49 protein-coding genes, 1 pseudogene and 2 riboswitches (2 of these 52 running past the window's edge) are annotated in these 56779 nt (G+C 70.3%); of the genes and pseudogenes, 22 read left to right on the plus strand and 28 right to left on the minus strand.

Features of this window, described 5'->3' with window-relative positions; genetic code table 11:
• The 6 genes from AB0C19_RS16875 to AB0C19_RS16900 form a co-directional block, all read right to left on the minus strand.
• Positions 1-143, minus strand: the start of a protein-coding gene (locus AB0C19_RS16875; protein ID WP_357185722.1) for a putative quinol monooxygenase. The gene continues 190 nt to the left of window position 1, outside the view; 143 of the gene's 333 nt are visible here — the first part of the coding sequence; its start codon is at positions 141-143; its stop codon lies beyond the left edge, outside the window.
• 9 nt (positions 144-152) lie between these two features.
• The gene (locus AB0C19_RS16880) at positions 153-3401 is read right to left on the minus strand and encodes an ATP-binding protein (protein WP_357185725.1); all 3249 of its coding nucleotides are present in this window, start codon (positions 3399-3401) and stop codon (positions 153-155) included.
• Positions 3398-4135 carry a hypothetical protein gene (locus tag AB0C19_RS16885; protein ID WP_357185728.1) on the minus strand — a complete coding sequence of 246 codons (738 nt, stop codon included), beginning with the start codon at positions 4133-4135 and terminating at the stop codon, positions 3398-3400. Before AB0C19_RS16885 ends, AB0C19_RS16880 begins: the two co-directional genes overlap by 4 nt.
• Entirely contained in the window at positions 4132-5235 is a 1104-nt protein-coding gene (locus AB0C19_RS16890; protein ID WP_357185731.1) for a DUF559 domain-containing protein, read from the minus strand. The genes AB0C19_RS16885 and AB0C19_RS16890 overlap by 4 nt, the downstream gene beginning before the upstream one ends.
• A gap of 68 nt (positions 5236-5303) precedes the next feature.
• The gene (locus tag AB0C19_RS16895) at positions 5304-6722 is read right to left on the minus strand and encodes a PQQ-binding-like beta-propeller repeat protein (protein WP_357185734.1); all 1419 of its coding nucleotides are present in this window, start codon (positions 6720-6722) and stop codon (positions 5304-5306) included.
• A 178-nt stretch (positions 6723-6900) separates the two neighbouring features.
• Positions 6901-8520: a hypothetical protein gene (locus tag AB0C19_RS16900; protein ID WP_357185736.1), complete on the minus strand. Its 1620-nt coding sequence runs from the start codon at positions 8518-8520 to the stop codon at positions 6901-6903.
• Between the two features lie 209 nt (positions 8521-8729).
• Between AB0C19_RS16900 and AB0C19_RS16905 the strand changes: the two genes are divergently transcribed.
• Positions 8730-9863 carry a tyrosine/phenylalanine carboxypeptidase domain-containing protein gene (locus AB0C19_RS16905; RefSeq protein WP_357185738.1) on the plus strand — a complete coding sequence of 378 codons (1134 nt, stop codon included), beginning with the start codon at positions 8730-8732 and terminating at the stop codon, positions 9861-9863.
• 15 nt (positions 9864-9878) lie between these two features.
• Here AB0C19_RS16905 and AB0C19_RS16910 read toward each other — a convergent pair whose 3' ends face one another.
• The 3 genes from AB0C19_RS16910 to AB0C19_RS16920 form a co-directional block, all read right to left on the minus strand.
• Positions 9879-10214 carry a hypothetical protein gene (locus AB0C19_RS16910; RefSeq protein WP_357185741.1) on the minus strand — a complete coding sequence of 112 codons (336 nt, stop codon included), beginning with the start codon at positions 10212-10214 and terminating at the stop codon, positions 9879-9881.
• A 141-nt stretch (positions 10215-10355) separates the two neighbouring features.
• Positions 10356-11294 (minus strand): acetamidase/formamidase family protein, encoded by a 939-nt coding sequence (locus AB0C19_RS16915; protein WP_357185744.1) that lies wholly within the window; start codon positions 11292-11294, stop codon positions 10356-10358.
• A 90-nt stretch (positions 11295-11384) separates the two neighbouring features.
• Positions 11385-12407 carry a polysaccharide deacetylase family protein gene (locus AB0C19_RS16920; protein WP_357185746.1) on the minus strand — a complete coding sequence of 341 codons (1023 nt, stop codon included), beginning with the start codon at positions 12405-12407 and terminating at the stop codon, positions 11385-11387.
• Positions 12408-12859: 452 nt separating this feature from the next.
• Here AB0C19_RS16920 and AB0C19_RS16925 point away from each other — a divergent pair, with 452 nt between their 5' ends.
• From AB0C19_RS16925 to AB0C19_RS16935, 3 genes are all read left to right on the plus strand, one after another.
• On the plus strand, positions 12860-13939 hold the full coding sequence (locus AB0C19_RS16925; RefSeq protein WP_357185749.1) for a glycoside hydrolase family 19 protein: 1080 nt from the start codon (positions 12860-12862) through the stop codon (positions 13937-13939).
• Positions 13940-14214: 275 nt separating this feature from the next.
• Positions 14215-19830 carry a GH92 family glycosyl hydrolase gene (locus AB0C19_RS16930; protein WP_357185752.1) on the plus strand — a complete coding sequence of 1872 codons (5616 nt, stop codon included), beginning with the start codon at positions 14215-14217 and terminating at the stop codon, positions 19828-19830.
• Positions 19831-19925: 95 nt separating this feature from the next.
• On the plus strand, positions 19926-20585 hold the full coding sequence (locus tag AB0C19_RS16935) for a phosphotransferase (protein ID WP_357185755.1): 660 nt from the start codon (positions 19926-19928) through the stop codon (positions 20583-20585).
• Between the two features lie 71 nt (positions 20586-20656).
• Here the strand turns inward: AB0C19_RS16935 and AB0C19_RS16940 are convergent.
• The 4 genes and pseudogenes from AB0C19_RS16940 to AB0C19_RS16955 all read right to left on the minus strand — a co-directional run.
• Positions 20657-20710: pseudogene (locus AB0C19_RS16940) on the minus strand (hypothetical protein); the annotation flags it as partial.
• Positions 20711-20851: 141 nt separating this feature from the next.
• Positions 20852-21448, minus strand: coding sequence for a histidine phosphatase family protein (locus tag AB0C19_RS16945; protein WP_357185758.1), 597 nt, complete (start codon positions 21446-21448; stop codon positions 20852-20854).
• Positions 21445-22215: a CbtA family protein gene (locus tag AB0C19_RS16950; RefSeq protein WP_357185761.1), complete on the minus strand. Its 771-nt coding sequence runs from the start codon at positions 22213-22215 to the stop codon at positions 21445-21447. The genes AB0C19_RS16945 and AB0C19_RS16950 overlap by 4 nt, the downstream gene beginning before the upstream one ends.
• Positions 22206-22409, minus strand: coding sequence for a CbtB domain-containing protein (locus AB0C19_RS16955; RefSeq protein ID WP_124822026.1), 204 nt, complete (start codon positions 22407-22409; stop codon positions 22206-22208). The genes AB0C19_RS16950 and AB0C19_RS16955 overlap by 10 nt, the downstream gene beginning before the upstream one ends.
• 58 nt (positions 22410-22467) lie before the next feature.
• Positions 22468-22546, minus strand: a riboswitch (cobalamin riboswitch).
• 316 nt (positions 22547-22862) lie between these two features.
• On the opposite strand from AB0C19_RS16955, the gene AB0C19_RS16960 reads away from it, so the two are divergent.
• The 5 genes from AB0C19_RS16960 (at position 22863) to AB0C19_RS16980 (ending at position 27997) form a co-directional block, all read left to right on the plus strand.
• The gene (locus AB0C19_RS16960; protein WP_357185765.1) at positions 22863-23741 is read left to right on the plus strand and encodes an amidohydrolase family protein; all 879 of its coding nucleotides are present in this window, start codon (positions 22863-22865) and stop codon (positions 23739-23741) included.
• 321 nt (positions 23742-24062) lie between these two features.
• Positions 24063-25070, plus strand: coding sequence for an ABC transporter permease (locus AB0C19_RS16965; RefSeq protein WP_357185768.1), 1008 nt, complete (start codon positions 24063-24065; stop codon positions 25068-25070).
• Positions 25071-25110: 40 nt separating this feature from the next.
• The gene (locus AB0C19_RS16970) at positions 25111-26163 is read left to right on the plus strand and encodes an ABC transporter substrate-binding protein (RefSeq protein WP_328654835.1); all 1053 of its coding nucleotides are present in this window, start codon (positions 25111-25113) and stop codon (positions 26161-26163) included.
• Positions 26163-26981, plus strand: coding sequence for an ATP-binding cassette domain-containing protein (locus tag AB0C19_RS16975; protein ID WP_357185772.1), 819 nt, complete (start codon positions 26163-26165; stop codon positions 26979-26981). The genes AB0C19_RS16970 and AB0C19_RS16975 overlap by 1 nt, the downstream gene beginning before the upstream one ends.
• Positions 26978-27997: an aldo/keto reductase gene (locus tag AB0C19_RS16980; RefSeq protein WP_357185775.1), complete on the plus strand. Its 1020-nt coding sequence runs from the start codon at positions 26978-26980 to the stop codon at positions 27995-27997. The genes AB0C19_RS16975 and AB0C19_RS16980 overlap by 4 nt, the downstream gene beginning before the upstream one ends.
• Positions 27998-28007: 10 nt before the next feature.
• Here AB0C19_RS16980 and AB0C19_RS16985 read toward each other — a convergent pair whose 3' ends face one another.
• Together AB0C19_RS16985 and AB0C19_RS16990 are read right to left on the minus strand one after the other, a co-directional pair.
• Entirely contained in the window at positions 28008-28730 is a 723-nt protein-coding gene (locus AB0C19_RS16985) for a FadR/GntR family transcriptional regulator (RefSeq protein WP_328654832.1), read from the minus strand.
• 7 nt (positions 28731-28737) lie between these two features.
• Positions 28738-30135, minus strand: a complete 1398-nt coding sequence (locus AB0C19_RS16990; RefSeq protein WP_357185779.1) for an enolase C-terminal domain-like protein — start codon at positions 30133-30135, stop codon at positions 28738-28740.
• Positions 30136-30567: 432 nt separating this feature from the next.
• A riboswitch (cobalamin riboswitch) is annotated at positions 30568-30785 on the plus strand.
• A gap of 191 nt (positions 30786-30976) precedes the next feature.
• Between AB0C19_RS16990 and AB0C19_RS16995 the strand changes: the two genes are divergently transcribed.
• Both AB0C19_RS16995 and AB0C19_RS17000 read left to right on the plus strand, forming a co-directional pair.
• Positions 30977-33295 carry a ribonucleoside-diphosphate reductase subunit alpha gene (locus AB0C19_RS16995; protein ID WP_357185958.1) on the plus strand — a complete coding sequence of 773 codons (2319 nt, stop codon included), beginning with the start codon at positions 30977-30979 and terminating at the stop codon, positions 33293-33295.
• Between the two features lie 56 nt (positions 33296-33351).
• Positions 33352-34347, plus strand: coding sequence for a ribonucleotide-diphosphate reductase subunit beta (locus AB0C19_RS17000; protein ID WP_357185960.1), 996 nt, complete (start codon positions 33352-33354; stop codon positions 34345-34347).
• Between the two features lie 461 nt (positions 34348-34808).
• Here AB0C19_RS17000 and AB0C19_RS17005 read toward each other — a convergent pair whose 3' ends face one another.
• On the minus strand, positions 34809-35723 hold the full coding sequence (locus tag AB0C19_RS17005) for a MerR family transcriptional regulator (RefSeq protein ID WP_357185783.1): 915 nt from the start codon (positions 35721-35723) through the stop codon (positions 34809-34811).
• A gap of 117 nt (positions 35724-35840) precedes the next feature.
• Here AB0C19_RS17005 and eno point away from each other — a divergent pair, with 117 nt between their 5' ends.
• Positions 35841-37106 (plus strand): phosphopyruvate hydratase, encoded by a 1266-nt coding sequence (eno, locus tag AB0C19_RS17010; protein WP_357185786.1) that lies wholly within the window; start codon positions 35841-35843, stop codon positions 37104-37106.
• On the opposite strand, the gene AB0C19_RS17015 is transcribed toward eno, so the two are convergent.
• Genes AB0C19_RS17015 through AB0C19_RS17025 form a run of 3 tightly spaced genes read right to left on the minus strand, consistent with a single transcriptional unit; the run spans position 37088 to position 38987 of the window.
• Entirely contained in the window at positions 37088-37528 is a 441-nt protein-coding gene (locus tag AB0C19_RS17015; RefSeq protein WP_357185789.1) for an arsenate reductase ArsC, read from the minus strand. The two genes, eno and AB0C19_RS17015, sit on opposite strands and share 19 nt — an antisense overlap.
• Before the next feature lie 17 nt (positions 37529-37545).
• Complete coding sequence (gene arsB, locus AB0C19_RS17020; RefSeq protein WP_357185792.1) at positions 37546-38637, minus strand: ACR3 family arsenite efflux transporter; 1092 nt, start codon at positions 38635-38637, stop codon at positions 37546-37548.
• Positions 38634-38987 (minus strand): metalloregulator ArsR/SmtB family transcription factor, encoded by a 354-nt coding sequence (locus AB0C19_RS17025; protein ID WP_357185795.1) that lies wholly within the window; start codon positions 38985-38987, stop codon positions 38634-38636. The genes arsB and AB0C19_RS17025 overlap by 4 nt, the downstream gene beginning before the upstream one ends.
• Positions 38988-39082: 95 nt before the next feature.
• Here AB0C19_RS17025 and AB0C19_RS17030 point away from each other — a divergent pair, with 95 nt between their 5' ends.
• On the plus strand, positions 39083-39580 hold the full coding sequence (locus tag AB0C19_RS17030; RefSeq protein ID WP_357185798.1) for an N-acetyltransferase family protein: 498 nt from the start codon (positions 39083-39085) through the stop codon (positions 39578-39580).
• Between the two features lie 45 nt (positions 39581-39625).
• Positions 39626-41017 (plus strand): FAD-dependent oxidoreductase, encoded by a 1392-nt coding sequence (locus AB0C19_RS17035; RefSeq protein WP_357185801.1) that lies wholly within the window; start codon positions 39626-39628, stop codon positions 41015-41017.
• Between the two features lie 100 nt (positions 41018-41117).
• Here the strand turns inward: AB0C19_RS17035 and AB0C19_RS17040 are convergent, their stop codons facing one another.
• Positions 41118-41471, minus strand: coding sequence for a TraR/DksA C4-type zinc finger protein (locus AB0C19_RS17040; protein ID WP_091406793.1), 354 nt, complete (start codon positions 41469-41471; stop codon positions 41118-41120).
• A gap of 118 nt (positions 41472-41589) precedes the next feature.
• Here AB0C19_RS17040 and AB0C19_RS17045 point away from each other — a divergent pair, with 118 nt between their 5' ends.
• Complete coding sequence (locus AB0C19_RS17045) at positions 41590-42180, plus strand: TetR/AcrR family transcriptional regulator (RefSeq protein ID WP_112676381.1); 591 nt, start codon at positions 41590-41592, stop codon at positions 42178-42180.
• Between the two features lie 122 nt (positions 42181-42302).
• Positions 42303-42653 carry a DUF1330 domain-containing protein gene (locus AB0C19_RS17050; RefSeq protein WP_357185805.1) on the plus strand — a complete coding sequence of 117 codons (351 nt, stop codon included), beginning with the start codon at positions 42303-42305 and terminating at the stop codon, positions 42651-42653.
• Positions 42654-42717: 64 nt separating this feature from the next.
• Here the strand turns inward: AB0C19_RS17050 and AB0C19_RS17055 are convergent, their stop codons facing one another.
• The 4 genes from AB0C19_RS17055 to AB0C19_RS17070 form a co-directional block, all read right to left on the minus strand.
• The gene (locus AB0C19_RS17055; protein ID WP_357185808.1) at positions 42718-43929 is read right to left on the minus strand and encodes a ferritin-like domain-containing protein; all 1212 of its coding nucleotides are present in this window, start codon (positions 43927-43929) and stop codon (positions 42718-42720) included.
• Entirely contained in the window at positions 43926-44771 is an 846-nt protein-coding gene (locus AB0C19_RS17060; protein WP_357185811.1) for a PhnD/SsuA/transferrin family substrate-binding protein, read from the minus strand. The genes AB0C19_RS17055 and AB0C19_RS17060 overlap by 4 nt, the downstream gene beginning before the upstream one ends.
• Complete coding sequence (locus AB0C19_RS17065; RefSeq protein WP_357185815.1) at positions 44771-45940, minus strand: acyl-CoA dehydrogenase family protein; 1170 nt, start codon at positions 45938-45940, stop codon at positions 44771-44773. The genes AB0C19_RS17060 and AB0C19_RS17065 overlap by 1 nt, the downstream gene beginning before the upstream one ends.
• A gap of 78 nt (positions 45941-46018) precedes the next feature.
• On the minus strand, positions 46019-46966 hold the full coding sequence (locus tag AB0C19_RS17070; RefSeq protein WP_357185818.1) for an ion transporter: 948 nt from the start codon (positions 46964-46966) through the stop codon (positions 46019-46021).
• Between the two features lie 220 nt (positions 46967-47186).
• Here AB0C19_RS17070 and AB0C19_RS17075 point away from each other — a divergent pair, with 220 nt between their 5' ends.
• Entirely contained in the window at positions 47187-47873 is a 687-nt protein-coding gene (locus AB0C19_RS17075; protein WP_357185821.1) for a helix-turn-helix domain-containing protein, read from the plus strand.
• 385 nt (positions 47874-48258) lie between these two features.
• On the opposite strand, the gene AB0C19_RS17080 is transcribed toward AB0C19_RS17075, so the two are convergent.
• Entirely contained in the window at positions 48259-49116 is an 858-nt protein-coding gene (locus tag AB0C19_RS17080) for an SDR family oxidoreductase (protein ID WP_357185824.1), read from the minus strand.
• Between the two features lie 96 nt (positions 49117-49212).
• On the opposite strand from AB0C19_RS17080, the gene AB0C19_RS17085 reads away from it, so the two are divergent.
• Positions 49213-49608, plus strand: a complete 396-nt coding sequence (locus tag AB0C19_RS17085) for a helix-turn-helix domain-containing protein (protein ID WP_357185963.1) — start codon at positions 49213-49215, stop codon at positions 49606-49608.
• On the opposite strand, the gene AB0C19_RS17090 is transcribed toward AB0C19_RS17085, so the two are convergent.
• Complete coding sequence (locus AB0C19_RS17090) at positions 49605-50561, minus strand: DMT family transporter (RefSeq protein WP_357185827.1); 957 nt, start codon at positions 50559-50561, stop codon at positions 49605-49607. The genes AB0C19_RS17085 and AB0C19_RS17090 overlap by 4 nt on opposite strands.
• On the opposite strand from AB0C19_RS17090, the gene AB0C19_RS17095 reads away from it, so the two are divergent.
• Positions 50560-51948 (plus strand): PLP-dependent aminotransferase family protein, encoded by a 1389-nt coding sequence (locus tag AB0C19_RS17095; protein ID WP_357185830.1) that lies wholly within the window; start codon positions 50560-50562, stop codon positions 51946-51948. The genes AB0C19_RS17090 and AB0C19_RS17095 overlap by 2 nt on opposite strands.
• Before the next feature lie 40 nt (positions 51949-51988).
• Here AB0C19_RS17095 and AB0C19_RS17100 read toward each other — a convergent pair whose 3' ends face one another.
• The gene (locus AB0C19_RS17100) at positions 51989-52951 is read right to left on the minus strand and encodes a helix-turn-helix transcriptional regulator (protein WP_357185832.1); all 963 of its coding nucleotides are present in this window, start codon (positions 52949-52951) and stop codon (positions 51989-51991) included.
• A 423-nt stretch (positions 52952-53374) separates the two neighbouring features.
• Here AB0C19_RS17100 and AB0C19_RS17105 point away from each other — a divergent pair, with 423 nt between their 5' ends.
• Together AB0C19_RS17105 and AB0C19_RS17110 are read left to right on the plus strand one after the other, a co-directional pair.
• Positions 53375-54037 (plus strand): hypothetical protein, encoded by a 663-nt coding sequence (locus tag AB0C19_RS17105; protein ID WP_357185834.1) that lies wholly within the window; start codon positions 53375-53377, stop codon positions 54035-54037.
• 128 nt (positions 54038-54165) lie between these two features.
• Positions 54166-55677 carry a phosphoesterase gene (locus AB0C19_RS17110; RefSeq protein WP_357185837.1) on the plus strand — a complete coding sequence of 504 codons (1512 nt, stop codon included), beginning with the start codon at positions 54166-54168 and terminating at the stop codon, positions 55675-55677.
• 92 nt (positions 55678-55769) lie between these two features.
• Here the strand turns inward: AB0C19_RS17110 and AB0C19_RS17115 are convergent, their stop codons facing one another.
• Positions 55770-56369: a MarR family winged helix-turn-helix transcriptional regulator gene (locus tag AB0C19_RS17115; protein ID WP_357185840.1), complete on the minus strand. Its 600-nt coding sequence runs from the start codon at positions 56367-56369 to the stop codon at positions 55770-55772.
• A 114-nt stretch (positions 56370-56483) separates the two neighbouring features.
• Here AB0C19_RS17115 and AB0C19_RS17120 point away from each other — a divergent pair, with 114 nt between their 5' ends.
• Positions 56484-56779: the 5' end (the start) of an LLM class flavin-dependent oxidoreductase gene (locus AB0C19_RS17120; protein ID WP_357185843.1), read on the plus strand. It continues 1276 nt past the right edge of the window; 296 of the gene's 1572 nt are visible here — the first part of the coding sequence; its start codon is at positions 56484-56486; its stop codon lies off the right edge, out of view.

Genomic DNA, 56779 nt, shown 5'->3' on the forward strand with positions numbered 1-56779 from the left:
GTGGGATCGTCGACGCTGCGGGACCAGTCGAACCACAGGCAGCCCGGCTCCGCCCGGGTTGCCTCGGTGAAGTCGGCGGTGATCTGCGGCCACCGGTCGGCGTGCTCGGCCAGGACCCGGAACTTGGCGGTAATGAAGATCATGGCCCCAGGCTACCCAGCCGGTCTGGCGCGGGCGACGACCTCCTCAGGGGTCAGCGGCGCCTTCGGGTGGTGCGTCAGGCACAGCGGGGTACGGACCTTCACGAACGAGAACCCCTCTCCGGCCGCGTAGAACTCACCGCTGTTGAGCAGGCCGATGTCGGGCAGCCGCCCGCCCTTGGCCTCGGCGAGCTGCCGGGCCGCGTCGATCTGCGCCGGCGCGTTGAGCAGCCCGAAGAACTGCGTCGTCGCGTTGCCGGAGATCTGGTTGTGCAGGCCCTTGGGCGCCTGGGTGGCGAAGACCAGCCCGAGGCCGTACTTGCGGGCCTGTGAGGCCAGCGCGATCGAGCTGGCGGTGCAGGCAGTGGTGCCGGTCGACGGCGCGAGCGTCTGCGCCTCGTCCATCACGAACAGCCCGCCCAGCGGTCGGTCACCGGCGGGGTGCCGCTTGATCCAGGCGAAGAGCGCCATCTGCAACTGGTTGACGAAGCTCTGCCGCTCCTGATCGGAGGTGAGGCCGACGAAGCTGATCACCGACACCCGGGCCCGTCGCCCCGCCGACGGCGTCAGCAGCAGCCCCGGGTCGGCCGGTGCGCCGACCCCGCCGAAGAGCGGATCGGTGACCATCGCCGCCTTGAGCGCCTCGGCCAACTCCTCGGCGAGCTTCCCGGCGCGGGCCAGCCGGCTGACGCCCTCGGGCAGATCGCTGAGGAACTCGGTGAAGCCGGGCAGGCCCACCATCCCGCTGCGCGCGTACGCCTGAAGGGCCTCGGTGAGGACGGCCTTGCCCTGCTGGGCGAGCCGGCTGGAGCGGTCCACCCCCGCCCGTGGCGCGAGCGCCTCCACGGCGGAGCGGACGGCCTGGTCGAACTCGTCGGGCCAGTCCCGCAGGGAGGTGAAGTCGGGCAGCGGCTGGAAGCTCAGCGGCCGACCGGCGGTGACCCGGGGCGTCCACACCACCACCTCGGTGTGTGCGAGGTAGTCGGCGGCGCGTTCGGCGTCGCCGGGGCCCCAGCCGTCCGGCGGGTCGGGCCACGGGTCGCCGAGCCGGGCCAGGTCGTTGTTGGGGTCGAGCACGATCGCGGAGACCCCCTCGCGGGCGCACTCCTCGACCAGCCGGCGGATCAGCACGGTCTTGCCCGAGCCGGACCCGGCGAACACGACCGCGTGGCGGCGCAGCGACTCCAGGGGAACGGTGAACGGGTGACCGCCGTCGACGGTCCGCCCCAGCCCGACGGCCCGACCGCCTCCGCCGACCACGGGGTCGGCCTGGTCAGCGGGCACGGGCCCGGCCGCCGCACCGGTCGACACGTCGGCGGGGACGTCGGCGGCCGGCGCGTCCGTCGGGTCGGATTCGGGGCCACCCGACGGTGGCTCGTCGTCGTCGGGCGTCGGCGGCTGGGCACCGCCGCGCGTCCCGTCGGGCCCGGGCAGGACCGTGCGGAACAGCTCGGTGCCGCTGGCCGGACGGCGGGCCACCAGCCACTCCTGTAGGGCCGTGGACGGTTCGGCCGCCATCACCCGCAGCGCCGCGAAGACCCGCAGGTCCGCCTCCGGCACGGCACACCGCAGGCCGCCGGCCGCGTCGAAGCCGGTCAACACCTCGGTCGTACGCTTCCCGGTCGGCCACGGACCGTTGCGCAGCAGGATCAGCCGCCGCTGTGGCAGGTCCCGGTCCAACCCGGCGAGGGTGCAGGCGGCCTTCACCCGGGCGGTGACGGCGATGGCATTGGGGTGCGCGACGGCCCGGAAGCACCAGTGCGCCTCGTTCTCGGTGGCCTCGTCGAGCACCTCGATGAGCCGCCCGTGCAGCGCGGGCTTGCGCCCGGGCGGCGGATCGTACTTGTAGGTGGCCCCGGTCGGCGCCTGCTCGGCGATCCAGGCGGCCAGGCCGGCGGCGAGCAGCGGCGGCATGTGCTCGTCCTCGCCCGTCGGGTGGACGGCGGCCGACACGTCCGCGGCCTCGACCAGTTCGGCGAACCGCACGTCCAACTCGTGCAGGCGGCGCTCGTCGGTCGTCGGATCGGCGGCAGCGGCACGGGCGGCGCTGACCGGCGGCGTCGAGTCGGCGCCGTCGATGAGCCGGTCCAGCTCCACCACGTCGTCGCGATCACGGCACCAGGCGATGTGGCGGTCCACCCGGCGGAGCAGGGCGCGTGGCGTCAGGGTGGGCGCGTCGGCGAAGGCGGCGGGGGCGATCGGCCAGGTGGGGTGCGGTGGCCCGAAGAACATCCCCGCGAACGCGGCGGAGAGGCGCTTCGCCACGATCGCCTGCCCGATCTCCGGAGTGGGGATCCGGTCCGGCAGGGCGGCTGTACGGAAGCGGTCAGCGACCGGGGTGGGCGCGGTGCGGGTCAGCAGCACCCAGGTGTCCGGCAGGCACGAGACGACGACCAGCGTGCGGCGGGTGATGTCGCGGAGCTTGAGCAGGCCGTCGGCGATCGGGCCGAGCACCTTGGCCTGGCCGTCCTCCAGACCCTGATGCTGGTTGAGCAATGAGGTGCTGGTCTGGGCGAACAGCGTGTCGAGCTGGTCCACGGCGATGACGGTGGGATCCAGGGTCAGGGCCATCAGCCGGGAGATGTCCTGCACGACCTGCTGGGGGGTGCGGATCGCGGTGCTCAAACCCCACGCCGCCCGCGCGGCCGGGTCGCCCGGTTCGGAGATCAGGTGGGCGTAACCGACGTCCTGTGCCTCGAAATCGATGGCGCCGTGCAGGACGAGCGCCCGAGCGGTGTCCTGGGCGTCCCGCCCGACCTCCCGATCGCGCTCGCGCAGCGCCCAGATGAAGGTGTCGAGCTGCGCACGGGTCACCGGTCGGGCGCCGGCGACCGCGTCGCGGACCTCCACCGGCAGGCCGAGCTGGGGGGTGAGTCGACGCAGGAAGGTCTTCAACTGAGTGCCCCAGCCGACGTGGGGGCGGCCCATCCCCTCCACCAGGGCCAGGGCCACGCTCTCCCAGAACGTCTTGCCACTGACCATGTCGACAAGGAAGAAGTAGCCGCCGTCGCCCTGGATCCGTTCGCGGACCGCCCCGAGCAGGTGCGTCTTGCCGGCGCCCGCGCGGCCCTGCATGGCCACGCCGAGCGGCATGCTCGTGTCGTCGGTACGGGCCCGTGCCACCCCGCGCAGGATCTCCGCGGCCACCTTCTCGTGCAGCTCCGGCACGTTGTGCGGGCTGGGTCGCCAGACGTCGTCCGGGGTGACCGCCGGGTTGAGGCTGACCGCTTCCAGCGCGGCCCGCTGGTCGTCCGAGATCATGCCGGGCCGATCGCCAGGGCGTGGTTGTCCTCGTTCCCGATGCGCACGGCAGCGGCCCGGTCCCGTGTGGTCAGTGACTTGGTGTTCGCCACCGGGATGATGCGGACGTCCTCCCGGCCGACCATCGCCCGCAACGCCGCGTCGAGGGCGGCCCGGTCGGTGTCGGCGAGCCGGTCGCGGACGTCGGCGAGGCCGACCCAGGCGCCCGGCGCGGTGGCCAGATCCCGGTACGCCGAGCGAACCAGTGCCTCCACGTCCGCCGCGGACACCGATGCCGCCGATGCCGCCGATGCCGGCGGCGCCGTCGTCGCTGTCACAGTGGGTGCCGGTGCTTCGTGTCGCGGCTCGCCGGTCGCCGGGGCGGCCGTTGCCTCGGTCTGCTTGAAGAAATCGCCGTGGCTGACCCGGAGCCGGTCCAGCGAACGGTGCAGGTTGGACAGGACGACGAACAGGGACCGGGTCGTCGAGCCACCCTGCTTCGGCGGCGCGGCGGTGTGCAGCTGACGCGCCACCCGCCAACCCTCCTCGGTCAGCTCGTGGGCGAAGGGCCGGTGCGTCCGATCGGTGTCCACCAGGCCCAGGTCGACGAGCTTCGTGTTGTCCTTGCCGGTCAGCGTGAAACCGGCGAGCTCTTTCAGCTCGACGTTGGTGAGTCGGCGTGCCTCGACCATCAGCACCACGAGGGCGTTGATCTGGTTCGGCGTCAGGCGCGGGACGTCCGCCGGGCTCGTCATGATGTCTCATCTCCGTGGGGGTGCGTGCCGCCCGCGCGTCGCCGGGCCAGCAGCCGACGGATCCCGTCGACCACCGCCGGCGCGTCGGTGAGCACCTGCTCGTTGGTGAAGCGGAGCACGTCCAGCCCGAGGAGTTGCAGCTGTACGTCTCTCCGCCGATCGTTGGCGAAAGCGATTCGCCCACGATGCTCCGGGCCGTCCACCTCGACCGCAAGACCCTCCGTGGGCCAAAACAAATCCAGACGGTACGCCGCGGCCAGGACGTGCCACTCGTAGGTCTGGTTCCACCGCCGGCCCCGCGCCCAGTCGTGCGGCGCGAGCGCGCGTTCCAACGCCTGTTCGGCGGCGCTGTCACAGCGGGGCACGCCCGCGATCGGCGGCCAGGCCAGCACCGTCGGCTCCGGCTCGGCGGCGAGGGCCGGAATCCGTTCGGTCATGCTGGCCAGCTCGGCGAATCGACCCGGCACCGGCAGTGACACCGAGCGCACCCGGTCGGCGTGGCGCAGCGGGCCGCCGGCCAACCACACGGTGAAGCCGCCGTACCGCACGAGCCACTCGGCGGCGGCCACCAGCGTCCGCTCGGCTTCGGCGTCCAGGTCGGGCAGGGCCACGACGAGTACGCAGTTCTCCCGGTCGTAGGCGTCGGCGATCACCCGGGCGAGCCCGGCGGCGCGTACTCCAGGAGCGAAGCGGGACCGGCCGCCGGGGCGGTGCGGGTCGCGCAGCCCTCGCTCGGCGAGGTCGGCCAGGAACGGACCGAAGTGCCGGGAGCGGGCGGCGGTACGGGCCGCGAGTGCCCGCACCGCCGCCACGCCGAGCGTGCCCTGGCTGTCGAACTGGTCGGCCCCCGTCAGCCAGCGGGGGAACATCGCGAGGGCAGCGGTGTCCAGTTGGTCGAGCACTGTGTCCACGAGGTCACCGAGAGGACGCGTCACGGTGGGCCGGTAGTGCACGATCGCTGGTGCTGCCGGTGGCAGCGGGTCGAGTGCCACCCGTAGCAGCTCCGGGTCGATGCCCGGCAGGTGACTGACTCGCAGTGCCGGCGGGGCAGCCCACCAGGCCCTGCTGGCGTCGCCGTTGGCCCGGACGGGGTGCGCCATGGCGGCACCCTACGACACGGACGGGCGCGACCGGGGACCCCTTGGTAGGGGGGCGGAGCGCTCGCCGCTCAGCGCAGCCGGCGGATGTCGCCGTACGCGCGGTAGTAACCGCCGCGGCTGGACTCGCGCACCTCGGTCACCAGGTAGCGGGCGCCCGGCTCGCGGATCCCCTTGGGGAACTGCACCGACCAGTCGCGCCGGTAACCGCCGGAGAGCACCTGAACCCGCAGCCGCCCCCGATCGTCCAGGCACTGCACGACCACGCCCGCGCCCGAGTCGCTGGTCACCTCGACGATCGTCGGCTGCACCGGCTGGGGTGCCTGGCGGGGGGCCTTGATGTCGCGTACCTGAGGGACGTTCCCGGCCTGCGCCGCGCGGATCGCCGGCTCGCTCGCGTCGATGCAGGCCAGGTGGCCGCCGGTGGTGACGACGTAGAGCCGGTCGTCGTGGTACTGCATCGAGTACGCCGAGCCGCAGCCGGTGCCGAGCTTCCACAGCCGGGTGCCCGCCGCGTCGAAGCAGTAGATCGAGGACTGGCTGTCACCGGCGAAGACGTACTCGCCGCCCTCGGCGGTGGCACAGGAGAAGACCGGGGCGTCGCACAGGTAGGTGCGTTCGTGGCGACCCTCCTTGGACAGCCGGACCACCTCGCGGTTGCTGGTGCCGGCGAACACACTGCCGTGCTCCTGCCAGCCGAAGAGCACTGAACCGGTAGTGGTGTGCCACAGTTCGCTGCCGGTCCGCCACTCGTAGCCGGTCACCCCCCGCGAGTGGCCGTGGTAGATGGCGTCGTCGTCGCACCGCACCATCCAGGCCGAACGCCCCCGCCCGGGGCGACGCCACAGGAACTCGTCCTCGTGGTCGACGGCGGTGATCCCGCCGTCGGCGTCGGAGACACCGAGGACGCCGTCGTGGATGTCCAGCCAGTAGATGTCGATCTCCGGGGCGATCGCGTACGCCACGCGGGGCACCTTGCCGGACAGGTCGTAGACGTTGCCGTCGTCGCAGCCGGCGTAGATCCAGGCGTCGTCGGCGACTATGCACTTCACCCCGTCGGGCAGGCGGACCTGGCTGCGCACCTGAGCGTCGTGGTCGAGCGTGGTGATGACCCCGTGCTCGTTGCCGACCATGCAGTGCTGCCCGTCGACGAAGATGCCGAAGGCGGGGGCGCCGGAGTCGTAGCGCCAGAGCACCGGGGCGGTGTGGGCGGTGGAGCGGGTGCTCACGATCTGCCGCCGCGACACGGTGCGCTTCTGGCGGACGCCGGGGACCGCCGGCGCGTAGCCCTTGCGGACCTTCTCCCCGATCTTCTTCGCCGCGGCGGCGCGGGCCCGGACGTTGTCCGGATAGGCGCTGGCCTTCACCTGCCCCTGGTCGCCGATCCGGCCGTAGCGCACCGTCAGCGTGGCGTTGTCGACGATGACCTCGTAGAACTTGTGCGCACCGTCCACTTCGGACAGTTCGAGGTAGGTCGTCTCCTGGGACATGGGGGGCCTCCGAGGGTCAGCGAGCGGCGCGATCCGGCCGGCGCGGCGACAGTGACCACACGCTATCGGTGCCCCCCGACAGAATCGGCTGCCGCTGACGGCTGGACCCGGTGTGACGCGTCGGTCCGGTCCGCGACCCCTGCCGTGCCCGTCAACGGCGGGCCCAGCCCGCCCCGGGTCAGCCCTGGCGTAGGACGCGCGCGATGGCGGTCGCGACGGCTGTGGTCAATACCCATCCCGACAGGATCAGGCCCCAGGCCACCCATCGGGCGCCGCTGTCGAAGCGCCAGGTCGAGTCCTGCCCGAGGCTCACCACCGGAATCAGGAGGTCCACCGAGTAGACGAGTGAGTGGAACTGCGGCGGCTTCTCCACGGCGGCGATGGCGCTGTCACCGATCGGCGTGAAGATGGACCACCCCAGAGCCGTCAGCCCGATCAGCCAGATCGAAGCGAGCCATGTGCGATAGCCGTAGCCCACGGTGGCCCACAGGATCCCCGACCATATCCTTGAGATCCCTCTGATCTCCTTCGCGCGGGCGTGTTGCTTCCGGTAACCGACGACGCGTGCCTCGTGCTCCTGGCCGGCTTGCCGGTACGCCGCGATCAGTTGTTCGTACGGCTGCGGGCGGTAACTGGTGTCGCCCCTGGTGAGCCACCTGATCCTCTCGTGGACGGTGACCGGTTGGGGCGAGCTCAACCGGTCGTACGCGAAGCCGTCGAGCACGATGACCGCGGGCCAGGTGCTCGGGTTGTCCGTCACCACCCGGGCAGACACGTTCGTCATGTCGAGCGTCGCCGGGGGTTGTGCGAAGTCGAGGTCGACCATCCCGGCAGACGTCCCGGACAGGTCGACAAGGCTCGGGTCTGCCGCTGAGTCAGCCGCACCGGGAGCGAACGTCGCCGTGTCGAACGAGACCGTCCCCTCGACGCTGGCGTAACACAGACCGATCGCCCCGTCCGAACGAAACGCCTGGTCACACCTGATGTCCCTGGTCACCTTGAGCCCGTACGCCTGCAGGCTGGTGGGGCGGCCCTTCAGCCGCTTGCGCGTCGACCCCCGATGCGGTCGGGTCAGTGCGACGCCACTCAACAGGATGGACCCACCGACCTTTGCGTTGTCGAGAATGATCCGTCCCTCGACGGTGGCGGCCTGTCGTGTGGCGTCCGCGTCAAACCAGAGCCCCTCATCAATTTCCGTACGCTCGGCCTGCAGACACACATTGTCTGGATTGTGCAGCTCCGCACCGCGAAAGATGGCGGCCCCGCCGATCTGGGCGCCGATCATGCGAATCTGACCGGTGACGACCGTCTTGGCGAAGGACACGTTACTTCCGACGGCCATCTGGCTCGCGCGGACCGCGTGTGAGGAGCTACGGAGATCGCACTCTCGGAAGTGGAGCACGCCGTCGATCTGGGCGTAGCGCAGATCGATGGTCTCGGTGCTGATGACCCGAAGCATGCTGACCGAGCCTCGGACCCTCATGCCGGTGGCGTCGAGCCCGGGGATCGTCGATTCAGTGAGGGACAGGCTCAGCAGGTTGGCATCGCAGAGCCGGGGAGCCTGGTCGAAATCGCACCCGTCGAAAGTCAGTGGATAGCCGATGTCGAGGCCGGTCAGGACCAACTCACCGACGATGGACGCTCCGATGAGGTGGATCGTACGGATCTCGCCGGCCAATCCCTTGACCTGACCGGTGACGAGCCGCTCCAGAAAATCCGCGCGGACCCTTTTATCGGCGATCGACCTCGCGTCGGCGGGCGTTCGGCTCGTGCAGACGGCCAGTATCAGCCGCTCCATTGGAAAAACGTCGGCGTCCGGTCCGTCACTTGTGGAACGTGGCTGTGGCACATCCATTCCCAGCATTCTTGTGACGGCGACATGAGACGGCAATGACCCATCAATGTCTCAACCGTGGCTGATCGTCCGGTTGCTGTCGCCGAACGTCCGTCCGGCTCGACTCTGTGAGAGCATCTCATGCAGCCGTCATGCCGCGAAGGGATCAGACAATGGGCGTCGACCTGGATGCTGTCAACCACGCCACCCGGGTGGTGCTCGACGCCGTTCACCCTGTTCGCTACGCCCACTACATCACGCCCACCAACCTGACGCGGGTGCGCATGGAGTTTCTGGACGCGCACAACGCCGGCCGTGCCATGGACCCACGATTCGAATACCCGCCGATTCCCGGCGAGCTCGCGGCCGCGCTCGACGCGGCGCGGGCCGCGTCGACGGGGGCGGGGCCGTGGCGAGAGGCCCTTGACCGAGAGCTGGCATACGCGCGGGCAGGGCTCGCGGCACTGCATTCTCGTGACCCGGAGGCGATGACGAGCTACTCGCGGAGCCAGTTCGGCGAGGTTGCCACCGCTGCGGTGGCGGGCGCGCACCGGCGCCTGGGAGAGCAGGCGCCGACCGCTGACACCGAGGCGACGTGGAGCTCCGATCGGGTGGCAGCCGCCATGGGTCGGGTCCTGGCCGAGCTGGGCCTGGACGAGTGGACCATCGATCACAGTGACCGCATGGCAGCGCGGATGAGTGTGGTCGGCCGGCGGCGTCAGGTGCGAGTCAAGCGTGGCGTCACTTTCACCGGCGCGACGGTACGGCGACTGATCGTGCACGAGGTCGGTACCCACGTGCTGCGCACGGCCAACGGGATGCGGCAGCCACTGCATCTGCTGGCGCACGGAATCCCCGGCTACCTGGGGACCGAGGAGGGTCTCGCGGTCTGGCACGAGCAGCAGGCGGGGATGATCGATCCCGATGTCATGCGACGGTACGCGCTACGGGTAATTGCCTGCGATACGGCGCTGCGGGCAGGCTTTCGAGCCGTTTTCGACGCTGTCCTTCCGCATACCACTGCCGACGAGGCCTTCGACCTCGCGCTCCGTGTGAAGCGGGGCCTGCTCGACACGTCCGCGCCTGGCGGCTACATCAAGGACCACATCTACCTTGGCGGCTTCATCGAGGTCACGAACCATCTGGACCGCCATCCAGGTGATCACGACCTGTTGATGGCCTGCAAGTGGCCACTGTCGGAGGTGCCACTGTTGCGGACACTTTTCGACGAGAGGTCCTCGATGCCGCCGCACCATCGAGTCGATGAGGTGGTCGACCTGACCCGGACGGTTGTCGCCGAGGGTTGAGGTGTTGGGCGGCCGTTACTCTGTTTTGAGGACCTCCCACTTGTGGTAGAAGGCGGAAATCATCTCGGACAGCTCCCGAGCGCTCTGCGTCTCGGGACTTTCCGGCCCCCGGAGGAATTTCAGCGACACAGAATAGATGTTCCACTGCATCAGTGGCTCGACGAGCGCCGTGTAGAGATTGCCAGTAGCTCCGATGAGGACGAAGAAGCTGACGACCGCGTTGAGGGTCTCGACGATTTCCGGCCCGGCCGTTGCGGGGTCGATCTGTCCGGCATCCACCTGCTGCTGAAGGAATCCCACCCGCTCCAGCGCGGCCCCGGCATCATCCTTTGACTCGATCGTGACCGGCACTGTGCCTCCTGTTGGTTGTGGAAAACCGGAGTCAGATTAGAGGCCACAACGTGAGAGCGGTCCACATTGACCGTTAGCCGACACGCTCGCCTTTGGCGGTGGAACTGGCCCGCCCCGGTGGCTTCGGCGTCGCGATTCTGGTCACTGACCTGGCCAGCGCAGCGCGTCGTCGCGGAGCACCGCGTGCGCGCCGACGCTCTGGTTGACGATCTGCGTCACCCGCACGTCGACAGCGATGCTGGCCAGCGCCACCGCGTCCGCGCGGCTGAGGCCGTGCAGCCGCTGCATGAGGGTCAGCATCGAGTCCAGGGCGGTGAACGTGGCGTCGTCGAGGGAGGCGCCGACACCCAGGGTCAGCCATGCGTCGGGGGTACGGGCCACCGGGCCGGTGACCGGAAAGTCGTCGCGTACGTCGAAGGTCAACGTCACCTCGTCCATCGGGCACTCGATCGCGGTGCCGCCGACCTCGCCGTCACCCTGTGCGGCGTGCCCGTCCCCGACGGAGAACAGCGCGCCGTCCACCGGGATCGGCAGCAGGAGGGTGCTGCCGGCGGTGAGGTCCCGGCAGTCCAGATTGCCGCCCCAGGGGCGCGGTGGGATCGTCGAGTGAAGCCCCGGCTCCGCGGGTGGCATGCCGAGCACTCCCATGAAGGGCCGCAGCGCGATCGTGTGGCCGTGCTGGTTGCGGCCGGTCATCGTCACCGGGTCCAGCGCCCAGGCGTGCACCACCTGTTGGTCCTGTACGCCGTAGCGCTGGTTGAACCCACTCGGCCAGCCGCCGGCCACAGTGGTTCCCCAACGGCCCGGGACGACCGCGTCGATGCGTACCGCGAGGGTCTGGTCAGCGCGCGCACCGCGGACCGCGACCGGACCGATCAACGCATGCCCGTGGTCGGGCCGGTGCTGCGCGACCCGGGGCCGGTCCCGGTTCGGCCCGCCGGGGTACGGGCCGGCCGACCACCAGCAGTCCAGGGTGCGATAGGTGACGGTGTCGCCGGGGTCGATGGTGAGTACCGGCGGGAAGTCGGGGGAGAAGTGGCCGTGCAGGCTGTCGTCCCCGGGGGTGAGGGTGTGTCGCATCAGTGCAGGCTAGTGGCCAGGTGCGGCGGGCAGGCAGGTGCGCGGTGGGTGCCGGGCGCACCCACCGCGCACGTCTCAACCTGGGCGATGTCAGCCCGAGGTGCAGGAGCGAATCTGTGGGCGGGCGCTGCTGTTGCCGTTGGTCATCGTGGTGAAGCCGAAGGTGTTGCCGCTGCCGTTGGACCGCATGGTCATGACTGTCCCACTGCTGTCCCAGGTGGCGGTGCCGTTCCAGATGGTGGTGACCCGCTGCGGCGAGGTGATGGCCACGACCACCGTCCACGTGCTGGCGCCGCTGACCGTCACCGACGTGTTGTACCGGTCGCCCCAGACGTTGGGGGTCGTGGCGGTCGCGGTGCAGGTGCCGCCGGCGGGCGGCGGGGTGGTGGTGGGCGGCGGGGTGGTTCCGTCCGGCGCGACGGCGCGCCCCGTCGACGGCGAGATCATTCCGGGACACAGGTTGCGGCTGGTCAGGTTCGCCATGATCTGTCCGATGGCGTCGCGGGTGTTCTGGATCCCGTCGTGCATCAGGATGACCTGACCGGCCTGGAGTCGGCTCGCGTTGGCCACGATCTGGCTGACGCTGGCGCCGTTCCAGTCCTGGGAGTCCACGTCCCAGAGGATCTGGCGCATGCCCAGTGACGACGCGACGGACTGCAACGTGGAGTTGGTCTCGCCGTACGGCGGCCGGAACAGCACCGGTCGGCTGCCGGTGGCCGACTGGATCGCCGAGCTGGTCTGGGAGAGGTCCGACTGCATCTGAGCCTGACTCATCGAGGTCATGTGGGCGTGGTTCCAGCTGTGGTTGGCCACCCACATGCCGGCGGCCACCTGTGCCTGCGCGGCCGACCGGTTGTTCTGGACGTTCTGCCCGACGTTGAACATGGTGGCCCGTACGCCGTTGGCTCGCAGCACGTTCAGCAGCGAGCTGGTGCTGCCGGTCGGACCGTCGTCGAAGGTGAGGCCGACGTAGCCGTTGCAGGCGGCGGCGCTCGACGGGGTGGAGGTGGCCGCGATGACGACGCCGCACATGGCGACGGCGGTGGCCAGGACGGCGAGCGCCGCGCGCAACCGCCTGGACCACAGGGCCGTGCGGGGGAAGAGCCTGCTCATCTGGTGTCCCTTCGCGCAGGCCCGGACGCGCCCGGGGGCGGGCAGCACAGTCCGGACAGGTGTGGATAAGTGGGTAGGTGGAGCGGAAACCGCAACGAAGCCGATCGCATTGACCCCAATGGATCGAAGTATTACAGCGGGAATTCCAACGCGTCAACAAGTTCCGGAACATCCTCGTAACAACTCAGGCGCCTCGCTCGGGGGTTGATCCAGGCGCGCCTCGGTTGGAGTGGGGTTCCGATGCCGCCTCGATCACGTCGATCGATCGGTCTGTTCGCGACGTGATCCGGAAAGTGGCCGGAATTATCGATCGTCGATCGCCGGGTCCACCGTCACGCCCGTCGTGCCCCGCCGCGCTGAATAGTAAAGATTGTGAACAGATGATGTTACAGTCATCTCGGTCGATATCCGCTCTGGTTTCGGCCAGTGAGGTCCCAGAAAGGAGTGATCCCATGACGAGACTGCGCGCGCTGGTCGCGCTGGCGGCACTGATCGTCGCCGGCGGGCTGGTTGCGGTCATCCCGGCCACCGCCGCGTCGGCGGCGGCCTGCTCGGCATCGTGGCAGGCCTCGGCCGTCTACTGGGGAGACGCCCAGGTCTCCCACAACGGCCGCAACTACCGGGCGAAGTGGTGGACCCAGAACGAGGCGCCGCCGGGCACGACCGGTGTCTGGGAGGATCTCGGCGCGTGCGGCGGGGGCACCACGCCGCCCACCGGCGGGACCTGTAGCTACCCGAACTGGACCGCCGGAACCTGGTACGCCACCGGGGCGATCGTGCGGTACACAAACGGTTCCTACTACATCGCCGAGCACGACAATCCGGGTTACGACCCCGTCGTGAGCACCTGGTACTGGGAGCCCTACACCTGTGGCGGTCAGCCACCGACCACCCCGCCGCCCACCAACCCGGGCGGCTTCGTGGTCACCGAGGCCCAGTTCAACCAGATGTTCCCAGGCCGCAACTCCTTCTACACGTACTCCGGGCTCGTCGCCGCCCTCAACGCCTACCCGGCGTTCGCGCGCAGCGGCAGTGCGACAGTCCAGCGTCAGGAGGCCGCGGCCTTCCTGGCGAACGTCTATCACGAGACCGGCGGGCTCGTGCACGTGGTCGAGCAGAACACCGCGAACTACCCGCACTACTGCGACCCCGGTCAGCCGTACGGCTGCCCCGCCGGGCAGGCCGCCTACTACGGTCGGGGGCCGATCCAGCTCAGTTGGAACTTCAACTACAACGCCGCTGGCAACGCCCTCAACCTGCCACTGCTGACCAACCCGTGGCTGGTGCAGACCGACGCCGCGGTGGCCTGGAAGACCGGTATCTGGTACTGGATGACCCAGAATGGGCCGGGCACGATGACCGCCCACAACGCGATGGTCAACGGCGCCGGGTTCGGCCAGACGATCCGCAGCATCAACGGCTCGATCGAGTGCAACGGCGGAAACCCCGCCCAGGTGCAGAGTCGCGTCACCAGGTACCAGCAGTTCGTCGGCATCCTCGGGGTGTCCGCCGGAGCCAACCTCTACTGCTGAACCGTGGCCGGGCCTCGGCGTACGTCGTCGGACGGCGTCGAGGCCCGGCACCTCGACCGCCGGGGCCCGGTGAGGGCGTGCCCGTTTCGGCGTGATCAATCCGTTGACACGGCCGTGCTGCGCCCGGAACTATCAGCGGCAGTCCACCCGTCCCGGCTCCCGTTGCTCACGAACTCTCATGACAACGATGTCAGGGCTCCGACCCGCCACCCGATCCACACTGCCCAGACGTTCGACGTACTCGACCCGGTTCGAGTCGAAAGGCTCCGTCCCCCATGTCGCACACCCCCCTTGCGCGCTCCCTCTCACCCCGCCTGATCGCGGCGACAACAGCCGCCCTGCTACCGCTGGGCCTGCTCGTCGCCGCGCCCCTGGCGAACGCCGCCCCCAACCCCGCACCGCCGGGCAACTTCACCTCCTCGTTCGAGTCCGCCGACCCGCAGCCCGCCACCAGCACCGCTGAGGTCGGCCCGAACGGTAAGCCGGTCCAGGCCAACCTGAGTGGCACTGTCGCATCGCTGCCCGGCAGCCTGCTCGGCCAGGTCAGTGCCGTGACCGCGAGCGACGAGAACCCGCCACGGGAGATCGCCGCGAACCTCACTGACGACGATCCGTCGACCAAGTGGCTCGTGTTCGCGTCCACCGGCTGGGTGACCTACCAACTCGCCAAGCCGGCGACGGTGGCGCGCTACTCGCTGACCGCTGCCGACGACGCGCCGACCCGGGACCCGAAGGACTTCGTCGTCCAGGGGTCGAACGACGGCAGCACCTGGACCGACCTGGACAAGCGCGCCGGCGAGAAGTTCAGCGGGCGTTTCGCCACCAAGACGTACAGCTTCACCAACCCGAACGCCTACGGCTTCTACCGCCTCAACGTCACAGCTAACTCCGGTGACTCGCTCGTGCAGCTCGCCGACTGGAACATCAGCGACGGCTCGGACGTCCGCCCGCCGGCCACCCCCATGGTCAGCGAGGCGACCGCCGGCCCGAACGGCGGCTACACCACGAAGCCGGACGTCGGGTTCACCGGGCTGGCCGCGCTGCGCTACTCCGGCGGCGCCGAGGGCAACGGCCGGTCGTACGCGACGAACAAGCTCTTCGACGTCACCATCCCGGTCGGGCCGAAGACCCGACTGTCGTACAAGATCTTTCCCGAGTTCACCAATGGCGACGGGCGGTACCCGTCCACCTACACCGCCGTCGACCTGCACTTCACCGACGGCAGTTACCTCAGTGGTCGCTCGCCCGCCGACCAGCACGGCTACCCGCTGACGGGCGCCGGTCAGGGCGCCTCGAAGGTGCTCTTCGCCGACCAGTGGAACCTGGTGCAGGCCGACCTGGGCACCGTCGCGCGGGGCAAGACGATCGACCGCATCCTGCTCGCGTACGACAATCCGCAGGCCACCGGGGAGACCCGGTTCCAGGGTTGGCTCGACGACATCGAGTTGACGGCCGCCCCGGCGTCGATCGACGGCTCGAAGCTGACCAACTACGTCGACACCCGACGGGGCACCAACTCGACGGGCGGCTTCTCGCGCGGGAACAACCTGCCGATCACCGCAGTGCCGAACGGGTTCAACTTCTTCACCCCGGTGACCGACGCGACCTCCGACTCGTGGGAGTACGAGTACCACCGGAAGAACAACGAGGCCAACCTGCCCATGCTTCAGGGCCTCGCGATCTCCCACGAGCCCAGCCCCTGGATGGGTGACCGTAACCAGATGTCCGTCATGCCGGTCGTCGGTGGAGGTCCGCTCACCGGTCAGCCCGCCAGTCGTGCTGTCGCCTTCAGTCACGACGACGAGACGGCGCAGCCGGACCTCTACCGGGTCACGCTCCAGAACGGCCTGGTCACGGAGATGTCGCCCACCGACCACGCCGGGATCATGCGGTTCACCTTCCCCACCGGGCAGGCGACCGGAAGCCTCGTCTTCCACAACGGCACGTTCACCATCGGCACGGACGGGACGTTCACCGGTTGGGTCGACAACGGAAGCGGCCTGTCGGCCGGTCGTAGCCGGATGTTCGTCTCCGGCGCCTTCGACCGGGCGCCGACGGCGTCCGCCGCGACCTCTGCCACCTTCGACATCTCCGGCTCGCGGGAGGTGACGATGCGTCTCGCCACGTCGTTCCTCTCCGTGGACCAGGCGCGCCGCAACCTCGATCTCGAGGTCACCGGCAAGAGCTTCGACCAGATCCACTCCGCAGCGACGGCCGCGTGGAAGGACCGGCTCGGCCGGGTCGAGCTGCGGGACGCCACCGAGTCGCAGTTGGTCACGATGTACTCGAACCTGTACCGGCTGAACCTCTACCCGAACTCGCAGTCGGAGAACACCGGCACCGCCGCCGCGCCGCGCTGGCAGTACGCGAGCCCGGTCTCGGCGCCGACCGGCGCGTCCACCCCCACCCGGACCGGCGCGAAGATCGTCGACGGACAGATCTACGTCAACAACGGCTTCTGGGACACCTACCGCACCGTGTGGCCCGCCTACGCGCTGCTGTACCCGGACGTCGCCGCGAAGATCTCCGACGGGTTCGTCCAGCACTACCGCGACGGCGGCTGGATCGCCCGCTGGTCGTCCCCCGGCTACGCCGACCTGATGACCGGCACCAGCGCGAACGTGGCGCTGGCCCAGGCGTACCTCACCGGGGTCAAGCTGCCCGACCCGCTCGCGGCGTACGACGCGGCCGTCAAGGACGCGACGGTGGCGTCCGGACGCAGCGCGGTCGGGCGTAAGGGCATCGAGAGCTCCCTGTTCCTCGGCTACACGCCGACGTCCACCGGGGAGTCGGTGTCCTGGGCGCTGGAGGGCTACATCAACGACTTCGGCATCGGCAACATGGGCGCGGCGCTCGCCAAGGACCCGGCCACGCCGAAGTCCGAGCGCGCCCGGCTCAAGGAGGAGTCGCGGTACTTCCTGGAGCGGGCCCGCAACTACGTCCACCTCTTCGACCCGAAGACGAAGCTCTTCCAGGGCCGCGACGCCGCCGGCAACTTCCTCGCCGGTGACCCGCTGGACTGGGGTGGCGTCTACACCGAGACCAACGGGTGGAACTTCGCGTTCACCGCTCAGCAGGACGGCCAGGGCCTGATCAACCTGTACGGCGGGCAGAAGGCGCTGCGGGACAAGCTCGACGCGTTCTTCACCACCCCGGAGAACGCCGACCGCCCCGGTGGGTACGGCGGCGTCATCCACGAGATGCTCGAAGCGCGCGCGGTGCGGATGGGTCAGCTCGGCATGAGCAACCAGCCGTCGCACCACATCCCGTACATGTACAACGTCGCTGGAGCGCCGGCCAGGACCCAGGAGACGGTACGGGAGATTCTGCGCCGTCTCTACGTCGGCAGTGAGATTGGCCAGGGCTACCTGGGCGACGAGGACAACGGTGAGATGTCGTCCTGGTACATCCTCAGCTCGCTGGGCATCTATCCGTTGCAGGCCGGGTCGTCCGAGTGGGCGATCGGCTCGCCGCAGTTCACCCGGATGACAGTGCGCCGCAGCAGCGGTGACATCGTCGTCAACGCGCCGAACAACAGCGCGGCGAACGTCTATGTGCAGGACGTGAAGGTCAACGGCAAGAAGCAGCGCGGCCTGTCAGTGGATGTGGCGGCGCTCGCCAAGGGCGGCACCATCGACTTCCAGATGGGCTCCCGGCCGTCGTCGTGGGGCACCGGCAGGAACGACGCGCCGCCGTCGCTGACCAAGGGTGACGGGGTGCCGAAGCCGTTGCAGGACGTCAGCGGCCCCGGTCTCGGCACCGCGACCGCTACCGGCGGTCAGGACGCGTCGAAGCTATTCGACGACTCGTCGACCACGCAGCTGACCTTCGCCTCGGCGACCCCTCAGATCACCTGGGCCTTCCGTGGTGGCAAGCAGAAGCCGAAGTACTACACCGTCACGTCCGGGGCCGCTGCCGGCGATCCGGCGGACTGGCGCCTGCAGGGCTCCAACGACGGCCTCACCTGGACCACTGTGGACTCCCGCGCCGGCCAGGTGTTCCCGTGGCGCAACCAGACCCGCCCGTACTCGATCGACAAGCCGGGACGGTTCGCTCAGTTCCGCCTCGCCGTCACGAAGACCGTCGGGGCCGCGCAGACCACCCTCGCCGAGGTCGAGCTGCTCGCCGGAGGTGACCTCGACCTCGGGGGCGGCGACATCACCGTCACCGCCGCGGACGGCGTGCACGCGACCACCGGCGTAGCCGTCTCGGTGCCGTTGGCCACCGTCACCGGCGGCGACGCCAGCGGTTACCAGGCCACCATCGACTGGGGTGACGGCACGCCGGTCACCGCGGGCACCGTGACGTTGAGCTCGCGGGCCGTCTACCGCATCGGCGGGGCGCACACCTACACCACGCCCGGCTACCACCAGGCGAACGTTACGGTGACCGACGGCGAAAGCCAGAGCTCCGCGACGGTCGGCGTCGAGGTGGCGTACGCCCCGGCCTCCGGTCTCACCGCCGCGTTCGACAACGTCTGCGTCGGTGACGAAGGGGTCCTGGCGGCGGACTGTGACGCCAAGTCGTGGGCGTACTCACGGGCCGCCCTGGCGGCCGGTGGCGCCACCCAGGGCCAGGCCCAGCAGGTTCCCGGAACCGCGCTGCGGTTCACACTGCCGGTGATCCCGGCCGGGCAGCCGGACAACGCCACCGGCAACGGGGCGACAGTCGTCCTGGACCTTCCGGAGGACGCGAAGAGCATCTCGTTCGTCGGCGCCGGAACGCAGGGCAACCAGAGCACCACCGGCACGGCGACGTTCAGCGACGGCAGCACGGCCAGCATTCCGATCCAGTTGAGCGACTGGACGCTGGGCGGCAACGCCAACGGCACCCCGTCCTACGGCAACATCATCGTCGCCCGTACGGCGTACCGGTTGCAGGGCACGAGCCGCGACGGCGCCCAGCCGTTCCTCTTCGCCACCGCGCCGTACCAGATTCCGGCGGGCAAGACGCTGGTGTCGGTGACCCTGCCGACGCAGACCGGTGACCCTCGCTCGGCGGGTCGGATCCACGTGTTCGCCGTGGCCAACGACGGCACGCCCGCCCCTGCGCTGACGACAGCTGCCCCGAAGAACCAGACGGCCACCGCCGGGCAGGCCCTCGCGGCGAACCTCGGTGCGGTGACCGGCGGCGTTCCCGGTACGACGGGCTACCGCGCCCGCGTCCAGTGGGGCGACGGCACGGTTCCGGACGACGTGACGATCGGCGCGTCCGGTGCGATGAGCGGCCAGCACACCTACGCACGGGAGGGCACCTACACGGTGCGCGTCACCGCGTGGGACACGCTGTCGAGCAGCACCGGCTCCTTCACCGTGACAGTGGCTCGGGGCGGATCGCAGCCGGCGATCGCGCTGTCCGCGTCCGGCGCCGTCACCACCGGTGGCGCGATCGTTGTCACCGGCAGCGGCTTCGCCGCCGGCGAGCAGGTGACAGTCAGCGTCGGCACCGACCCGGGCCGGAGCATGAAGGTCGCGGCCTCCGCGACGGGAACGGTCCGCGCCTCGGTGCCGACCTCCGGTGACGCGCAACCCGGCCGGTACGCCGTCACCGCGACGGGTGCGTCCTCGCGTACGCCGGCCACGGCCACCGTCCAGGTGACCGGGCAGCCGGAGGCGCGGACCTACCAGCCGCGGGTGGCGCTGTTGACCACCTCGGGCCCGCGCGGCACGTCGATCATGGTCGACGGTTCCGGGTTCGCGCCGAACGAGGTGGTCACGATCGCCTTCGGGACCGGACTGGCGGTCAGCACCGTGCGCGCGAACGGCGACGGCGTCATCTCCGGCGCGACGGTCAGCGTTCCGGGTGCGGCGAAGGCGGGCGCGACAGGCGTCACGCTGGACGGCGCCACGTCGGCGACGAAGGTGTCCCGACCGTTCACCGTCACCGGCTAGCACCGAGCCGGGGACAGCGCAGCCGCGTGGGGCGGGCCGTGATCACGGCCCGCCCCACGCGCTTGTCGCGCAATCCACTGTTAGCGTCGTCTGCCATGGCCGATCACGCGCTGCTCGCCTCGGGGCGCGACGCCGACGTCTACGCGCTCGACGCGTCTCGGGTGCTGCGCCGCTACCGCCAGGGCGGGGACAGCGCGCCCGAGGCGGCGTTGATGGCGTACGTCGCGGCCGCCGGCTACCCGGTGCCCATGGTGTACGACGCCCAGGGACCCGACCTGGTGCTCGAACGCCTCGACGGCGAAACTCTCCTGGCGTCGACGCTCGCCGGGCGCACCGGCATCGGCGCGGCCGCCGACCTGCTCGTGGGCCTGCACGACCGCCTTCACAGCGTGCCGGTCCGGTTCAGCGCCGACCCGGCGGACCGCGTCCTGCACCTCGACCTGCATCCACAGAACATCATGGTGACCTCACGCGGGCCGGTGGTCATCGATTGGCGCAACGCGACCGAAGGGCCGCCCGACCTGGACGTGGCCATGACCGCGCTCATCCTCGCCGAGGTGGCGATCAGCACGGACCCGCAGCTCGCCGATCCTGCTCGGGACGGCCTCGATGCCTTTCAGCGACGCGCCGAGCCGCCCCGGGCCAGCCAACTACGGCACGCCGTGGGTCTGCGTCGGGTCGACCCCGCGCTGTCCGCCGTCGAGAAGGCCGCCCTGGGTCGCGCCGCCGCCCTGGTCCACGCCCGCGTCGGCTGAGGCAGAGCCGAGCCCCCGGCCGGGCTCAGCGCCACGTTGACGCCCGCGCCGTCGGCGATGTCCCGGACGGTGGTGGCCGCGTAGCCGTCCCGGGCGAAGCGCTGGCGAGCGGCGTCGAGCAGCAACTGCCGGGTCTCGGCCGCCGTCCCGACGGCGACGCTGGGCCGGTTCGCCGGCGGTGTGGCTGGTCGCGAGGACAGGCGGTTCTGCTGCTGTCACGACGCGTTCTGCAAGGGCTGCCCACCGACGCGGCGTTCGGTTCGACCTCAACCTGCTCGCGGCGCGCCCAGTCGGAGCTGCCAGCGTGCGCCCTGGCTGGTGAGCCGGACGACGGCCAGGGGCTCCACGTCCACCTGCCGGTACGTCGTCATCGGAAGACCGAGGGCGTGCACCACGGCGACCCGGATCACCAGTGGGTGGGTGACCGCGATGACGCGTCCGCCGGCTCGGTGCTGCTCGTCCAGCCAGCTTCCGACCCGATCCCGCACGGCCGTGACGGACTCACCGCCGTGGGGCGCGGAGTCCGGTGCGGACAGCCAGTCGTGCAGCGCCTGCGGCTGCGACTCAGCGATGTCCTCAAGCGACCGTCCGGACCAGCCACCGTAGTCACAGTCGGCCAACGCCGTCTCGATCGTCGGCAGCAGGCCAAAGGCGTCGGCGGTCTGTCGGGCGGCCACCGCGGGGCTGGACAGGCAGGTGGCGTTCACGCCGAGGGGCCCACGCCGGTCCGCGCCCGCGCGGGCCTGGGCGAGGGCGGCCCGCAGGCCACCCTCGTCCAGGCCGTCGTCGACGCCGCCGAAGTGGGCGCGGCGCAGCGCGGCGGTGTGACCGTGGGCGACCAGCCGGAGGCTGGTGCCGGTCACGTGCCGGGCAGTGCGGTGCCGGCCCGGCGACGGCGCTCGCGGTGCATCAGGGCCGCGAACAGCAGACCGATGCCGGTCCAGAGCACGACCTGGGTGCCGAGCGAGGCCAGTCGGAAACTCCACAGCAGGGTCGCCGGGAAGTCCGCCGGAACCTCCTGGAAGGACGGCATCACCACGTACGAGACTGCCGTGACCAGCAGGAACCCGCCCACGGCCGCGGCGGCGCGCAACCACGTCGGCGCCTGGGCGCCGACCGACCGGTAGCCCAGCGAGCCGGCCCACACGGCCACCAGCCCGAGCACCACCATCAACAGGTAGGTGACGGTCCGTTGGTTGATGGTGGCCGGGTCGCCGACCGCCGGTGGGTTCGCCGGGTACTTGAGGAACGGCACGATCACCGCGCCGACCAGCGCCGCACCGGCCAGCAGCAGACCCGACCGCCCGTCGTCGTCGCCGCGCCGTCGACGGGACAGCAGGACGTACGCCGTGGCCAGCAGGCCACCCATCGCGGCCCCGAACAGGCCGGTGGCCAGGAACAGGCCGCCGCGCTGACCCGTCCGGCTGACCAGGGCGTCCTCGTGATCGTGCGCACCAGCGGCGGGCTCGGCGTGCGTCGCCGCCTCCTCGATGGCGATGGCCGCCTCGACGTGCGGTTCGCCGGCGACGTACGCGAACGCTCCGGCCAGCAGGCCGGCGATCAGGCCGGCCAGCAGCCCGCGGACGAGGACGGCGAGGAACGGGGGAGCGGCGGTGGTGTTCAGTGGCACGGGACGCCCAGCAGGTGCCGGCCGTCGTGCATCAGCTCGTGCAGGTACATCCCGCTGCGCGACACCGCCCCCTGGTCGAAGGCGACGAGGTACGCCAGCAGGGTGAGCACTGCGACGGTCGCCAGAGCCGTCCACAGCAGACGGGCACTGCCAGCGGGGTGCACCACCGGCTGGCTGGAAGCGGAGCTAGACATGAATACACGAACCTCCCCAGGGATGACGCGTCCCCATCGCAAGGCTGCGGACGACCGAGCGTCCTGGCTCGCGGGCCCCGGTTGTGGTTGGGGAACGCTCACAGTGGCGCGACCGCGCCGGATTCACACCGGCTTCCCTCGCGTCGCCGCAGATAGTGGGTCGACGGTATCGGTGCCGCCTCAGGCGGTCAACCCAAACCCCGCGCCCCCGAGCGCGACCGATACCGGCACGTCACGAGGCGGACCCGCCGCAGGTGTCTGTGGATTCGTCAGACCAAAAGGCGACACTGCCGGAAGCCGGTCGTGACGCGCGTTCCGGGACTCAACAACAGACTGTTACCGCTAACATGGTCAACCTGCCAGATCGACTCTGTGGCTTCGGGTTGACCCGGAGGGCTCGATCAGCGGCTGGGCGGGGTGTGGGGTGGACGAGAACGCGCCAGGACGGGTCCGGTGACGACCGGTGAGGTCGCGCGACGGCCGGGCATCGTGGACGCGCATCACCACCTGTGGGTCCGTGCGCGGCACCCACAGCCCTGGATCGATCCGCACACCATGGCCGCGCTCGACGACGACTTCACGCCGGTCGAGCTCGCCCCGTCGACCCGGGCCGCAGGGGTCACCCAGACGGTGGTCGTCCAGTCCGTCGCCGTTCGGTCGGAGACGCCGGAGCTGCTCGGCATCGCGGCCGACGACCCGCTCATCGCCGGGGTCGTCGGCTGGGTCGACCTCACCGCCGCCGATGTCGACCGTCGCCTCGCCCGACTACGAAGGGCGCGCGGAGGCGAACGGCTGGTCGGGGTCCGGCACCTGGTCCAGTCCGAACCCGACCCGACCTATCTCGACCGCCCCGACGTGCGGCACGGCATCGCGGCGGTCGGTGCCGCCGGACTCGCGTTCGACCTCCTGGTGCGCCACAGTCAGCTTCCGGCAGCCGCCCGGCTCGTCCGCGACATGCCGCAGGTGCGGTTCGTCCTGGACCACCTCGGCAAGCCCCCGCTCGGGCGCGCCGATCCCGGTGACTGGCGGCGCGACCTGCGGGCGCTCGCGGCCGAGCCCAACACGACGGCGAAGCTCTCCGGTCTGGTGACCGAGGTGCACGGCGGGCCCTGGACGACGGCCGACCTGCGGCCCGCAGTCGAGCACGCCCTCGACGTGTTCGGGCCGGATCGGCTGATGTTCGGCTCGGACTGGCCGGTGTGCCTGCTCGCCACCTCGTACACCCGATGGGTCACCGTCCTCGGTGACCTGCTGGACCCGCTGTCCGATGACGAGCGGGCCGCGATCTGGCGCCAGACCGCCGGCCGGGTCTACCGGCTGGCCCCGTCCTGAGGCTGCAGCGCTTTTCGACCTGGGGACATAGGATGTTATCGATAACATGCTAGCGGCTGCAGTCGATGTCGATTTGGTCTGACGTATGGCTTCGGTGGTGCAGGTAACGATGGCAAAACATGCTCGCAAGACCTTGGCAACATACGTGAATGCGTGGCAAGGTAACGCCTGATCGTGGGAAACATCCGACCTATCCCCAAGGGGTGTGCGGGCGCCTAGCCGCACCACCATCCGAGCGGGGTCGGTCGCTCACAGGCGTTCGGCTCGTCGGCGGGTCCCCGTCGGGCGCCGGCGCCACGCTTGGGGAGGTCAGGGCCGACGATGAGTAGCGCCGAGGCAACCGCCGACACGCAGCGCGGCGAACTCAGCGACTGGTTCCGGGAACGGATCTCCCACGCCGTCTCCGAGTTCACCGCCGCGACCGCGCTGGTCGTCCTGTTCATCGCCCTGACCTTCGCGAGTCCGTACTTCCTGACGGCGGACAACCTCTTCAACATCGGGGCCCAGACGGCGGTCATCGCCATCATCGCCACGGCCCAGACGATGGTCATCATCACGAAGGGCATCGACCTGTCCGTGGGATCGGTCGCCGCGCTCGCCGGTGTGTTGGGCGCGATGGTCGTGCGCGACCTCGGCTTCTCGCTCTGGGCGGCGACGGCGGTCGCGATCGGCGTCGGCGCGCTGGCGGGGCTGTTGAACGGGCTGCTGGTGACTGTGGCCCGGATTCCGCCGTTCATCGCGACGCTGGGGACGATGTCCGTGGGCCGCGGCCTTGTCTTCATCATCACCGGCGCCGTCGGCGTCTACGGCCTGCCCCGGTCCTTCCAACTACTCGGCAACGGGCAGATCCTCGGCATCCCGTTCGCCGTGGTGATCACCGTCCTGGTCGCCGTCGGGGTCGCCTTCCTGCTCTCCCAGACCCGCTTCGGTCAGTACACCTACGCGATGGGCTCCAATCTGGAAGCGGCGCGCCGCTCCGGCATCCGGGTCGGGCGGCACCTCACCGGGGTGTACGTGCTGGCCGGCGTGCTGGTCGGGCTGGGCGGCATGATCGCGGCCTCCCGGGTCAACTCCGGCCAGCCCAACTACGGGATCTCGCTGGAGCTCGACGTCATCGCCGCCGCCGTCATCGGCGGAGCCAGCCTGTTCGGCGGGCAGGGCCGCATCGTCGGGACCATCATCGGCGCGTTCCTCATCGCCCTGGTCCGCAACGGCGCCGTCCTACTCGACATCAGCATCCACTACCAGCAGGTGATCGTCGGCGTGATCATCTGGGCCGCCGTCTACTTCGACCAGTACCGCCGCCGGCGGCTGGAATCACGGGGTTGACATGCCATTTCGAGAGTCCGAACGAGAAGGGACACACACCATGGCACACACCACCACCAGCCGGCGGACGCGAGGACGACTCCTGCGCGCGCAGGCGATCCTGGCCGCGGCAGCGGCGACCGCTCTGCTCAGCGCCTGCGGCGGGGTCGAGGTCCGGGACGGCGGCGACGGCGCGACCAAGGACGCGAGCGGCCCGTTGAAGCTCGCAGTCGTACCCAAGGCGGTCGGGGCCGACTACTGGAACACGGTCAAGGCCGGCGCCGAGTGCGCCGCGCAGCGCGCGGGGGACGTCACCGTCCAGTGGGACGGGGTGACCGCCGAGACCGACGTCGAGGGCCAGGTCAACCTGATCCAGAACTTCGTCACCAAGAAGGTCGACGGCATCGTCTACGCGGCGACCGACTCCAGCGCGCTGGCACCGGCGACCGACAAGGCGCTCAGCGCCAACATCCCGGTTGCCATGATCGACTCTGGCACCAGCCCGCAGCCCTCGAACGTGCCCCTCTTCGCCACCGACAACCGTGCGTCGGCGACCGAGGCGGCGAAGCTGCTCGCCACCGAACTCGGCCCCGGCAACCACGAGGTGGCGCTCGTCGAGTTCCAGCCCGGATCGCAGACCAACACCGAGCGGGTCGACGGCTTCAAGGCCGGCCTCGCCCAGTACCCCAACCTGAAGTTGGTCGGCCAGCAGCCGAGCCGCAGTGACGTCAACGAGGCCCGACGGGTCACCGAGAACATCCTCACCGCCAACCCCAAGCTCGCCGGCGTCTTCGCCGCCAACGAGCCGAGTGTGCTCGGTGCCGCGCAGGCCATCCAGGCGGCCGGCAAGTCCGGCAAGGTGGTCATCATCGGCTGGGACGCGGCCCCGGACGAGATCGCCGGGGTGCGCAACGGCCAGATCTCGGCGCTGGTGGTGCAGAACCCGTTCAAGATGGGCTACTTCGGCGTCGACAAGATGGTCAAGCACCTCCGGGACAAGGCGCCGCTGGCATCGGCCGACACCGGCGTCACGTTCGTCACCAAGGAGAACATCGACTCGGCGGAGATCAAGGCGGTGCTCGAGCCCAGCTGCGCCAACCCGCCGGTGCAGTGATGGTCGCAATCCCCACAACCACCGCGGACAGCGATCAGCAACCCACCGAGGCGGAACCGCCGGTCCTCGAAGCCCGCGGCATCGTCAAGCGGTTCGGGCACGTCGAGGCGCTGCGTGGCGCCGACTTCACGGTCCGCCGCGGTGAGGTCGTCGCGCTGATCGGTGACAACGGCGCCGGCAAGAGCACCCTGATCAAGACCCTGTCCGGTGTGCACCCACCCGACGAGGGCGAGATCAGGGTCGGCGGTCGCCCGGTCCAGTTCTCCACTCCGGTCGATGCCCGACGAGCGGGGGTGGAGACGGTCTACCAGGACCTCGCCGTCGCCGACGACCTCAGCGTGGCCGCCAACCTGTATCTCGGCCGGGAGATCCTTCGCTCCGGACCACTCGGCCGGCTCGGGCTGTTGGACAAGCGCGCCATGCGCCACGGCGCCGCCGCCGCCCTGGACGAACTCGGCGTACGCATCCCTCGGGTCACCACCCCGATCGCGATGCTCTCCGGTGGTCAGCGGCAGTGCGTGGCGGTGGCCCGCGCCATCATCTGGGCGACCAACGTGGTCATCCTCGACGAGCCCACAGCGGCCCTGGGCGTGGTCCAGACCGGGCGGGTGCTCGACGTCGTCCGGCGCGCCCGCGACGCCGGCATGTCGGTGGTGCTGGTGAGCCACAACATGCCGCAGGTGCTCGAGATCGCCGACCGGGTCGAGGTCCTGCGCCTCGGTCGGCGCGCTGCCCAACTCCGCGCCGACGAGGTCACCACCGACGATCTGGTCGCGGCGATGACCGGCAGCACCAACGTGGATCGGGAGGAACGGTGACGGCTGTCGCCCAGCGGGATGCACGCGATCCCGCCCGTCCGGCGACCCGCAGCGGCGTCGTGCCGCCGCTGCGGCTGAGCCCACTGGGCTTCGGCGCCTCGCAGGGCGGCAATCTCTACCGGGCGACCTCGGACGAGCAGTTCGCCGCCGCCGTGGACACCGCCTGGGCAGGCGGCATCCGATACTTCGACACGGCACCGCACTACGGCCTGGGCCTGTCCGAGCGACGCCTGGGCGCGGCCCTGCGCTCCCGCCCGCGCGGCGAGTACGTGGTGTCGACGAAGGTCGGCCGGCTGCTCGTGCCGTCACCGGAGACGGCGCACCGGCGGGACCCGGAGGGGTTCGCCGTTCCCGCCGACCACCGCCGGGTCTGGGACTTCAGCCGCGACGGCGTACGCCGTTCCCTGGAGGCGAGCCTTCGGCGCACCGGCCTGGACCGGATCGACGTGGTGTACCTGCATGATCCGGACGAGCATTGGGCGCAGGCCGCGCACGAGGCGATCCCGGCGCTGGTGGAGCTGCGGGAGCAGGGCGTCATCGGTGCCGTCGGTGCGGGGATGAACCAGTCAGCGATGCTGGCCCGCTTCGTTGCGGAGACCGACGTGGACGTGGTGATGTGCGCCGGCAGGTACACCCTGTTGGAGCAGGGCGCGCTGACCGACCTGCTGCCCGTCGCGCAGGCCCGCCACGTCGGTGTGGTGGTCGCCGGTGTCTACAACTCCGGGCTGCTGGCCCGGGACATGCCGCCGCCCGACGCCGTCTACGACTACCAGCAGGCGCCGGCAGAGGTGATCGACCAGGCCCGCCGGATAGCGCGGGTCTGTCAGATGTACGGCGTCACGCTGCCCCAGGCGGCGTTGGCGTTCGTCCGTCGTCACCCGGCCGTGGTCTCGACAGTGGTCGGCATGCGGGACGAGGCCCAGGTGGCCGAAACCCTGCGCCGGTCTGGTGGCGACGTCCCGGATCAGCTCTGGACGGCGTTGTACGACGAGGGACTGCTCGACGTGCAGCCGTGAGGGTCGGCCGTCACGACCGCGCCGTCACGATGCTGGCGTCAGCGTCGTCGGGTAACCCCTGCAACGACTCCTCCACGCCGATCAGGTGGTTGGCCATCCGGGTGCGCGCCCGCTCCGGGTCGCGCGCCACGAGGGCCTTCAGGATCGCCACGTGTTCGTGATGAGTGCGCAGGTCCGCGCCCTCCTCATGCAGACTCCGCCAGAGCCGGCCGCGGATGGTGCGCCCGGCGAACGCCTCGATCAGGCCGACGAGCACCGGATTCTCGGCGTGCACCGCGATGATCCGGTGGAAGGCGATGTCGATCTCCATGATCCGCTCGTGGTCCGGCGGTGACTGGCCGATCAACCGGGCCGCCTCGTCGAGCAGGTCACCCGCCTGGGCCAGGGCCTCGTCGGTGATCCTGGTCGCCGCCAGACAGGCGGCCTCGCACTCCAGCAGCCGGCGAACGGTGTGGATGTGCCGGGGGTCGCCCTGGCCCTGGAAGTCCACCACGAAACCCATCGGGGCCAGCAGTTGTGGCGCGTCGAGGTTGGTGACGTAGGTGCCGTCACCCTGGCGGATGTTGACGATGCCCAGGATCGACAGGGCCGACATCCCCTCGCGCAGCGACCCCCGCGAGACACCGAGCTGCTCGGCGAGGTCCTTCTCGATGGGCAACCGGTCCCCGGGCCGGAACTGCCCTTCGAGGATCATCCGCTTGATGCCGTTGACCACTTCGTCAGTGCGAGACATATTTCCCCTAGCGGCCGGCGGGGGTGGCCTTCCCACCCGCAGTCACGTACGCCGCCTCCGGAGATGACACGGTAGTCGGGTCTGTCGCGCCCCAGTAGTGGCCGTCGGGAAACCGGTAGAGCGCCACCGACTCCTGACGCATCCGAGTGGAGTAGCCGGGCTGGCTGGGCAGGACGTATCCGCTGCCGGAACCGGTGTCCCGGATGATGCACGGGTCGGTGAAGTGCTCGTGCAGATGGTCGACGAACTCGGTGACCCGGTTGGTGAGGTCTCCCGAGATCGCGACGTAGTCGAGCACCGACACGTGTTGGACCATCTCGCACAGGCCGACACCGCCGGCGTGTGGGCACACCGGGACGTCGAACTTCGCGGCGAGCAGCAGCACGGCGACGATCTCGTTGATGCTGGCCAACCGGCCGGTGTCGAGCTGGCAGAAGTCGATGGCCTCGGCCTGGAACAGCTGCTTGAACATCACCCGGTTGTGGCAGTGTTCGCCGGTGGCGACGCCGATCGGAGCGACGGCGCGGCGGACGGCTGCGTGGCCCAGGATGTCGTCGGGGCTGGTCGGCTCCTCGATCCACAGTGGCGTGAACTGGGCGAGGGCGGTGACCCAGTCGATGGCCTGACCGACGTCCCACACCTGGTTGGCGTCGATCATCAGGTTGCGATCCGGCCCGAGGATCTCGCGCGCGATAGCGCATCGGCGGATGTCGTCGTCGAGGTTTGCGCCCACCTTGAGCTTGACGTAGCCGTAGCCGGTGTCCACCGCCTCCTGGCACAGTCGGCGCAGCTTGTCGTCGCCGTAGCCGAGCCAACCCGCGGAGGTGGTGTAGGCGGGGTAGCCGGTGCGGTCGAGCTCGGCGAGGCGGGCGGCCTTCGTGCCCTCCTTGGCCCGCAGGATGGCCAGTGCCTCGTCGCGGGTCAGCGCGTCGGACAGGTAGCGCAGGTCCGCGATGTCGACGAGTTGCTCGGGGGACATGTCGACGAGCAGCCGCCACAGCGGCTTGTCGGCGACCCGGGCGACCAGGTCCCATGACGCGTTCAACACGGCCGCCAGGGACAGGTGGACGACGCCCTTTTCCGGGCCGAGCCAGCGCAGTTGCGAGTCGGAGGTGAGGAGGCGGTAGACCGCGCCCATGTCCGCTGCCATGGTCGCCACGTCCAGGCCCACCAGAAGCTGTGCCTGGTGGACTGCGGCCGCCGCGACGATGTCGTTGCCTCGACCGATGGTGAAGGTCAGGCCGTGCCCCGCGAGTGGCGCCCCCGCGCCGTCGACGCCGTCGGTGTGCAGGACGACGTAAGCCGCCGAGTAGTCGCCGTCCTTGTTCATGGCGTCTGACCCGTCAGCGGTCAGGGAGGTGGGGAAGCGGACGTCTTCGACGGTGACGGCAGTGATCTGCGGCATGCGCTCCTCGCCCGGCTAGGCTAAAGATCAGATGATCACTGGGAGTATACGGAGGGCTGCTCCAGCACGTCAACGATGTCGATCACCACTGACCCGCAGACGTATGATGTTTACGTCGCCGAGCCGCTCCGCCTTATCGCCCATCGTGCCGGTAGACGGGGGATGGTGGCGGGGGTGGCGGGGCGTGGAGATCGGATGTTCCACCTCGCGCCGAGGCATTGACGTCGACGTATGGGAGCACTTTGCGGTGCCGTGGCTCCGATACATCAAATCTTTGTCGACTGTCGACACTCGCGCGGAGAGTCCGGTCTCTGGTGCCCGGCTTCGGTCGGCGTGGGGTGGTTGGCCGCGGTGGTGACGGTGGTCACCGAGTGAGCCGCCGACACGCCCGAGACCGACATGTGGGGTGTGACAACGACTGCGTCCCTATATATGGTGTCGAGCGCAGCTGGTTCGGCCGCTCATCCAGTGCGGTCGAGGCAACAGGGAACCCGGTGGAAATCCGGGACTGTCCCGCAGCGGTGAGTGGGAACGACCGCCGTCATCAGCACTGGGCCACCAATCGGCCTGGGAAGCGACGGCCAGTAGGAGACCGGCGAGCCCGGTCGTGCCCGCGAGTCCGAAGACCTGCCAGCGCGCCGCGTACCCGCATCCGGGTGGGCGGCGGTCCGAGGCCGCGTGGGACGGCTGACGCCACCTGACCCACGCCGGGCTGGCGTGGCGTCCGTCGGTGTCTGTCTCCTCGCGTCCGGGCCACCAGGTCTCGAACTCCGAGGAGCGAGTGGTGACAGTCACCGAGGTAGTCCCGGCCAGCGGCGACGCGATCCTGCGGCGGACGCCGATGCGGGTCCGCAAGCGCGACGGCGGCACCGAACCAGTGGACGTGAACAAGATCGTCCGGGCGGTCGAGCGGTGGGCCGACGACCTGGCCGACGTCGATCCGATGCGGGTGGCCACCCGCACCATCAGCGGCCTCTACGACGGCGCGACCACTGCCGAACTGGACCGGCTGTCCATCCAGACCGCCGCCGAGATGATCGGTGAGGAGCCGCAGTACTCACGCCTCGCCGCGCGGCTGCTGGCCGGCTACGTCGACAAGGAGGTGCGTCGACAGGGCATCACCTCGTTCAGCGCGGCGATCCGGGTCGGCCACGCCGAGGGCCTGATCGGTGACGACACCGCCGCGTTCGTCGCCGCACACGCCGCGACGCTCGACCACGCCATCGACCCCGACGGCGACCGCCGGTTCGAGTACTTCGGCCTGCGCACCGTGTACGACCGCTACCTGCTGCGCCACCCCACCAGCCGACTGGTGCTGGAGACCCCGCAGTACTGGCTGCTGCGGGTGGCCTGCGGCCTGGCCCGGACGGCGGACGAGGCGGTCGGCTTCTACCGGCTGATGTCCAGCCTGGCCTACCTGCCCAGCTCACCGACCTTGTTCAACTCCGGGACGCGGCACACCCAGATGTCCTCCTGCTACCTGGTCGACTCCCCGCTCGACGAGCTGGACTCCATCTACCAGCGGTACGCCCAGGTCGCCAACCTGTCCAAGTTCGCCGGTGGCATCGGCATCGCGTACTCCCGGGTCCGCTCCCGGGGAGCGCTGATCCGGGGCACGAACGGGCAGTCCAACGGGATCGTGCCGTGGCTGCGCACGTTGGACGCGAGCGTCGCCGCGGTGAACCAGGGTGGCCGCCGCAAGGGCGCGGCCTGCGTCTACCTGGAGCCGTGGCACCCGGACATCGAGGAGTTCCTGCAACTGCGGGACAACACCGGCGAGGACGCCCGACGCGCCCACAACCTCAACCTGGCCAACTGGATCCCGGACGAGTTCATGCGCCGGGTCGAGGCCGACGAGCTGTGGTCGCTGTTCGACCCGCACGAGGTGCCCGAGTTGCCCGACCTGTGGGGGGAGCGGTTCGACGCCGCGTACCGGGAGGCCGAGGCGCAGGGCCGCTACGTGCGGCAGATCCCGGCACGGGAGCTGTACGGGAAGATGATGCGGACCCTCGCCCAGACCGGCAACGGCTGGATGACCTTCAAGGACGCCGCCAACCGGCTCTGCAACCAGACCGCCGAGCCGGGCAACGTGGTGCACCTGTCGAACCTCTGCACCGAGATCATCGAGGTGTCCAGTGACACCGAGACCGCCGTGTGCAACCTCGGCTCGGTGAACCTCGCCGCCCATCTCACCGCCGACGGCATCGACTGGGATCGGCTGCGTGCCACGGTGCGGACCGCTGTGACCTTCCTCGACCGCGTCATCGACATCAACTACTACCCGACCGCGCAGGCGGCGGCGAGCAACCCCCGCTGGCGGCCGGTCGGACTCGGACTGATGGGCCTACAGGACGCCTTCTTCGCGCTGCGGCTGCCGTTCGACTCGCCGGCCGCCCGGGAGCTGTCCACCCGGATCAGCGAGGAGCTGTACCTGACGGCGCTGGAGACCTCCGCCGACCTGGCGCGCGACTTCGGCGCGCACCCGGCGTACCCGCAGACCCGGGCCGCGCGGGGCCAGCTCCAGCCCGACCTGTGGGGTGTCGAGGGCACGCAGACCGCGCGGTGGGACGCGCTGCGTGAGCGGGTCGAGGCGTACGGGCTGCGCAACTCGCTGCTCGTGGCGGTCGCGCCGACCGCCACCATCGCCTCGATCGCCGGGTGCTACGAGTGCATCGAGCCGCAGGTGTCCAACCTGTTCAAGCGAGAGACCCTGTCCGGGGAGTTCCTCCAGGTCAACACCGCTCTGGTACGCGAGCTGAAGGCCCGCGGTCTGTGGACCGAGCGGGTCCGTTCGGCGATCAAGCGGGCGGAGGGGTCGGTGCAGGACATCGCCGAGCTTCCGGTCGGCGTACGGGAGCTGTTCCGCACCGCGTGGGAGCTGCCGCAGCGGGCGCTGATCGACCTGGCCGCCGCCCGCGCCCCGTTCATCGACCAGTCCCAGTCGCTGAACCTGTTCCTGGCCGCGCCGACCATCGGCAAGCTCTCCTCGATGTACCTGTACGCCTGGAAGGCAGGGCTGAAGACCACCTACTACCTGCGCTCGCGCCCCGCGACGCGGATCCAGCAGGCCACCGTCAGCGCCATCGCACCCGTCGTCGTCGACGCGGAGGCGCTGGCCTGCTCGCTGGAGAACCCCGAGTCGTGCGAGGCCTGCCAGTGACCCCCACCGACGCCGCCACCACAGACGCCAGCACCACCGACACGAGGACCACGCACATGCTGCTCGACCCCGGGATGGACCTCACTCTCCGCCCGATGCGCTACCCGCACTTCTTCGACCGGTTCCGCGACGCGATCCGCAACACCTGGACGGTCGAGGAGGTCGACCTGCACGCCGACCTCGCCGACCTGGACAAGCTGTCGCCGGCCGAACGGCACCTGGTCAGCCGCCTGGTGGCGTTCTTCGCCACCGGTGACACGATCGTCGCCAACAACCTGGTGCTCAACCTCTACCAGCACGTCAACAGCCCGGAAGGTCGCCTCTACCTGTCCCGCCAGCTGTTCGAGGAGGCAGTGCACGTCCAGTTCTATCTCAACCTGCTCGACACGTACGTGCCGGACGAGACCGAGCGCTTCGAGGCATTCGCGGCCATCGAGAACATCCCCTCGATCCGTCGTAAGGCCGAGTTCTGCTTCCGGTGGATCGACTCCCTGAACGAGCTGCGGGAGCTGCGGTCCCGCGAGGACCGGCGTACGTTCCTGCTCAACCTGATCTGCTTCGCGGCCTGCATCGAGGGGTTGTTCTTCTACGGCGCGTTCGCGTATGTCTATTTCCTGCGCTCCCGCGGTCTGCTGCACGGCCTCGCCTCGGGCACCAACTGGGTGTTCCGCGACGAGTCCATGCACATGGCGTTTGCGTTCGACGTCGTCGACACCGTTCGCGCCGAGGAGCCGGACCTGTTCGACGACGACCTCGCCGACCAGGTTCGCCGGATGCTCACCGAGGCGGTCGAGTGTGAGGTGCAGTTCGCCGAGGACCTGGTGGGCCAGGGCGTGCCCGGTCTGACGTTGGCCGACATGCGGGAGTACCTCCAGCACGTCGCCGACCGCCGCCTCGCCCAGCTCGGTATCGCGCCGCACTACGGGTCGAGCAACCCGTTCGGCTTCATGGAGTTGCAGGACGTGCAGGAGCTGTCCAACTTCTTCGAGCGGCGGGTGTCGGCGTACCAGGTCGGGGTGACCGGCACTGTCGCCTTCGACGACGACTTCTAGGCGGCGACCTCGGCCCACGCGTTGCCCGTGAGGACCGCCCCGTCCGCGCCGATCTTGCAGTTTCAGTTGCCGATATGCGCGCAATGCCCTTTTGTGTCGCAACAGGAAGTGCAAGATCGCGGGGAAGGGGCGGTCCGGTCTCGTCGATCATGGAGTTATGGTGCCTGATTTGGTGTTGTGCGGGCACTTTGTCACCGACCACAACTCCATCATCGACGAGGCAGCAGTGCGGGGTTGGCGAACAGCCAGTCCGTCGAGACGCGACGGTACTGGGCTACTTCTCATCAGTCGATCACGGAAGCGGCGCGCTCAGCTCTGGGCTGCTGCGACGTAGACACCTTTGCCTGGATGGCCCTCGACCAGCTCGCGGTCTTTGAGGATCATCATGACCCGATCGATGGTGGAGTTTCGGCAGCCCAATCTGATCACGGTGAGCTGTGCGGCGCGTTCGACGCCGACTTCTAGGCGGCGACCGATCCGGGGGCCTGGCGCCGCTTGGTGAGCCACCGCATCACGTGCAGGGGGTGCGACGCCGGGTCCGGGATCGGGTGGAAGACGTGTTCGACATCGCCGTCGGCGACGATCAGGGTCAACCGCTCGTAGAGCGTCATGTCGCCAGCGGTGCGGGTCGGCAGCCGCAGCGCGTCGGCCAGGGTCAGTCTCGGGTCGGGGATCAGCGGGTAGGGCAGCCGCAGCCGGTGCGCGAGTTCACGCTGATACCCGGTCGACTGCGCGGACAGGCCGTACACCCGGGCGGCGCCGGCCGCGCGGATCTCCGCGTGGTGGTCGCGGAACCAGGCGGCCTGCTCGGTGCTGCCACGGGCGCCGTGGATCTCCAACAGCCCGTTGGGCAGGTCGACGCCCGGTCGTCCGGTCAGTGGGTAGACGAAGATGACGCTGCGCCCGGCGCCGAGCGCGCCGAGATCGACCGGGCGGCCGTCGGTGCCGTAGAAGGACAGCGGTGGCAACCTGACGCCGACCAGCGCGGTGGGGTCGGCGCCTTCGGCGGGACTGCCGGGTACGACCTGGGTCGCGGCGGCGTCCAGGCGCGCGTCCAGCGCGTCCCGCTGGGCGGTCAACTTGCCGATCCGTTCCTGGAGGTTCGTGATGGTGCTGCGGTACGTGGCCACCGCCGCCGCGCACACGTCGGTGTCGTCGGAACCATCGGCGATCGACTCGACGAACGGGCGGGTCTCCTCGACGGTGAGGCCGAGCGCCATCAGCTCGCGGATCTGCGCCACCAGCCGCACCGCGATCGGGTCGTACTCCCGGTAGCCGTTGCTCAGCCGCCGGGGTACGACCAGCCCGGCCGACTCGTAGTAACGCAGTGCCCGGACCGTGGTTCCGGTCCGGCGTGCCAACTCACCCACCCGCATCCCGCGACCCTAAACCCGCACCCCGGGGTACGGGTCAACGTGTCCATCGTCGCGGTGTCAGGGCCGCCGTTTCCTGCCAGTCTGGCTGCGAAAAGGCAGCTTGAAAGGGAGTGTGTGATGACGGCAATCAGTCGGGTGTGGGCTCGGCAGATCCTCGACAGTAGGGGCAACCCGACAGTGGAGGCCGACGTGGTCCTCGCCGACGGGTCAACCGGCCGGGCGGCAGTGCCGTCCGGCGCGTCGACGGGGGCGAACGAGGCGGTCGAGCTGCGCGACGGGGACCGGACGCGTTTTCACGGCAAGGGCGTGAGCACTGCCGTTGCCGCTGTCAACGGCGAGATCGCCGACGCGGTGCTCGGGCTCGACGCGGAGGATCAGGCCCTGATCGACGAGACGATGATCGCTCTCGACGGTTCCAAGGACAAGTGTCGACTGGGCGCCAACGCAATCCTGGCCGTTTCCCTGGCGACCGCGAAGGCGGCGGCGTCGGCCCACCGGCAGCCGCTGTACCGCTACGTCGGTGGCGTCGGCGCCCGCCTGCTGCCGGTGCCGATGATGAACATCATCAACGGTGGAGCGCACGCCGACAATCCGCTCGACTTCCAGGAGTTCATGATCGCCCCGGTCGGAGCGCAGACGTTCGCCGAGGCGGTCCGGATGGGCGCGGAGGTCTTCCACACCCTCAAGGCGTCCCTGGCCGCGGCCGGGCACAACACCAACGTCGGTGACGAGGGTGGCTTCGCGCCGAACGTCACGGACGCCGACGAGGCGCTGCGGTTCGTGCTGCGCGCCATCGAGGACACCGGTTACCAGCCCGGCGTCGACGTGCGGATCTGCCTCGACCCGGCCAGCTCGGAGTTCTTCCGCGCGGGTGTCTACGACTACGTCGGCGAGGGACGCCAGCGCACCGTCGAGGAGCACATCGACTACCTGCTCGACCTGGTCTCCCGGTACCCGATCAGCTCGATCGAGGACCCGATGGCCGAGGACGACATCGCCGGCTGGAAGCGGCTGACGGCGGTGGCGGGGGAGCGCGTGCAACTGGTCGGCGACGACGTCTTCTGCACCGACGTCGACCGGCTGCGCGACGGGATCGACGGCGGCTACGCCAACGCGATCCTGGTCAAGGTCAACCAGATCGGCACCCTCACCGAGACCCTGGCGACGGTCGACGCCGCACACAAGGCGGGGTACCGGGTGGTGATGTCGCACCGATCCGGGGAGACCGAGGACACCACCATCGCCGACCTGGCAGTGGCCGTCGGCTGCGGTCAGATCAAGACCGGCTCGCTGTCGCGCTCCGACCGCACGGCCAAGTACAACCAGCTCATCCGCATCGAGGAAGAGCTCGGCGAGCGCGCCAGCTACGCCGGAGGCCGTTGAGGACTGTGCTCCGGTCGGGTGGCGAGGTTCAGCTCGGTGAGGAGCTTCTCCACCCGACCCCGGATCTCGTCACGGATCGGGCGCACGGCGTCGACGCCCTTGCCGGCCGGGTCGTCGAGCTTCCAGTCCTCGTAGCGCTTGCCGGGGAAGACCGGGCAGGTGTCGCCGCAGCCCATGGTCACGATGACGTCGGAGGACTCCGCTGTCGCGTACTCCAGAAGTTTGGGGGTCTGGTCGGTGATGTCGATGCCGACCTCGCGCATGGCCTGCACGGCGGCAGGGTTGATCGTCTCGGCCGGCGCGGAGCCGGCGGAACGGACCTCGACGGTGTCGCGGGCGAGGTGGCGCAGCCAGCCGGCGGCCATCTGGGAGCGGCCGGCGTTGTGGACGCAGACGAACAGGACGCTGGGCTTGTCACTCACGGCGGGTGCCTTCCGGGTTACGCGGTTGCGGTGTTCGTGGAGGTGAAGAAGCGGCGGCGTGCCCACAGCGAGACGTAGACGAGGCCGACGAGGACGGGTACCTCGATCAACGGGCCGACGACGCCGGCGAGGGCTTGGCCGGAGGTGACGCCGAAGGTGCCGATCGCGACGGCGATGGCGAGTTCGAAGTTGTTGCCGGCGGCGGTGAACGCCAGCGTGGTGGTGCGTTGGTAGCCGAGGCCGATTGCGCGGCCGAGGGCGTAGGAGCCGGCCCACATGAGCGCGAAGTACACCAGCAGGGGCAGGGCGATGCGGACGACGTCCAGGGGTCGGCTGGTGATGGCGTCGCCTTGCAGGGCGAACAGGATCACGATCGTGAAGAGCAGTCCGTAGAGGGCGGCCGGGCCGATGCGGGGCAGGAAGCGGGCCTCGTACCAGGTGCGGCCCTTGGCGCGTTCGCCGAGGCGGCGGGTGAGGTAGCCGGCGAGCAGCGGGATGCCGAGGAAGACGAGCACGTTACCGGCGATGTCCCACGCCGAGACCGTCAACTCGGCGCCGGAGAGCCCCAGCCACTGGGGGAGCACGGCGAGGTAGAACCAGCCGAGCAGGCCGAACGCGACGACCTGGAAGACCGAGTTGAGGGCGACCAGGACGGCGGCGGCTTCCCGGTCGCCGCAGGCGAGGTCGTTCCAGATGATGACCATGGCGATGCAGCGGGCCAGGCCGACGATGATCAGCCCGGTGCGGTACGCGGGCTGGTCGGCCAGGAAGATCCAGGCCAGGGCGAACATCACGGCGGGACCGACGAGCCAGTTGAGGAACAGCGAGGAGATCAGCAGCCGGCGGTCGCCGGTGACGGTGTCGAGCCGGTCGTAGCGGACCTTCGCCAGCACCGGGTACATCATGATCAGCAGGCCGACCGCGATGGGTAGCGAGATCCCGCCGATCTGCACCGCGTCCAGAGCGCTGTTCAGCCCGGGGGTCAGCCGACCGAGGAGCAGGCCGGCGACCATCGCCAGCCCGATCCACACGGGTAGGAACTGGTCGAGTCGGGAGAGCCGGCCGACGACGGCGCTTTCGGTCGGGTCGCTCCGGAGGGTCGTTGTCACGTCGTCGGCGTCACGGTGAGTAGTGCGGCGAGCTGGCGCAGGATGGCCGGCCGGGCGCGGTAGTAGACCCAGGTGCCTCGGCGCTCGGCGTCGACGAGTCCCGCTTCGCGCAGCGTCCTGAGGTGGTGCGAGATGGTCGGGCCGGTCAGGTCGAACGCGGGGGTCAGGTCGCAGACGCAGATCTCGCCGCTCTCGGCGGAGGCGATCATCGACATCAGTTGCAGCCGCACCGGGTCGCCGAGGGCCTTGAACGCGGGCGCGAGCACCGTCGCGGCCTCGGCCGGTACGCGCCGCTCGGTCAGAGGGGGGCAGCACGACACGTCCATGGTCGGACCTGCTTGATTCGACATTCCTCTAGGTTGACACTTCTCTAATCAGTGTGCAACCGTCTGTTTCGACGGACGTCGAGACAGTCCTCCGATCTCTTCCGGAAGGCAACCCGCTGATGGCCGACATCATCGTGCGCCCCATGACCGACGACGACGCCGACCGAGTGCTGGCGATCTACCAGGACGGTCTGGACGCCGGCAATGCCAGCTTCGAGATCACCGCCCCGACCTGGGCGGCGTTCGACGCCGCGCGCCTGAGCGCGCACCGCTTCGTGGCAGTCGACAGCGACGGGGTGGTGCTCGGCTGGATCGCCGTCTCGCCGACCTCGACCCGCGCGGTCTACGCCGGTGTGGTCGAACACTCCGTCTACGTCGACCCGGCCGCCCAGGGCCGGGGCATCGCCCGGCTGCTGCTGACCGCGCTGATCGCCTCCACCGAGGCCGCCGGCATCTGGACCATCCAGTCCGGAGTCTTCCCCGAGAACACCGCCAGCCTCACCCTCCATCGGCGGGCCGGCTTCCGGGTCATTGGCGTACGCGAGCGGGTCGGTCGCCATCACGACCGCTGGCGCGACGTCGTCCTGCTGGAACGTCGAAGCCCCACCATCACCTGACCAGCCTTGGCCGTCACGACGGGCCACCACACCGAGGAGCCACTGATGAACGCTCTGGACGACAGTCCCACCATCGTCATCGGCGCCGGCCCGACCGGTCTCGCCGCCGCCGCGCACCTGCACGAACGCGGCCTGCCCTTCACCGTCCTCGAAGCCGGCGACACCCCGGGTGCCGCGGTACGCCAGTGGGGGCACGTGCGGGTCTTCTCGCCGTGGCGCTACAACATCGACCCGGCCGCCCGTCGGCTCCTCGACGAGGCCGGCTGGGTCGCCCCCGACCCGGGGGCACTGCCCACCGGCGCGGAGCTGGTCGACGACTACCTCCGGCCCCTCGCGCAGCTGCCACACCTGAAGCCACACGTGCGGTACGGGGCACGCGTCGAGGCGATCAGCCGGCTCGGCCTGGACCGACTGCGTACCGCCGGGCGCGACACCGCACCGTTCCTGCTCCGCCTCGCCGACGGCGACGAGCTGGTCGCCCGCGCCGTCATCGACGCCTCTGGCACCTGGAGCACGCCGAACGTCCTCGGCGCGTCCGGTCTGCGCGCGCGAGGGGAGGCCGATGCGGCGGCGTACCTGGAGCACGCGTTGCCGGACGTCCTCGGCGCCGACCGGGGCCGGTTCGCCGGACGGCACACTCTGGTGGTCGGCGCCGGTCACTCGGCCGCGAACACCCTGCTGTCCCTGGCTGAGCTAGCCGCAGTCGAGCCTGGCACCGAGGTGACCTGGGCCATCCGGGCCGCCGCGCCGACGCGTACCTACGGCGGCGGGGACGCCGACGCCCTCCCGGCGCGGGGCGCGCTCGGCGCACGGCTGCGTTCGCACGTCGACGCTGGCCGGATCCGGCTGCTCACCGGCTTCTCCGTGCAGGCGCTCACCCCGACGGACGGCCGGGTGAGCGTGGTCCTGCGGCACGGCGACGGCAGCGTCGAGTCGATCACCGTCGACCGTGTTGTCGCGGCTACCGGCTTCCGCCCCGACCACAGCATCGCCGCCGAGCTGCGGCTGGACCTCGACCCGGTGCTGGGCGCCACCCGTGCCCTGGCCCCGCTGATCGACCCCAACGAGCACTCCTGCGGCACCGTGCCACCGCACGGCGTGGACGTGCTCGCCCACCCCGAGCAGGGCTACTACGCCGTCGGCATGAAGTCCTACGGCCAAGCGCCGACGTTCCTCATGGCCACCGGCTACGAGCAGGTCCGCTCCGTGGTCGCCGCGCTGGCAGGTGACTGGACCGCCGCCCGCGACGTCCAACTCGACCTGCCCGCGACCGGTGTGTGCAACAGCAACCCTGCCGACTCGGTGGGCGACGACTGCTGTGGGCCGCAACCGACGGGGCGTGGACTGTCCACCGGCATCTCCGGAGGGCTGCGGTCCGCACCGATCAGCCTCATCGCCCTCGACGCCGCGCCCGCAGGAGGTTGTTGCGCCAGCTGATCACCGGTTACGACGGTGCCCGCTGCGCGGCGCGAGGGCGCTCCCGGAGGCCTCATGAGAGCGAGACGCCGGGCAGCCCGCGCAGTCGGACGGTGCACCGTCACCGTCGGCTGGCACAGGCGACACACGTACGCGCGGACGGGCGGGCGACGAGTCGCTCGGCGGGAATCGGCCGGGCGCACCGTTCGCACACGCCGTAGCTGCCGTCATCGACCCGTCGCAGCGCGACGTCCAACTCGGCCAGGCGTCGGCGGGTGGCGTCCAGGACGGCGGTGAGCTGCGCGCGTTCGAAGGCGATGGTGCTTCCCTCGGGGTCGTGCTCGTCATCGGCGTTGGACGACCGGGACGCCTCGAAAAGGCTCCGGAGGTCACCGTCCAGGGCGGTGGCCTGGATTTCGGTCTGCTCGCGAAGCCGCAGCAACTCCTCGCGGACCGCGCTGGAATCCCTGTTCATGGCCGTTCCAGAGTACCTGGGGGATGACGGTGGTCACATCACTGGCATTCCGAGACGACCGGTCATATCGTGGTGTCCGTCAGTCAGCCGGAACCCCGGGCGAGAGGAGTGCCACGAGATGCCACGAACGAAGTCGCCGGCCTCCGCCGGGACCCGGCAACGGTTGTCCGACGCCGCGTTGGACCTGTTCCACCTGCGGGGCTACAACGGGACGAGCGTCCAGGACATCGTCGCCGCGGCCGGGGCACCCAAGGGCACCTTCTACAACCACTTCGCCAGCAAGGAGGACCTCGCCCTCGACTCGGTGGCGAGATACTCCGCGGCGATGGGGCTGGAGATGCTCGACGAGAAGCAGGGCGGCACCCCGCTTGAGCGGATCACCGCTCATCTGAGTTACATCACCGGCCTCGGCGACACCATGGGTGACCGCGGATGCCTGCTCGGCAACTTCGCCACCGAGATCCCGGCGCACAGCGATGTCCTGCGCAACGCCGTCGACGCCGGTTTCGGCCGCTGGGTCGCCGCGCTCGCCACGGTGATCGAGCAAGCACGGGCTGCCGGTGAACTGCACGGCGACGAACCCGCCACTGATCTCGCCGGCTTCGTCGTCTCCAGCTACGAGGGCGCGGCAGCGCGGGCGAAGGCATCCGGTGACCCGGCCGCCCTCCGCGAGTTCTTCACCATCACCACGGCCCGGATCCTCACCTGATCCGCGTCCGATCCCAGCGGTGACAGTCCGCGTCGTTCCAACCGACGCGGCGCGTACCCAATCCAAGACGACCGGTCGTACGCCTTCGACCGGGAAGCTACACCTGCATTGAGGAGTGAGACATGAGCACGTACCTGATCAATCACCTGCGTATCCCGGGCGGAGTGCCGACCGAGGAGTCCCTGCGTTACCTGGAGCAGGTGCAGGCCACCACCGAGGCGTACGGCGCCAAGTGGCTTGTCCTGGACGCCCAGGTGCAGGTTCTCGAGGGCAGCTGGCCCGGTTCGGTAGTGCTGATCGAGTTCCCGGACGCGGAGACCGCCAAGACCTGGTACAACTCGCCCGAGTACCAGGCGATCCTGGCGCTACGCGTCGATCACACCATCAACGACCTGGTCCTGGTGGACTCCGTCGGCCCGGACTTCACGGTGGCCGGCTACGCGCGTCAGATCCGGACCCTGCTCGGTCAGTGACCAGCCCTCGCTGACCTGCCGTACCGCGATCCCCGCGCACGCGCGCGCCGTGCGCGGGGATCGCCTACATGAAGTTGCGGGTGTGCAGGGCGGAGAGCGCCGCCGCCTCGTCGGGCCGGAAACCCAGGCGGACGAGGCGGCGCTGACGGCCCTGATCCATCGCGTGTTGCAGAGCATGCACCCGATCGAAGCCGGCGGAGACGTCGTTCGGACGCCAACCACCCGCCGCGAGCACCACCAGCGCGTCGAAGACATCCGCGTTGAGGCCCGCAGTGTCGGCAAGCGCGTCGTGGCGGCGGTGGATGGCCGCCCGCAGCCGGTCGCGCAGCAGCGGATCGAGCTGCGCCTGATGCTCCAGGTGTGCCATGCCGAACACCACGTGCCGGCGCTCGTCCTGCATGGCGAGCCAACAGATCCGGCGCGTCACCGGGTCCGGGGCGTTCTCGTGCAGGAACGACAGCAGATCGACGAAGCTGCCCTCACCGAGCACGGAGAGCAGGAACGACGCCAACGCGAAGTCCGACTCCGCGACGAGGGTGAACAGCGACTGCCGACCGCCAGCGGATGACGTGCCCATCTCGGCGCCCCGCAGCAGCGCCCGCCGGCTGAAGACCTCCATGTGCCGGGCCTCGTCGGCCATCTGCACGGCGAGGAGCTGCACCACCTCCCGGAAGTGCGGATGGATGCGCCCCACGAACCGGGCCGGCACGACGAGGGCGGCCTGCTCGTTCTCGACCAGGTAGGTCATCACCTGTACCACAGCGGCTTCGACGTCGGCCGGCAGCGCGAACGGATCGTCCCACGGCACCGCGGTCTGCGGGTCCCACTGTCGGGCGGCGGCCTGCGCGTACAGGTTCGGGGCGATGTCGGCCCAGACCAGGTCGCGGTCGTCCAGGTCGAACCGGGCCTCCGGACCACCGGCTTCGAGGAGTGAACCCCGGGCGCCGAGCCCCCACCTTGCGGGTGGACGGCTGCTGAGCGCCGACGGCAGGGCCGGCCCGGCCCGCTCCGCGCCGAACCAGCGGTCGTCATCCGCCGACCCGCGGACCACCACCGCGACGAGGTCGCTCGCCTCGCCCCGGTCCGGCCACTCGACCCGATGACCCCGCCGACGACACCAGGCGGGCAGGTGTACGCGCAACGCCGGGTCGCGACCGGAGACCGCCAACCTGCCGCCGGGCGGCAACCCGGCCAGGGCGCGCTGCACCAGCAGGTGCGCGCCCCGGCCGAAACCCAGGTCACCGAGGTCGACCTCGGCGACCGGTGTCGCGCTCACGGCCGGTAGTCCGTGGCCGTCACCCGCCCGTCGGGGGAGTAGAAACCGCTGGCGTCGACCGCGTCGACGAGGGCGTCATACCCAGTGGTGCGGCCCTCCCGCCAGGCCGTCAGCCCCTCCAGGTCGAGCAGCGGACGCACCTGCGGATCGGCGTACGACATGCCGAGCAGCAGCGTGCCGAAGAGCCGGACCCCGTCGGACTCCGGCGCGCGGACCGTCATGTTGCAGTGGTCGTAGCGTGCGGTTTGCGCCACGATCCGGGTGCCCTCGGGCGGTAGTGTGCCCTCCTGGACGAACGCCAGGTGGTTGGCGTCGATCATGCAGGCGGCGTCGACCTCCCCGGCCATCAGGGCGCGGGCCGCGTCGCGCTCGCCGCCGATGTGGTCGCCGTGCAGGCCGACACCCACGTCGAAGCGGCGTACGTCGACAGTGACCCCGGCCGCCGCGAGGTGACCCAGTGGAATCAGCGTTGCCTGTGGACTGTCGATCGCCCCGACGCCGACCACCCGTCCGGCGAGGTCGGCGAGCTGGCGCACCGGCGAGTCCGCGCGGACCACCACGATCGAGGTGAGGTCCTGGTCGGTGTCGCGCATGGTGAGCGCGCGGACGGTAGTGCCGTTGGCGGCCGCCAGCCGCTCGGCCCGCAGCCAGGCCAGGGGAGAGTTCCAGGCCGCGTCGATCCGCCCGGCGACGAGGTCCTCGACCTGTCGTTCGTAGTGGGAGTAGAGGACGAAGTCGAAGTCCAGGCCCCGCCCGCGCAACCAGGTGCGGAAGCCCTCCCAGATGGTCACCACCTTCGGGTCGTACGCGACCGCGCCCAGCAGAACTTCTGGCGCGGGCATCAGCGGTTGGCCTCGTCGAGCAGCGGCAGCCCGGTGGCGAGCCGACCGACGAAATCGTGCAGCGCGTCGGTGGTCGGTGCCATCACCCGGGCTGCGCGGGCGTCCCGGAAACGGCGTTCAAGGCCCAACTCCTTGCGGAAGGCGCTGCCGCCGCAGAGCTGCATCGCGCCATCGGTCACGTCGGCGACGGTCTCGCCGCCGAGCGCCTTGACCTGGAGCACCCGCAGCATCGCGTCGTCGCGGCCGGTCTCCAGTGCGGTGAGCGTGTCGCCCAGGAAGGCGCGCAGCGCGTCGGTGCGGATCATCAGCCGGGCGAGGTCGCGTCGCGTGACGGGCGCGTCGCGCAGGGCGGCGCCGGTGTGCGCGAGTGTGGTCCCGGTGAGATGTCGGCCCGCTTCGGCCACCGCGCTGTCGGCGAGACCGAGGCAGAAGGCGGCGTTGAGCACCAGGAACCAGGGCAGGACCGCACCGAGCGCGGTGTCGAGCCCAGCCCCGTCGGCCGCCATCCTCGCCGTCGACGGAACCCGGAGCCCGTCGGCGGTCATCGGCCGAGAGCCGTTGCCCCGCAGACCCAGCCCGTCGAAGTCGCCGGTCACGCTCAGGCCGGCGCTGTCGGCCGGCACCAGCCACAGCGTCATCGGGCCGGCGTCGCGGGTCAGTGGAAGGCTCGACCAGACGTAGCTGTTGGCCTCGCCGGCCGAGGTGACCCAGCTCTTACGGGCGTCGAGGCGGACGGTGTCGTCGTCGGCGGCTGTCGCGGTGCCGGTCGGCGACCAGAAGTGGCTGCGCGAGCCGTACTCGGAGAACGCCAACGTGGTGAGGTGATCGCCGGTGGCGATGGCCGCGCGGACGTCCCGGGGGCCGTGCGCCTCGATGACGGCGGTCGCCGCGTAGTGCATGAGCACCACCATCGCTGTGGACCCGCACTCGGCGGCCAGCCGCTCGATCACCTCGGCGACCACCCGCATGCCGTGGCCGGCGCCACCGACCTCGGTCGAGGAGGCCAGGCCGAGTAGGCCGGCTGCGGCGAGAGCGTCGACACCCGGACGGGGGAAGGCCCCGTCCCGGTCGACGATCGGCGCCTGCGGGCGGATCACGTCGTCGATCACAGTGCCGAGCGTGTCCGTGGCATCGGTGGCGGTCTGGGCATTGTCGACACTGGCCGTCATGCTCGGTACCCCTTAAGGCAGGCCGATGGGACCGCTGTCGACACTATCCGAACCCGAAGACGCAGCGCGAGCGTCGGATTACCGTCTGGCGCGGGCGTTGTCCCGGTGGGGTCGGCCGTGCCCGTCGTCCCGGTCGATGCGCAGCTCGCGCTCCAACTCGGTGATGACCGCCCGCAGGTCGTCCAGCCGTTGGGTGAGCGCGATCCGGTCCACCTCGTCCGGTACGCCGTCGCCGTCCTCGTCGTACCCGGGAGCCAGGCGCTCGGTCATCTCCAACCGGCGGGCCTCCTCCATGGAGTTCACGATGACCGCGATGAGGATGTTGAGCAGCAGGTTGACGGTGATGACCACGTAGCTGACGTAGTAGAGCAGCGTCCATGGTGAGATCGCCATGCCCTGCTCGATGAGGTCGGGCAGCGTCTCCAGCGACAACAGCACGAACAACGTCAGCAGCGATCGGCCGATGTCGCCGTACTCCTCCGGATACCTGTTGCCGAAGATCAGCCAGCCGGCCATGCCGTACACGTAGAGCGTCACCACGGCCAGGGCGAGGAACCCGGTGACGCCCGGCAGGCTGCGCCACAGTGCGGAGACGATGGTCCGCAGACCGGGGGAGAACCGCACCAGGCGGACCATGCGGGCGACCCGGACGACCCGCAGCAGCGCCGGGTCGCCGTGCAGGCCCGGAATGAAGATCGCCGCGATCACCACGAAGTCGAAGACGTTCCAGCCGTGCCGGAAGAAGTCCTGGGGGCGTCTGCCGTAGGCGGCCAGCCGGACGGCGATCTCGACGACGAAGACGGCCCGGAAGAACAGCTCCAGGCCGTGCAGCGCGGTGCCCGCCGGGCTCAGATCGTCGTACGTCTCCAGGCCGAGAACGATGCCGTTGGCGAGGATGACCACGACGATGGCGATCTCGAAGGGCCGTGACCGGGCGAGCCGGTCGCAACGGTCGGTCCATCCTGAACTGTGCGACGGCGGTGTGGACGGAGCACCCCGCTGGGCGGGCGCGGGTGCGTCACTCACCAGTCGGCCGGCTCGATGAGGCGCGCCGGGGCCGGGGCCCACCTCCGGCCGTCGTCGTGGCGGTGCGGATGGTGTGCGGGCATGCCCACCAGCCTAGCCAAGATCAATGACGCTGCGCGACAGTGCCGTCCGTGCAGCGTGACTCGTTCGCTGCGCGTCGGCGCGATCCGTGCGGCGACGACACAAATCGCGAACGCCGTTTGCGGTTTACAGTAGATCAGTGAGTGACGCAGCCGCGAGCGGCCCCGACCGGCAGCCGATCTGGAGCAGGCCCGAACGTGGTAGCCGCGGCCCCGCTCCGGCGCACAGCCGGGACGCCATCGTCGTGGCCGCCATCACCCTGGCCGACACCGAAGGGCTGGCCGCGGTATCGATGCGCGCCGTGGCCTCCGCGCTCGGCACCGGCGCCGGATCCCTCTACCGCTACCTGTCGTCCCGCGATGACCTGCTGGACCTGATGACCGACCGGGCAGTGGGGGAGTTGCGCCCGTACCCGCAGGTGGAGGACGACTGGTTGGAGACGATGGTGCTGCTGGGACGCCGACAGTTGACGCTGTTCGGCGCCCACCCGTGGCTGCTCGATGTGATCCACCGGCCCTCCGGCATCGGCCCGCAGAGCCTGGCCTGGTTCGACAACTGCATCCGGATCCTGGAACCAGTGCGGTGCCCTGCCGCCGCCAAGTTCGAGACCATCGCGATGATGACCGGCGTGGTGAGTCTCTTCGCCCGCCGCGAGTCCGCCGCCGGGGCGTCCAGCTTCGCCGCGGTGGACCTCGCGGCGTACCCGCACCTGGTCGCGGCGTTCAGCCAGCCCCCAGGGCCGGCGCCCCGGGCGGACCTCGTCGAGCGGACCCTGCGCGGCCTGCTGACCGGCCTGCTGCTCGCGGAGTCGACCGAGGCGGGCTGACCGCCTCGGCGGGCCGATGGTTTCGGCCGTTTCTCCGCGACCTCGACTAGGTTCTCGATGGTGGGCCGGACCAGACGACCCCGCGCCAACTGCGGAGAGGTGCGCGATGTCCGACTCTGATCTTGCCGACCTGCGCCAACGGGCCAAGGACGGTGACCGGGACGCGGTCGACCAGCTCGTCGAGCTCGCGGGGGAGCGGGGTGACCTGGTCGAGTGTCGGTGAGCTTCGCTGGCTCGCCGACGGCGGGAACCGGGACGCGGCCGACGTTCTGGCCGAGCTCACCGAAGAGCGGGACGAGGCGGAGTAGTCGGCCGCCGTGGGTGAGGTTGGGGGCGGGCGACGGCGACCGGAGGTCCCGCCGCCCGCTTCGGCGATGGATCCGGTTCAGGCCCGCGCGGCCCGGATGGCGTCACGCAGCGGGGTGCTCGGCCGCCCGAGCAACCGGCTGAGGTCGTCGCTGTCGGTTGCCAGCTCGCCATTGGCGATCGAGTGGTCGAGCGCGGCGACGAAACCGGCGGTCCCCGCGTCCAGGCCGACGTTCTCCAGGGCCGAGGCCAGGTCGGCGGCGGACATGTCCTGGTGGACGACTGTGGTGCCGGTGACCTCGGTGACGGCCTCGGCCAGCTCGTCGAAGGTGAACGCGGTGCCGCCCAGTTCGTAGACGGCGTTGCCGTCCTCCTCCCGGGTCAGCGCGGCCACGGCCGCCCCCGCGTAGTCGGCCCGGGTCGCGGCGGAGATCTTGCTGCCGCCGGTGGCGCCGAGGATCGAGCCCGACCCCAGGTACTGCGGGAGCTGGTCGGTGTAGTTCTCGGTGTACCAGCCGTTGCGCAGCACGGTGTGGGTCAGACCGGACGCGACGAGGATTTCCTCGGTGGCCTTGTGCTCCGGGGCCAGCGGGTTTGCTGTGGTGTCGGCCTTGAGGATGCTGGTGTAGACGAGACGCTCCACCCCGGCGAGCTTGGCGGCGTCGATGACCGCTGTGTGCTGCGCGACGCGCTGACCGGGAGTGTCGCCGGAGATGAGCAGCAGGCGGCGTACGCCGGCCACGGCGCCGGGGAGCGTCGACGGGTCGTCGTAGTTGGCCTTGCGGATCTCGACCCCGTGCGCGGCCAGGTCGGCGGCCTTCTCCGGGCTGCGGACGATGGCGGCGATCTCGGCGGCGGGTACACCGCTGCCGAGCAACTGCTCGATCACCAGGCGGCCCAGCCGGCCGGTGGCGCCGGTGACGGCATAGGTGGGCATGGGAACCTCCGGAGGGTAGGGGTGAATCAGTAAGCACTTACGAATCTACAGCACTAACCAATGGGCAGCATGAGATAGGCTGGTGAGGTGAGCGACATGCCGGCCCAGGACCCGGCGGGGCCTACCCAGGAATTCGTCAGCGATGTCTTCGCGCGGGGTTGCACCTCCCGTGCGGCCTTCGAGGACGTCACCTCGAAGTGGGCCTCGCTGGCCCTGTTGGCGCTCGGCGAGGGCCGCTACCGGTTCAACGCGCTGCGACGCCGCATCGACGGGGTCAGCGAGCGGATGCTGTCCCAGACCCTGCAGACCCTCGAACGCGACGGGATGCTCACCCGCGAGGTGCTCACAGCGATCCCACCGCGCGTCGAATACTCGCTGACCCCGCTCGGCGCCCAGGTCGCCGAGCAACTGCGTGGCCTCGCCGATCTGCTGGAGGCCTCGGTGCCCGAGTTGCAGACCGCCCGCGACAGCCGCGAGCGCGACCGGAGCTAGGCCGATCCCGCGCCGGCCTCGCGTCGCGCCACTACCGTCAGTGGGCGCTGGCGGATGCGCTGGGTCGCCACGACGCATCCCAACACCACCAGCGCCGCCGCGATCGAGGCGGGGGAGACCACCTCGCCGAGCAGCAGCGCCGACCACCCCAGGGTCAGCACCGGCTGGGCGAGTTGGACCTGGCCCACCTGCGCTATACCTCCCCGGGCCAGGCCGGCGTACCAGGCGAAGAAGCCCAGAAACATCGAGACCCCGGTGAGATAACCGAACGCCGACCAGCCGAGAGCGTCGGCCCGCGGCGGACCGGCGGCGGCGGCAACGGCCGTGACGGGAACGGTGATGGGCAGCGAGAGCAGCAGCGCCCAGCAAATCGTCCGAGCGCCGCCCAACTCGCGGGCGAGCGCGCCGCCCTCGGCGTAGCCAAGGCCGCACAGCACGACCGCCGCGAGCAGGAACAGGTCGGGCAGGGTGAGGGCCCCGCGTACCGCGCCGCTGGCGCCGAGGAAAGCGAGAACCGCCAGCAGTCCGCCGGCGCTCACGATCCAGAACAGCGGCGGTGGGCGTTCGCCGGCCCGCAGCACCGCGAACACTGCCGTCATCGCGGGCAGTGCGGCGATGACGACCGCGCTGTGCGCGGAGGTCTGGGTGAGGAGCGCCATCGAGGTGAACAAGGGAAAGCCGACGACGACTCCGAGTGCGACGATCGGCAGCCGTTGCCACTGACCGCGGGTGGGCCGCGGTGCGCCGGTGAGACGCAGGTACGCCCATGCCAGCAGCCCCGCGCCGACAGCCCGGCCGAAGGCGACGAACCACGGGTCGAGCTGCTGCACGGCGATGCGGGTGGCCGGGAGCGACAGACTGAAGCCGAGCACGCCCAGGGCGCCGAGGCCGAGCCCGACGATCCGATCCGCTGTTACCGTGTTTCTGGCAGTAGCGCTACTCTCGTCCCTCATGGAGAACGGTAACGCAGCCCAACGCGTTATCCAAGATCTGCGGGGTCTCGCGGCCGTCGCCGGTCCCGGTGGCCGGCTGCCCTCGGTACGCGAGCTGACCGCCCGCCATCAGGCCTCGCCGGTCACCGTCGCCGAGGCGATCCGCCAGTTGGCGGCCGAGGGGCTGATCGAGGCGCGACCCGGCCGAGGCACCTTCGTGGCCACTCCACCGGACGAGCCAGGCGTACCCGACCTGTCCTGGCAGACCGTCGCGCTCGGGCCCCGCCGGTTCGGTCAGGATGAGATGCAGGCGCTGTTGGCGCTGACGCCCGCCGGAACGATCCCCCTGTCCGGTGGCTACCTCCACGCGGACCTCCAGCCTGCCGCCGCGCTCGGCGCGGCCCTCACCCGAGCCGCCCGCCAGCCCGCGAGCTGGCAGCGTGGGCCGGTCGAGGGTCGCGCGGACCTGCGCGCCTGGTTCGCCCGTGAGGCCGGGGCGGGGCTGCACGCCGACGACATGGTGATCTGCCCCGGCGGGCAGGCCGCCCTGTCGTCCGCGTTGCGGGCGCTCACCGCGCCCGGCGACGCCCTGCTCGTCGAGTCGCCCACCTACCTGGGTGCGTTGGCCGCGGCCCGCGCGGCCGGGCTGCGGGTGGTGCCAGTGCCGGCCGACGCCGACGGGGTACGACCCGACCAACTCGCCGCCGCGTTCGCCCGCACCGACGCCCGGCTCTTCTACTGCCAGCCCCTGTACGCCAACCCGCATGGCGCGACGCTGGCCGAGCACCGCCGGGCGCAGGTCGCCGAGGCCGTACGCGACGCCGACGCGTTCCTGATCGAGGACGACTACGCCCGTGACCTCACCATCGACGATCCGGCTCCGCCACCACTGGCCAGCGATGATCCCGACGGCCACGTCATCTACCTGCGCTCGCTGACCAAGTCGACCGCCCCCGGGCTGCGCGTCGCCGCCATCGGAGCCCGTGGCCCGGCCGGGGCTCGACTGCGCGCTGCCCGGCTGCTCGACGACTTCTTCGTCGCCGGACCACTGCAACAGGCGGCGATCGACTTCCTCACCTCTCCGGCGTGGTCGCGGCATCGTCGGGCACTGCGCACGGCCCTTCGGACACGCCGTGACGCGTTGCTGACCGCGCTACGTCGGCATCTGCCAAGCCTTGCTCCACAGTCGATCCCACGCGGCGGCATGCACCTCTGGGTGCGCCTCGCCGCCGGCGCCGACGATGCGGCACTGGCCGCTGCCGCGGCGGCCGAAGGCGTCGCCGTCTTCCCGGGCCGGCCCTGGTACGCGGCCGAACCCCCGGCCCCGCACCTGCGCCTCACCTACGCGGCAGCCGCACCCGAACTCATGGACGAGGCCGTTCGACGCCTCGCCCGCGTCCTCCGTTGAACCCCGGGCGCCTGGCTGGTTGGCGTCCTGCGAGTGGGTCTCAGGTGTTCAGCGTCTCGCGTGGCGGCACACCGAAGCTGGCGTGGTATCGCGCGGTGAACCTGCTGTGGCTGGCGAAACCCCACCGACTGGCAATCGCCGAGACCGTCTCCTGGCGCGGGTCGGCGCGTACCAGGTCGTGGTGTGCCCGGACGAGCCGGACCCGACGCAGGTAGGCCATGGGGGTGGTGCCCAGGTGACGGCGGAAGGCGAGTTGCACCGCCCGGAGGGAGACGCCGGCGGCGCCGGCGATGTCGGCGGCGCTGATGTCCCGGTCGGCGTGCTCCTCCAGAAACGTGATCGCCCGTCGCAGCGTGGCGGTGGTGGCGTCGTTCCGGTCCGCGGCGGTCGGTTCGGTGAACGCGGTGTTGGGGAAGACCGCGAGCGCCGCCGCGGCCAGCATCCGGGCGGCGTTGCCGATCACCAGCGACTGTGCCCCGGCGGCCGGGCTGTTCAACACGACGTCGCGGACGAAGCTTGTGGTGTTGCGCCACTGCCGGGCGAGGGCCGTGCTGGCGGCACCCAGCTCGGTGAACTCGATCCGCCCGGGCCGGCGGGCCGGGGCGGTGGTGGCCACCTGCGCCAGCACCGACAGGTCCAGCACGCAGAGCTCCACCTCGCCGGGATGCCAGTGGACGGTGCATGGCTCCTCGGGCCTGGTGACGAGGAAGACCTCGCCGGGGCCGAACCGGTGGGCCGATCCGGCGCAGGAGCGATCGACGTGTGCGGTGCGGGTACGACCGATGACCAGCCCGCCGAGGGTGCTGGCATCGATCTCGAGGTGCGCGGTCTGGCGGGTGGTCGCGATGGCGAAGGGGCCCGTGTCGACGCGGTGGTGGGTGAGCCGGTATCCGTTCCTGCTCTGAATGCGCAGTTTCGGGTCGTACGTGGCGGACAGGAATTCCTGAATGGCCGCCGGGTCACGACTGTCGAACTGGCGTGTCTGCACTGGTGATGACGTCATCCGCTGTCTCCGTCCGGTGGAGGTGCCGCCGGGTGCTGGAACGGGTGTCGACGGCAGGTTCGGGACGTGCCGGGGTGCTCGGCGGTGACCCGGCACATCATTGGCCGGCGGTGCGGTGGGATGGAACGTCGCGAGCGGGACGGCAGCGACCGGGTGGAGCGTGTCGGATCTGGTCTGACCATTCACTGACGCTGAGACGCAATATCTGTAGATGGGAATGTCACCATACGACAATCACCGACCTGCCGTCCCGCGAATCACTGTGATGTGTCGGCAGCTCGACTTCGTTTTCCGGCTAGCGCGCCAAATGGTTCTACGTCTGCTGTCCTAGCCACCCTCGTGGCCGACAGCGAAATCTTGTTCATGATTCGTCGGAGGATGACCGGGTCACTGCCGGGAGGCCGACCCACGGAGGGGGAAGCGTTGGACAGTACCGATCCTGACCGCGTCGTTCGGCTGGCCGTCGCCGAGGCGCTGGCCCGGGTGGCGGACGAGGACAGCCTGGGTCTGGGCGAGGGGGACGCGCTGGAGAGGCTCGGGCGTGGGCTCCGCGAGGTGCTGCGCCGCGCACTCGACGACCGGGTGCCACTGACCACGCCGGAGTTCGTCGACCTCTGCCGCGACCTGGGTCTGCACCGTGACGCCTTCGACCTGTTGGGGCACTACCTGATGACCGCGTTGCTGACCCAGCACGTCGGACCGGACGCCCTGATCCGCGTCGGGGTGCTCTTCGGCACCGTCGGGCGTTACCTGCCCGGTGCCCGTCCGGTGGCCCACCGCAACGAAGGTCCCGCGACGCGGCGACGCGACGTGCGTTCGGACAACAGCGTCGTCGGTCGGTACCGCCGCGCCAAGCTGCCGGAGCACCTCCCCAACCCGCCGAGCTGGACCTGCACGGGATGTGGCCGCGAGTGGCCCTGCGCCACCAAGCAGAGCCAACTGCTCGCCGAGTTCGGTGGAGCGCGCGCCTCCCTCGCGGTCTATCTCGGCTCCTGCCTCGTCGCCGCCGCTCAGGACCTGCCCACGATGCCGTTGCCCCGGGTCCGGCTCCGCTTCCTGGGCTGGCTGCCGCGCGCCCGGATCTGATCGGCGTTGCGCGCAGGTCGGGGCAGGGTGTTCATCGTGTGCACCAGCTGCGTACGGCGGCTGTTCACCGCCTTCTCCGAGGCTCCTTGATCGAAAGAGCATTCGCTTGATCGAGGAGAGGCTCTCAGGTGAGAGACAAGCATCCCGAAGAGACCGAGCACGCGCAGCTGTCCCGGCGCAAGCTGGTCAAGTACGCGGGCGTCGGCGCGACGCTGGCCGCGGCCAGCCCACTGGTCGGTGCCGGCACGGCCTGGGCCGGCGAGGACCGCCGGCCGGGTGACGACGACAAGACCGACCGGGGCAACTCGAAGAACCGGGCGTGGCGTGCGGGCGACCACCACATCCACTCCGAGTACAGCGGCGAGTTCGACACCACGAAGTCCCCGATCGTCTTCCACAAGGGCGCGGACGCGGTCTACCCGATCGTCACCAACGCCATCATGGCGAAGAACTTCGGCCTGACCTGGGCGATGTGCACCGACCACGGTGGACCCACCCACTCGAAGGTGAACATCGAGCAGGCGTACCCCGACCTGCTACGGTCCCGCAAGCTCGTCCCCGAGGTGCTCCAGTTCTGGGGCATGGAGTTCGACGCGCCCTCGCTGGACCACCACACCCTGATGATCCCGCGCCACGAGGACGAGGCGAAGCAGCTCTTCGAACTGGAGAGCCGGTTCGCCAAGTACGACGCGTTCCCCACCGACCCGGCCCGCGACACCGAGGCCAAGATGGTGGAGTTCCTCAAGGTGGCCCGGGGCATGCCGCACAAGCCGCTGGTGATCGCCCACCACGCGTCGCGTTCGGCGCCCGGTCTCGGCGTCTACGGTCAGGACACCCCGCGTGAGTTCCGCAACGGCAACAACGCCGCGCCGGACGTCTACATCGGCTTCGAGGGCGCGCCCGGTCACCAGGCCGGCCCGCTCAACGGCGGCAAGCGGGGCGGCTACGGCAACCACCCCACCTACGGCGGCTTCGACCAGATGACCGCCCGGGTCGGCGGCCTGTGGGACTCACTGCTCGGCGAGGGCCGGCGCTGGTGGATCACCGCGACCTCGGACTCGCACGTGCACTGGACCCGGGGCGGCTCCGACTTCTGGCCGGGCGAGTACAGCAAGACGTACGTGCACGCCCGCCAGGACTACGGCGACATCATGGACGGCCTGCGCAACGGCCGGATCTGGGTCACCACCGGTGACCTGATCCGCAGCCTCGACGTCACCGCCACGTCCCAGGGCAGGACCGCCGAGGTGGGCGAGACGATCACGGTGAGCCGTCGTAGCCGTACCGATGTCGAGATCGAGATCACCTTCCGCCCGCTGGGTGGGGTTAACGCGAACGGCGACCGGCCCGAGGTCCGCCGGGTCGACCTGATCGTCGGCCAGATCACCGGCCCGAGCGCCAGCCTGGACGCCGACACCAACCCCACCACCACTGTGGCGGCCCGGTTCGGCCCACGGGACTGGCGTCGGCACGGCGACAGCTACGTCATCCGGCACACCTTGCGCAACGTCGAGGCGGACACCTACGCGCGGGTGCGTGGCACCAGCACCGACGAGGCCGAGCCGCTCGCCGACGGGCTGGAGAGCCCGTGGGACGACCTGTGGTTCTACTCGAACCCGGTCTTCGTGCACGTGCGCTGACCGAGTGCGGTAGCGACATCGCGGGCCTGTCCGGCACCGCTCGACTGACCACGTCGGGCGGTGCCGGGCGGGCCGCCCGCAGTATCCGCAGGTCAGTCGGGCCTGCTGCGGCGGGCGCGAGGGGTGGCGGTCCGCCCGCTCCGCGCCGCCGCGGCGCCGGTCCGGCGCGCAGCGGGCGCGGGCGTCGGGTCGGGCTGCACCTGGGTCACCACCTCGCAGAGGTCGCGCAACGGGTCTACCGCCTGGGTCGAGCAGGCGACCTTCTGCAGCAGTGACCGCAGCGTCGCCGACTCGGTCGACGTGAGCGCCCCCAGCAGGTGCGACTCGACCTGCCGCAGTGCCAACCGCCGCTGCTCCCAGGCGGCACGGCCGGCGTCGGTGACCTCGATGAGCCGGTTGCGTCGGTCGGCCGGGTCCGCGCGCCGGGCGACGAACCCGGGCCGCTCCAGGTCGTCGATCAGGTAGGTGAGGACGGTGCGGTCGATGCCGATCTCCTCGGCGATCGCGCCCTGGTTCCGGGCCGGCCCGTTGCTGGCCGCGGTGAGCAGTTGGTAGCCGCGCGGGCCACCGGGGAAGTCGGTGAGCGCGTGCTCGGCCGCCCGGACGTAGCCGCGGAAGACGATCCCGAGCATCCAGCCCAGGTCGTCGTCGAGCGGATCGGGCCGGTCCGGCCGGTGAGTGGCACCCGTCATGCCCCGACAATAGCGCAGCAAGTCAGACCTTGTTGGCGGAAGATGTTCTGTGCGGCATAAGGTTAAGGTTGCGACGCATCGTCCGAGGCGTCGAGAAAATCGGGAGGCTCGCAGATGAGCGACTACGGCCAGGACCTGGTCTTCGGCTCCTTCGTCACGCCCAGCGCTGACAATCCGGGCCGTGCGGTCGGTGTCGCCGTCCTGGCCGAGCAGGTCGGGTTGGACCTGGTCACCTTTCAGGATCACCCGTACCAGTCGGCGTTCCTCGACACCTGGACGCTGCTGAGCTTCGTGGCGGCCCGCACCAACCGGGTGCACCTGGCGGCGAACGTGACCAACCTGCCACTGCGCCCGCCGGCGGTGCTCGCCCGCAGTGTGGCAAGCCTGGATCTGCTCAGCGGTGGCCGGGT

The organism is Micromonospora sp. NPDC048842, from assembly GCF_040649935.1.
GTDB lineage: Bacteria > Actinomycetota > Actinomycetes > Mycobacteriales > Micromonosporaceae > Micromonospora > Micromonospora hortensis.

Coding starts and splice junctions, on each gene's coding strand:
- AB0C19_RS16880 (WP_357185725.1), bottom strand. CDS start 3,401: ATGATCTCGGACGACCAGCGGGCCGCGCTGGAAGCGGTCAGCCTCAAC.
- AB0C19_RS16885 (WP_357185728.1), bottom strand. CDS start 4,135: ATGACGAGCCCGGCGGACGTCCCGCGCCTGACGCCGAACCAGATCAAC.
- AB0C19_RS16890 (WP_357185731.1), bottom strand. CDS start 5,235: ATGGCGCACCCCGTCCGGGCCAACGGCGACGCCAGCAGGGCCTGGTGG.
- AB0C19_RS16895 (WP_357185734.1), bottom strand. CDS start 6,722: ATGTCCCAGGAGACGACCTACCTCGAACTGTCCGAAGTGGACGGTGCG.
- AB0C19_RS16900 (WP_357185736.1), bottom strand. CDS start 8,520: ATGGAGCGGCTGATACTGGCCGTCTGCACGAGCCGAACGCCCGCCGAC.
- AB0C19_RS16905 (WP_357185738.1), top strand. CDS start 8,730: ATGGGCGTCGACCTGGATGCTGTCAACCACGCCACCCGGGTGGTGCTC.
- AB0C19_RS16915 (WP_357185744.1), bottom strand. CDS start 11,294: ATGCGACACACCCTCACCCCCGGGGACGACAGCCTGCACGGCCACTTC.
- AB0C19_RS16920 (WP_357185746.1), bottom strand. CDS start 12,407: ATGAGCAGGCTCTTCCCCCGCACGGCCCTGTGGTCCAGGCGGTTGCGC.
- AB0C19_RS16925 (WP_357185749.1), top strand. CDS start 12,860: ATGACGAGACTGCGCGCGCTGGTCGCGCTGGCGGCACTGATCGTCGCC.
- AB0C19_RS16930 (WP_357185752.1), top strand. CDS start 14,215: ATGTCGCACACCCCCCTTGCGCGCTCCCTCTCACCCCGCCTGATCGCG.
- AB0C19_RS16935 (WP_357185755.1), top strand. CDS start 19,926: ATGGCCGATCACGCGCTGCTCGCCTCGGGGCGCGACGCCGACGTCTAC.
- AB0C19_RS16955 (WP_124822026.1), bottom strand. CDS start 22,409: ATGTCTAGCTCCGCTTCCAGCCAGCCGGTGGTGCACCCCGCTGGCAGT.
- AB0C19_RS16965 (WP_357185768.1), top strand. CDS start 24,063: ATGAGTAGCGCCGAGGCAACCGCCGACACGCAGCGCGGCGAACTCAGC.
- AB0C19_RS16970 (WP_328654835.1), top strand. CDS start 25,111: ATGGCACACACCACCACCAGCCGGCGGACGCGAGGACGACTCCTGCGC.
- AB0C19_RS16975 (WP_357185772.1), top strand. CDS start 26,163: ATGGTCGCAATCCCCACAACCACCGCGGACAGCGATCAGCAACCCACC.
- AB0C19_RS16985 (WP_328654832.1), bottom strand. CDS start 28,730: ATGTCTCGCACTGACGAAGTGGTCAACGGCATCAAGCGGATGATCCTC.
- AB0C19_RS16990 (WP_357185779.1), bottom strand. CDS start 30,135: ATGCCGCAGATCACTGCCGTCACCGTCGAAGACGTCCGCTTCCCCACC.
- AB0C19_RS16995 (WP_357185958.1), top strand. CDS start 30,977: ATGCGGGTCCGCAAGCGCGACGGCGGCACCGAACCAGTGGACGTGAAC.
- AB0C19_RS17000 (WP_357185960.1), top strand. CDS start 33,352: ATGCTGCTCGACCCCGGGATGGACCTCACTCTCCGCCCGATGCGCTAC.
- AB0C19_RS17005 (WP_357185783.1), bottom strand. CDS start 35,723: ATGCGGGTGGGTGAGTTGGCACGCCGGACCGGAACCACGGTCCGGGCA.
- eno (WP_357185786.1), top strand. CDS start 35,841: ATGACGGCAATCAGTCGGGTGTGGGCTCGGCAGATCCTCGACAGTAGG.
- AB0C19_RS17025 (WP_357185795.1), bottom strand. CDS start 38,987: ATGTCGAATCAAGCAGGTCCGACCATGGACGTGTCGTGCTGCCCCCCT.
- AB0C19_RS17030 (WP_357185798.1), top strand. CDS start 39,083: ATGGCCGACATCATCGTGCGCCCCATGACCGACGACGACGCCGACCGA.
- AB0C19_RS17035 (WP_357185801.1), top strand. CDS start 39,626: ATGAACGCTCTGGACGACAGTCCCACCATCGTCATCGGCGCCGGCCCG.
- AB0C19_RS17040 (WP_091406793.1), bottom strand. CDS start 41,471: ATGAACAGGGATTCCAGCGCGGTCCGCGAGGAGTTGCTGCGGCTTCGC.
- AB0C19_RS17045 (WP_112676381.1), top strand. CDS start 41,590: ATGCCACGAACGAAGTCGCCGGCCTCCGCCGGGACCCGGCAACGGTTG.
- AB0C19_RS17050 (WP_357185805.1), top strand. CDS start 42,303: ATGAGCACGTACCTGATCAATCACCTGCGTATCCCGGGCGGAGTGCCG.
- AB0C19_RS17060 (WP_357185811.1), bottom strand. CDS start 44,771: ATGCCCGCGCCAGAAGTTCTGCTGGGCGCGGTCGCGTACGACCCGAAG.
- AB0C19_RS17065 (WP_357185815.1), bottom strand. CDS start 45,940: ATGACGGCCAGTGTCGACAATGCCCAGACCGCCACCGATGCCACGGAC.
- AB0C19_RS17080 (WP_357185824.1), bottom strand. CDS start 49,116: ATGCCCACCTATGCCGTCACCGGCGCCACCGGCCGGCTGGGCCGCCTG.
- AB0C19_RS17085 (WP_357185963.1), top strand. CDS start 49,213: ATGCCGGCCCAGGACCCGGCGGGGCCTACCCAGGAATTCGTCAGCGAT.
- AB0C19_RS17095 (WP_357185830.1), top strand. CDS start 50,560: ATGGAGAACGGTAACGCAGCCCAACGCGTTATCCAAGATCTGCGGGGT.
- AB0C19_RS17090 (WP_357185827.1), bottom strand. CDS start 50,561: ATGAGGGACGAGAGTAGCGCTACTGCCAGAAACACGGTAACAGCGGAT.
- AB0C19_RS17100 (WP_357185832.1), bottom strand. CDS start 52,951: ATGACGTCATCACCAGTGCAGACACGCCAGTTCGACAGTCGTGACCCG.
- AB0C19_RS17115 (WP_357185840.1), bottom strand. CDS start 56,369: ATGACGGGTGCCACTCACCGGCCGGACCGGCCCGATCCGCTCGACGAC.